Source organism: Synechococcus sp. N19 (assembly GCF_900474045.1).
GTDB lineage: Bacteria > Cyanobacteriota > Cyanobacteriia > PCC-6307 > Cyanobiaceae > Parasynechococcus.
In genome coordinates this window covers 55148-108496 of the sequence record NZ_UCNR01000008.1, presented here as the reverse complement: position 1 = coordinate 108496, position 53349 = coordinate 55148, and the positions used below count along the sequence as shown (strand labels likewise).

Genomic DNA, 53349 nt, shown 5'->3' with positions numbered 1-53349 from the left:
CAGGATGTTGCACGGTTTGCATCAGCCCTTTGGCGTCGGTTCCAGTGACAGCTCCCGCGTTGAACACCAGCCACTCCCAGGCCATCTTCGGCGCAGCACAGGCCCTGATGCCCGGAGGTGTCAGCTCCCCTGTGCGGGCGTTCAAGTCGGTTGGCGGTCAGCCGATCGTGTTCGATCGGGTGAAGGGTCCCTATGCCTGGGACGTGGATGGCAATAAGTACATCGACTACATCGGCAGCTGGGGACCGGCCATCTGCGGCCACGCCCACCCCGAGGTGATCGCAGCACTGCAGGAAGCGATCGAGAAGGGCACCAGCTTCGGAGCACCTTGTGCCCTGGAGAACACCCTGGCCGAAATGGTGATCGACGCTGTCCCCAGCGTTGAGATGGTGCGCTTCGTCAACAGCGGCACCGAGGCCTGCATGGCTGTGTTGCGCCTGATCCGTGCCTACACCGGCCGCGACAAGGTGATCAAGTTCGAGGGCTGCTACCACGGCCACGCGGACATGTTCCTGGTGAAAGCCGGTTCCGGTGTGGCCACACTCGGCCTGCCCGACTCCCCCGGTGTCCCGCGCAGCACCACGGCCAACACCCTCACGGCGCCTTACAACGACCTCGAAGCCGTTAAAGCCCTGTTCGCCGAAAACCCCGACGCCATCGCGGGCGTGATCCTCGAGCCGATCGTCGGCAACGCCGGCTTCATTCAACCGGAACCCGGCTTCCTCGAAGGTTTGCGGGAACTCACCAAAGAGCACGGCGCTCTGCTGGTGTTTGACGAGGTGATGACCGGCTTCCGGATCAGTTACGGTGGTGCCCAGGCACATTTCGGCGTCACCCCAGATCTCACGACCATGGGCAAGGTGATCGGTGGCGGCCTTCCTGTGGGCGCCTACGGCGGCCGCGCCGACATCATGGGAATGGTGGCCCCTGCTGGGCCTATGTATCAGGCCGGAACCCTCAGTGGAAACCCCCTGGCGATGACCGCCGGCATCAAGACCCTGGAACTGCTCAAGCAGCCCGGCACCTACGAGAAGCTGACGGCCACAACCCAGAAGCTCGTGGCGGGCATCAAGGACGCCGCCCAATCCGCTGGCATGCCGATCACAGCGGCCAGCGTCAGCGCCATGTTCGGCTTCTTCCTCTGCGAAGGCCCCGTGCGCAACTTCGAAGAAGCCAAGAGCACGGATTCGGAACGCTTCGGCAAACTGCATCGCGCCATGCTCGAGCGGGGCATCTACCTCGCACCGTCAGCGTTCGAAGCCGGTTTCACGTCCCTGGCTCACTCCGACGCCGACATCGAAGCGACGATTAACGCCTTCCGCGAAAGCTTCGCGGCTGTGGCCTGATCAGTCCGTGCTGGCCTCAGCACCACCTCCACCTCCACTGGTCTGCACCATTCAGACCGCGGAGTCCCGGTGGTCTGGCCATCCGATTGCAGACATCCGACAGCTCAAGCAGCAGCAGTTTCGGGTTGAGCGGGGTGAGAAACCTGCGATTGAACCTCGGACGGTGATCGACAGCAGACTCACCCCCCTGGTGGAGCGCTTCAGCAGTTCCGGTGTTGAACAGATCGCGGGCTCTCGCATGACATATCACTGGTCCTACGAAGCCCCTTTAGGAGCGCTCACATTCAATTACTCCGGCGCCTCCAGCGGTCCTGCCAAGGAGAGTCGTGTCGCTGTGAGCAGAGATCTGGTCATTGATGATCAAAAGGGATTCGAACTCAGCCAGCAATCCCGACTGACCCAATCAGCTGGGACGAAAACCCTGAGCAGCCTTTTTGAAACGGCCCATGGCTCCTGCCGAGAACAACGCTGAGTTTCTACTGGCGCGAGCGCGCCGGGCCGCCAGCCGTGCCCATTGCCCCTACTCGAACTTCCACGTGGGGGCCGCAGTGCGGTGTGATGACGGCAGTGTGATCGACGGCTGCAATGTGGAAAATGCCAGTTATGGCCTGAGCATCTGCGCAGAGCGGGTCGCCCTTTTCACGGCGATCAGCCAAGGCAAACAACCGATTGAACTGGCCGTGAGCTGCATCGATGCCCAGAGAGATGCAGCCACTGGATCCCGGATGCCATGCGGCGCCTGCCGTCAGGTGATGAAGGAACTGCTGCCAAGCAAGGCCAAGGTGAGCATCGATGGTGTGGGCACAAGGCATCTCGAACAACTCCTTCCTGCTCCCTTTGAGCTGAGGCAATCAAACATCAACTGATCAACACCATCACAGCCCTGAAGCGCTCTTCCAAGAGCGAACAGCATCAACAGACCACGATTCACCCGAACATCAGGATCGCGCCCAACAGGCCAAAGCTTTGTCGGGATTATTGATGTCAGACACATCGCTGTAGACGTACTTCTGCCACTCCCACTCAGGGAGACCAGCAAACACCATCAGGTTGAGCGGATACTGCTCGGAATCGGTGCACCTGCGGAAATCATCCCGAAAAAGGAAGGTGGGTTTACCCAGGGCAATTGCGGCACCAAGTTCCACCATGACCCCCTCATCGGGAGGCGTTCCATTCACGATGGCGAACAGCGCATCGGCATCACGCACATCCTGCAGATCCCGCTGCGCGACGCGATAGGCCCATCCCGGTTCCGCCAGATTCACCTGACCATTGCGAGCAAAGGGCTCCCAGACCTCCAATCCCAGGGCTTCCAATTCCCCGATGAACTCCGGCAACAACAGCCTCTTCCATTGCTCCGAGAAGCCATAAGGGGACGCCAGATAAATCGTGCGCGCGCTGTTGTTCATCACAGGCCCCGGGAGGCGCGGTACGCCTGCTCATCGGCACGGGCCTGCTCAAGGTTTTCCCAAGGAAACACCAGCCATTCCGACGACTCGGCAACCACGGCTGCCGTCCACCAATCAGGACGACCCTTGCTGACCCAAACCGCAAAGGACGCCTGCGGCACCTCAGCTTTCAAGGCCTGCAAGGTGCGTCCGGTTTCATAGACATCATCCACAATCAGCGCTGCTTGCTCGGGTGCTGAGAGGAGAGGGCGATCGATTGCATGGCTGAGCGCTACGGCAAGGCACAGCCCTCCCCGGGGGACCCCATAAACGCCGGTCACCGCAGAATCAGCAAAGCGTGAAGCCAACTGCTGCACCGCCAGATCGAATTGAGCCCAGCTCAGTACCTGCATAGCCGGAGAATGACACATCCACGCTGTGAAGCCCCTTGAGCCGAGACATCCCGCCCCAAGAACAAAACCGCAAATGGTTTCGCAGCCATCTGCTCAACCGCGAACTGGAGTTGCAGGAGCTCTATGACCTGCCGCAGGGAGAGCTGGATCTCGTGATGGCCGAGACCGCTGAAATCCGTTCGGACCCTGAAAACCGATCCCGCAGCCATGGGCGCTGGTGCACCGCCGGCTATGTGCTGGAACTGGCAAAGATCATCGATGCCCGCAGGACCCGGGACCTGAGCACTTAAACATCAGCTCTCAGCAAAAAACGTACCAACCATTGCGACGAGACTGAAAATCATGCCGAAGGATGTCAAAACTCGTTGTTGATCACCGACCAGTCTTTCTTTTAATCAGCGATAGTTCTCAAACTGCAGAGGAACATCAAGATCATCCTCCTTAGTCTTGACGAGCTGAATCGCGGCTTGCAGGTCATCTTTGCTCTTACCGGTGATCCGCACACTTTCACCCTGGATCGCCACCGTCACCTTTTTGAGCTCATCGCGCACCATCTTGCTCAACTTCTTCGCAATCTCCTGACTGAGGCCCTTACGCAGCTTCACCACCTGCTTCACCCGGTTGCCTCCGACGGTTTCAGGTGTTTGAAAATCGAAAATCTTGAGGGAGAGGTTGCGTTTGGTCGCTTTGGTTCGCAGCACATCCTCCACCGCCTGAAGCGTCATATCACTGGCCGTGGTGATCACCAGCTCCGTTTCCTCAAGATCGATCTCGGTGCCGGAATCCTTGAGGTCATAACGGTTGCCAACATCACGACGAACCTGATCAAGAGTGTTCACCAGCTCCTGACGATCAAAGTCAGAGACCACATCGAAGGAATAAGTGCTGGCCATGTCGCAAACCTGTCGATCCTCCAGTTTAGAAACCCATCGATCTCCAGCAGGGTGTGGCCCACCTGAGCCCGTTAGGGTCCCGGGGATTGATTGGATGTCATGACTCCTGCGTTTGCCTGGGCCCTTTGCCTGATGGGAGCCGTCGTGATGGTGAGCATCGTGCTCACCGGTGCCGGACGGGCCAAAGCCGACTTCACCATGGCGGATCTTCAGGCGCCTCGGGCGATGTTTGAACGGCTGCCCGCCTTCGGGCAGCGCGCCGTGTGGGCACAGGAGAACAGCTGGGAAGCACTGACCCTGGGGGCACCGGCCATGCTGTTGTGTCTGATTAGCGGAGTCAGCAGCCCCACGGCCATCGCAGCGGCGTGGATCTGGCCAGCCATCCGATTTGTTTATCTGTTTGCCTATGTCGGCAACGTCCCACCCATGAGGGGACTCTGCTGGGCTACGGGGGTGACTGCCGTTGGCATCTGCTATGTGGAGGGACTGCGGGCCGTGATCAGCGCCGCCGGCTGATCAGTCGAAATACAGAAGGCTCACTACCTTCCCCATGTCCTCAGCAGTTCGTGCACTCGCCAGCAGGGTTTCACTGTCGTGAAATGCGAGACAGATCAACTGATCACAGCGGTTGATGATCTCTTGATTGCACAAACTGCTGGCCATCGGCAAGGGCAGGTCGTCCTGCTCGGGCTTGTCCACAAGGTGCAACACCCGATCCAGAAGATCTCGGATTTCAGGAACCTGCCGATCGAGGCTCTGGGGCAAAAGCACAGTGAGCTTGGAGGGATCCACCTCAAGACACCCGCGAATCACTGCTGCATTCACCCCCTGAGATCCGGATGTGATCAGAGAATGGCCTTCCTGCACCAATGAGCGAGCCACCAATTCGATCAGGTGAACCGCCACAACGGGCACATGGCGGCTACCGAGAATGGCGATCCTTCGTTGGCTTTTGTCCTGCAGCAGAGCGAGTTCCTGCGCAAGCGTGTCAACCCGATCAAGAGCCGGCAGATCCAGTGACTGACCCAAGGAAAACTTGCCGCCTGTTTTCATCGGAAGTTAGCAACCATCAAGCGTGCTGAACCGTCAGATTCAATGCATTGAAGAGCTGATCAAGCTTGCAATGCTCCTCCACAAGACGGAAGGCATAGGTGGCCTTCACGGCTTCATGCAGGCGCACATGGCCGAAGGCCTGCTCAATCACCCCCACCGTGGCCAGGGTGTCGTGCTCCACCTTGAGCAAGGGCACATCCAATTCTTCGGCGCGATTGATCAATTGAGGGAGAGGTTCCCCAGCCCCAGTGAGAATCAAACATTGGGTTGACGCCTCAAGGGCGGCCAGCTGGATGTCGGTGCGATCAGCTCCCGTCACAACAGCCATGTTGCGTCGTTTGCGGAAGAACTCCATGGCGGAATTCACATTCATCGCGCCGATGCTCAGGGTTTCCACCAGCAGTTCCTGCCGTTCCTGGCAACAGATCACCCGGGCATTGAGGCGCCGCACCAACTCGCCGACGGTGACGCTGCGCAGCAAAGGAGAACGGGGCATAACGCCAAACACCTGCAAGCCCAGGCCCTGCAAGGCAGGAACCACCTGTCGCTCCAAGCTGTCGACCTCTTCTGGAGTGACGGCGTTCAGCACCACTCCAACCAGACGGTCACCCAGGGTCTGCTTGGCCGCGAGCAGCGCATCCACACTGCGGCTGTCCTGCCAGAGGTGCACCAGAACGACCTTGGCATCGAGACCTGTGGCTAGCTGCGGAAGGCTGAGGCCGTACAGCAAACCCTCCTGGAGGCTTCCCGCACATTCCAAGAGTGTGAGTCCATCGTCAGACTGAATGCACTGGCGCAGCTCCGCAAAACCTTGGCCAGCGTCCAACTCGCCTTGGCCAAGCCGCTGGGCAGCTGTTGTCGGCGACAGAAGATGCATCGAAGGAATCAAACGCTCAGGCGGCAGATTCAGCGTTTCTCCAACAAATCGAACGTCGTCGTCGATGAGTGGTTGAGGCAACGGCCCCTGATTCGGATCCCAGTCCAGGCTTGTGGCCAGGGGCTTTCCAAACCTGATCTGCTGTCCGGCACGGGCGAGCTGCTGAGCAATCCCAAGAACAAGGGCCGACTTCCCACTGAACGGCTCACACGATCCGATCAACAGTGTCGTTCCCATGGAGGTGATGGCTGACACCACTGAATCTAGGCCTGTTCAGGAGCATCTCCGCGCTCGATCAACAACCACTGCCAGAACCCATTGGGCAAATCGGGCTCCGATGGCTGCAGATGGGAATAATCCATCAACCAGACCACCAGCTGATGGGTGGTGACGGCGAAATCAAAATCTCCCTCGGGATGATCGGGAAAACGAAGCTGACAGTCCAGCCTCTCCATCGGTGCAGCGACCCCATTCCAGCGGAGTTCGTAGGGGTGTCCATCGCTTCCGACCACCGGACGCCGCCCCATCAGTGCGCCCCGCCCCAGGATCTACAGGGCTGCGGATAGATCCTGCTCGCGACTGACGCCACCGCAGTAGGGAGCGAACAGAACCAGTTGGGCGGCATCTGACAAAGCTGGTGCTTGATTCGTGCTCCGCTCGTTTCAAGGATGCCCCAAGCTGGCCCCATGGCCCAGTCCCCCTTTCTCGGCAAACGGATCGGCATCACAGGCGCTCGTGGAGCCCTCGGCGCAGCTCTGGCCCGTTGCCTCCGTTCCGCAGGCGCCCACGTCGTCGGTTTCACCCACGGATCCATACCTCCAGAGCAAGCGGACGGCCCACACCGTTGGGTGAGCTGGAGCTGCGGAGACGAAGCCAGCTTGGACGCCGATCTGGAGGAGCTCGATGTTCTGGTGCTGAACCACGGGATCAATCCTCAAGGCGGCCAAAGTCCTGAAGTGATCAATCAGGCGCTGGAGATCAACACCTTGAGCAGCTGGAGGCTGATGCAGCGATTTGAGGCCATCAGCAGAGCATCGCCGCAGGCTGATCCGAGGGAGGTGTGGATCAACACCTCAGAGGCTGAAATTCAGCCTGCCGTCAGTCCCGTTTATGAGCTCACCAAGCGAATGCTGGGGCAACTTGTGAGCATCCGCGGTGCGGTGCTTGATGCCACCGGACGAGAAGCCCTGATCCTTCGCAAGCTGGTGCTCGGCCCCTTTCGCTCATCGCTCAATCCGATTGGGGTGATGAGCGCCGATTTCGTCGCAAGCCAAGTGCTTCGCCAGGCGAGCTGGGGATTTCGCCTGGTGATCGTGACACCAAACCCACTGACGTATGTTTTGATGCCTCTGACCGAGCTTGGACGGCGGATCTACAGCCAGATCCTCAGTCGCCCCGATCGGTAAGGATCTCGCATCCATCACTGGTCACCAGAACGGTGTGCTCCCACTGCGCCGAGAGAGAGCCGTCGCGGGTCACGACAGTCCACTGATCCCGCAAGGTGCGGCAGGCCTTGCTGCCGGCATTGAGGATGGGCTCAATCGCCAGGGTCATGCCAGGACGCAGAGTGACGTTGGGGAGCTCGTCGGTACGGAAATTGAACACGGAAGGTTCTTCGTGCAGGTTCCGGCCGACACCGTGGCCGGTGTAATCCTCCACAACACTGAACCCGTTGGCCTTGACGTGGTCTTCAACGGCTCCAGCGATATCCAGCAAGGTGTTACCTGCTTTGACCTGGCTCAGACCAGCCATCAAGGCTTCCTTGGCAACACGGCTCAAGGTCTGTGCTTCCTGGGGTGCATCTCCCACGCAGATCGTGATGCAGCTGTCGCCGTGGTAGCCCTCGAAATAGGCGCCGGTATCCACCTTCAGCAGATCGCCCTGGCGGATCACACGCTTCGGACTGGGGATGCCATGCACCACTTCGTTGTTGATGCTGGCGCAGATGCTCGCCGGAAAACCGTGATAGCCCTTGAAACTTGGGGTCGCCCCCATCTCTCGAATGCGTTTTTCCGCATAGGCATCAATATCTCCCGTCGTCTGACCTGGCTCCACCATTCCCATCACCTCCCGCAGCACGGTGGCGACGATGTGGCTGGCCTGGCGCATGATCTTCACTTCACGGGCTGATTTGATCTCAACGCCGCGACGCTTCTGAATGCGCGGGCCCGTCGCCGTCACTTGCCCCTGCGCTGCCTGGGTGGATGCCAGAAGATCAGCAAAGAGATTCATGGCTCAGCCCAATATCCGTCACGCTATCAACAGCAACCGAATTGATGCCGGTCATGTCGCTGCTTGCGCGCTTGCGGGAACTGCATCGAAGCGTTGCACCCTTCGTTCTGGCGCCCTTGTTGGTGACGGTGTTCTCCGGTGTCAGTTACCGCCTGGCCCGGGACTGGTTCGGAGCCAGCCGAGACCAGGTTCACTGGTTAATGGTCGTGCACGAGGGGGAATGGCTTGGTTCCACCCTGGAACCGGTCGTCGTTCTTCTCAACGCCATCGGCCTGCTGTGGATGCTGATCACAGGCATAGGGCTCCTGATTGAGCGATGGCGTCGAAAGGTACACTCATAGTTTGGCGATTCAACGCGGAGCTGGGATGGCAGCCGATTCGAAGGACACAGCGGTGACCGACGACAACACCGAAACGGCTGTGGAAACAGCACCTGAGGCAGCGGCGAAGGCCAGCAATGCTTCTGGTGCCCCTGCCAAGAAACTGAGCCCTGAGGCCCTGATTCGCTCCTTTGAGTCGTCTCAGCAGAAGGATGATCTCCCTGAGATCTACGTAGGCGACACCGTGCGCGTTGGTGTTCGCATCAGCGAGGGCAACAAGGAGCGTGTTCAGCCCTACGAAGGCGTGGTGATTTCCAAGCGCCATGGTGGCCTTAACCAGACCATCACCGTGCGCCGGATTTTCCAGGGCATAGGTGTTGAGCGGGTGTTCATGCTGCACAGCCCCCAGGTGGCTTCCATCAAGGTGGAACGGCGCGGTAAAGTGCGCAGGGCGAAGCTTTTCTATCTGCGGGAACGGGTGGGCAAGGCCACCCGCGTGAAGCAGCGCTTCGATCGCTGAGGTTTCGACCTCGTTCAATCAGTTGCCAACTTCAACGTTGGCTGAGGGGTACATCGCCTTGCGCCGTTAGTTCAGTTGGTAGAACGCAGGTCTCCAAAACCTGATGTCGGGGGTTCGAGTCCTCCACGGCGCGTCCGATGTTCCCCTCGTGCAGTTTCCCGGTTCTGAGCATGGAGTTGGATCTTCAACCTGGTGATGTTGTGAAGGTGTTGGAGTCAGCCGCCCTCGGCTGGGTCCGTGCCCGAGTGATACGCGTCAAGTCCGGCGGCCGTGTGGTCGTTCAGAGTGATCAAGGGCGTGAATTCACAGCCCGCGGCAATCAGGTTCGGCTCATCGAACCTGCAGGATTCCGTCCCTGAATCGTTAGACGTTCGGCGTTGAGCCGATGTTTTTCCTCATGTCCCGGCGACTCTTTCGTCGGGATTTTTTTGTGGCGGCGCCCGGATGACAAAACCAGGCTGATCCATGGCTCGGTTGTTGACGGAGGGCAGGGCGACAGTTGATACTGATCAGGTCGCGCAAGCGACACAGATCAGATTCTTCGGAGCGCGTCTCGCGAGTTCTGAATCAGATCTGGGACCGTAGTTCAACCGGTTAGAGCACCGCCCTGTCACGGCGGAAGTTGCGGGTTCGAATCCCGTCGGTCCCGTTCTCACCACCAAGAGCCACGATGGTGCGCGTTCGATTGGCCCCCAGCCCGACGGGCACGCTCCATATTGGAACGGCGCGAACCGCTGTTTTCAATTGGCTTTACGCCAAGCACGAGCAAGGCGCGTTCGTGCTGCGCATTGAAGACACCGACAAGGAGCGGTCCAAGCCCGAGTACACCCAGAACATTCTCGAAGGCTTGCAGTGGCTCGGGATCGATTGGGACGAGGAACCCGTCATCCAGAGCGAACGGGTGGGTCAGCACCGTGATGCCATACAGACCCTGCTCGATCGGGGATTGGCCTACCGCTGTTACGCAAGCGAAACGGAACTCACGGCCATGCGCGATGCGCAGAAAGCGGCCAATCAAGCCCCGCGCTACGACAACCGCCACAGGTCTCTGACCCCCGAGCAGGAGCGGGCGTTTCAGGCAGAAGGCCGTGAAGCGGTGATTCGCTTTCGCATCGATGACGCTGCCGAAATTCGCTGGAATGATCTGGTGCGTGGCGCCATGAGCTGGCGAGGCTCAGACCTTGGCGGAGACATGGTGATTGCCCGTCGCGCCCCGGCGGATCAAATCGGCGACCCCCTCTACAACCTTGTTGTGGTGGTGGATGACGCCGCGATGGACATCACCCATGTGATCCGCGGTGAAGATCACATTGCCAACACCGCCAAGCAACTGCTCCTCTACGAAGCGCTGGGCCTGCCCTTACCGACCTTTGCCCACGCTCCTCTCATCCTCAATGCCGAGGGACGCAAGCTCTCAAAACGGGATGGGGTGACCTCCATCAACGACTTCCGCGCCATGGGTTACACCCCTGACGCCATCGCCAACTACATGACCTTGTTGGGATGGTCCGTACCGGAGGGCATGGAGGAACGGTTCAGCTTGCGTGAAGCCGCAGCCGTTTTTGGTTTTGACCGCGTCAACAAAGCCGGGGCGCGTTTCGACTGGGACAAGCTCAACTGGCTGAATGCCCAGGTTCTGCACGGCTGGACGGCAGACCATCTTCTGGAAGAACTGACGCCGCTTTGGACCGAACGGGATTGGACCGCTCCCAGCGACAAGAGCTGGTGCCTGGACCTCTGCGCCTTGCTGGGGCCATCCCTCACCCTGCTCAAAGATGGCGTCGATCAGGCGGAACCGTTCTTTGATCGTCCGGAACTCCAGGACGATGCCCTCGAGCAACTCGCGATCGACGGAGCCAAAGCTGCCATTGCGGACCTGCTTCAGCGGCTCGAGAACAACCCTTGGGACGGCAGCGACGTTGATCAAGCCAAGGCTTGGCTGGGGGATGCCGCCAAAGCAGCCGGTGTGAAGAAAGGGGTTGTGATGAAGTCAATGCGCGCCGCTCTGCTGGGGCGTCTTCAAGGCCCCGATCTGATCACCACCTGGTCATTGCTGGCCCGAATCGGTGAGGACCTGCCGCGTTTGCGCCGCTGCCTCGGCTGAGGCAGGCTCATCATCCTCGGCTTTAACCAGGCCAAGAGCCTGAGCCAACGGCTGGGCAGTGAGGCCCTGGAGACCAACGGTCATCAGGATGGTGAGGAACACCAACCCCTGAAGGCGTCCTGCCCCCAGGATGCCGGCCTGCTCCAAGCGAATCGCGAAGAGAGAGGCCACCGCTGCGGTGACGATGCCTCGCGGAGCGAGCCAGCCCAGAAACAGCCGTTGTTCAAGCTTGTAGGGCAACCCGATGGTGGCCAAACCCACGCCGATCGGACGCACCACGAGCATCAACGACAGCACGCAGAGGATGCCGCCCCAACCCAGCGGACTGAGTTCAGCCCAGGAGACGTCAGCAGCCAGCAGCGGAAACAGCATTGTGATCGCCAACTGCGCCAGTTCCTGAATCAAACCATCCAATTCAGCGGTGTGGGGGCCTGGACGTCGACCCACAACGATGCCCGCCGCCACCGATGCAGGCAGGGCGGATTCCGGCAGCAGCCATTCACTGACGCCATACATCAGAAACAGCAAACCCAGACTGAGCTGAAGCGGGAGCCCCTTCAACTGATCGGGTTTGAGCCGTCGCAGCAGTTCTGAGAGCAACCAGCCGACGCTCGCGCCAATCAGCACACCACCGCCCAATCGATACAGCAGGCCGAGCATCACCTCCCGCCAACCATGCAGGTTGCCAAGAACAAGCTCCAACAGCAGCAGGGCTAAAACGGCACCGATGGGCTCAAGCACCAGGCCCTCAGCCTCCAGCACTTCGCCCAGAGGAGGAGCGAGCCGAATTTGACGCACCAGGGGTGTGACCACCGTTGGCCCCGTTGCCAGCACAATGGCACTGAACACAGCCGCCAGCGACCAGCTGAGGCCCGCAAGCCAATGGGCCGCCAACAGACCGCCTCCCAGGGAGATCAACAGACGCAGGGCTGCGATGCGCTGCACCGTGGCCTTGATCGTGTCTCCAGGCAGACGCAGATTCAGTCCACCATCGAACAGCACCAGGCTGACGAGAAGACCCACCACGGTTCCAAGCCCGGAGCCGAGATCAAGGGGTTCCACCCAACCCAGACCAGAGCGACCGATCAGCAGCCCCGACAGAAGCAGCAACACCACCCCAGGAAATTCCGACTTGGCCGCCAGAAAACGGGCTGCAGCACCCGAGGAAACCGTGACGCCCCAGAGGAGGCCCAGACGCTCAGGCGTCATCGACAGAGGAGAACTGAGGTTCCATGCGCACGCCGATCACCGCTTGGGGGCGTACGACCAGATACTCGCCCTCCAAATCACTGAGGGGAACGTTGACGAAACCGCCCTGGTTCTCGGCATTGACCACCCCTTGGTACCACTCCTGGAAGGTCTCGAGTTTCGGAAAAAACACCCGTTCGGTTTGCCCTCCCACGAGGTGGAGATGGACGGCGTAGCGACGGGGCGTACGGGACATCAGCGCGGAAAGACATCCATCACGGTCCCCACAGGATGACGGATCGGTTCCGGGTCTGACCAGAGAAGAGGGCGAAGACAAGTGTTACGCGGGGCATAAAGCGGATGGCGCGGTTGCCCCGAGGCCGTCTGCCCGAGCATCAGAGGATGCGGCGAGTCGGGAACGGAGCGTCGGCGGTGCGGCAGCAAACGCTGAATGGTTCCAAGAACCAGCTGAGCCCGGTCCCATCGCGCCCCATTCGCCCCCCATCCACACCAGAGATCAACCCCCGATGTTCGGGACCAGTGGTTGAACCAGCGGTTCAAGATCGCGTCGTTCTGCTCACCGATGGGGTCCTTCACCCGCAGCAGCGCCGCCGGAGACGGCGACATCCGGGCGAACAGATTCAGCACCAGCAACTCCCGATATCCCCATTGCCTGGCGAAGCCGATCAAACGGCGCAGGGTCGGATCATCACGCTGGCCATCAGCTCTCGAGGGATTCAGTCCCACGAAAAGGAGGCACCCTTCGCCGGCACCCAGGCAGCGCCGCAGCCACCAGCGGTAACAACCATCGCTGCTGAGGGACGCTTCAGACCCCGAGCTGTCGCCGACAGCGTTCAAGGATGCGTTCGCTGGCGTGTCCATCGCCGAAGGGGTTAACGGCGCGGGACATCTCTTGATAGGCCGTGGCATCCCCAAGCAGCCGCGAGGTCTCCTCCAGGATCACATCGGAATCGGTGCCCACCAGCCGGGCGGTGCCCGCATCAACGGCCTCCGGCCGCTCTGTGGTTCGCCTTAGAACCAGCACGGGTTTGCCGAGCGCAGGGGCCTCCTCCTGGAGACCACCGGAATCGGTGAGCAACAGGCAGCAACCTTTCATCGCTGCAACGAGACGGTCGTAGTCCAGTGGTTCGGTCAGAACCACTCGGGGATGGCTTCCAAGCAGGGCCTGCAACGGTTCACGCACCGTAGGGTTGCGGTGCATCGGCAGAAGAAGCGCCGTGTCGGGGTAGCGCTCAAGCACCTGCAGCATTCCTGCAGCGATGTCGTGCAGCCGCTCACCCCAGTTTTCACGGCGATGCACCGTGGCGAGGATCACCCTCTGTTGATCCCAGTTGAGGCCATCAAACTGAACATCCGGCGCCGATTCCGCCATCAACAACAAGGCATCGATCACTGTGTTGCCGGTCACGGCGATCTCCCCGACCACCCCGGATGCTTTCAGGTTTGATTCAGCCTTGAGCGTCGGCGCGAAATGAAGGGTTGCGATCTGAGAAAGGAGCCGTCGGTTGGCTTCTTCCGGGAAGGGATCCAGAAGATTGTCGGTGCGCAGGCCGGCCTCCACATGACCAACCGGGATCTGCTCGTAAAACGCAGCCAAACCAGCGGCAAACGCCGTGGTGGTGTCGCCCTGCACCAGAACCAACTGCGGGGGGTAGGCCTGAAAGTCTTCCCGCAGCCCCTGCAGCGCAGCACAGGTGACATGGGTCAGGCTCTGACGGGGTGCCATCAGATTGAGATCCTGATCCGCCTGGAGATGGAACAGATCCATCACCTGGCCCACCATTTCGCGGTGCTGACCGGTCAGGACGACACGGGTCTGCAATGCATCACAGGCTTGAAACGTCCGGATGACCGGAGCCAGCTTGATCGCCTCCGGACGCGTTCCCAGAACGATCGTGACGCGGGGCTGTTCAGCCATTCCATCCAGACGGACCGCTGGAGTTTACGGGCGTTAACCCGGAGAGAACAGTGAGAAATCCGTGCCAGTTGCCAGCATCGAGACGATCCTGAAAACAGATCCCTCGCCATCAACTTGGCTCAGCCGGTCTTCCCCCCCAGCCTCCCGCCGCGCCCAACCGCCGCCCGTAGCCCAGAACGACTTCGGGAGGTTCACAACCCGGCGCCCCGATCCGCTGCAGATGGCTCTCTAAGCCTCGAGGAGATCGTTCGAATCGCCAATGATGCCGGCCATTCCGATGTCCACCTGGGGGTGGGGGAAGTGCCGCGCTACCGGGCCCGGGGAGACATGCAGGGCACGGATTTGCCGGTCACCCGCGCCGAGGTCTTTCAGGGATGGCTCCAGGAAATCCTGACGCCACAGCAGATCGATGGCTTCAACCGCGACAAGGAATTTGACGGCTCCCATGCCTTCCCCTTCGTGCGCGTGCGCATCAACCTGATGGATTCACTGCGGGGCCCGGCGATGGTGCTGCGCCTGATTCCGCAGACGATCCTCACTATGGAGTAGCTGCATCTCCCCAGCGTGCTGGAGAGCCTCGCGGCCCGGCCGAAGGGACTGATCCTGGTGACCGGACCGACAGGGTCCGGCAAAAGCACAACCCTGGCGGCCATGATCGACTGGATCAACCGCAACGAGGCACGCCACATCCTCACGATCGAGGATCCCGTCGAGTTCGTGCACGAGAGCCGCAAGTCCCTCATCCGGCACCGGGAAGTGGGGTTGCACACCCTCAGATTCCACAACGCCCTGAGGGCTGCTCTGCGGGAAGACCCCGATGTGATTCTGGTGGGCGAAATCCGGGATCAGGAAACCCTTTCCACGGCACTGGAAGCGGCCCAGACCGGCCACCTGGTGTTCGGGACGCTGCACACCAATTCAGCGGTGAAGACCGTGGAACGGGTACTCGGCATGTATCCGCCTGAAGAGCAGGAGAGTGTGCGCCGTTCGTTATCCGAGTCGTTGCTTGGGGTGGTCGCCCAGGGATTGATCAAGACGACAGATGCAAAACGGACGGGTTATCACGACATCCTGATCAACACCGACGCCTGCAAGGACTACATCCAGCGGGGGGCGCTCGATGAGGTGGAGGACATCATGGAGCGCAGCAGATTCGATGGGATGGTGACCACCAATCAATTGCTGCTGGCCCTGGTGGAGGCGGGTCGCATTGACGGCGATCAAGCGGTTGCCGTCAGCCTCAAACCCAACGAGCTGGCTCAGGCCCTCCGGGGCCGAAGCTGATCAGCCACCGCTGAACACACGCACCAAAAGAACAACAGCGATACCTGCGGAGAGGCCGATCATCGCCAGACGGCCGTTCCAGATTTCGGCCTGTGGAGTGAAGCCACGCTTCCAGGCGTTCAGCTCATCAGCCTCCACGGGCTCCGGAGCATCGGGTCTGGTTTCCGGTTGGTCCACGACGCAGAGACCGAAGAGTTCCTTCAAGCCTAAAAGGCTCACCTAGAAGGGTGGGTCTGGTGTGTAAAGCGCATTGGCCTGATCCAAGGGCCAGCGGGCTGCAACGCCGGATTCAAGAGACGTGCAAGCAGGGTTATGGCCCAGACGCAGCAAGGCCGCAGCCCCGATCATGGCGGCGTTGTCGGTGCAGAAGGCCAGCGGAGCGATGGAGACCGTTATGCCCCGCTGCTTCCCCTGTTCGAGCATGCTCTGGCGCAAGCGACGGTTCGCTGCGACGCCCCCAACCATCACCAGTTGCTGAACACCGTGGTCCTCAGCACAGCGAAGACTGCGCTGCACCAGAACATCGGCCACCACCTGTTCAAAACTGGCGGCGAGGTCGGCAAGAGGCAGCGGATCAGGGTTTTGCCGCAAAGTTTCCACAGTGCGGAGCATGGCGGTCTTCACACCACTGAAGGAAAAGTCGTAGGGATGAAAACCGCCGCCCGGCAATGAAATCCGCCCCTTGGGCAGGCGAAAGCGCGTTGCATCACCCGTTTCGGCTACTGCCTGGATGGCAGGGCCTCCGGGGTATCCCAGACCAAGCAGGCGGGCCACCTTGTCGAAAGCTTCTCCAGCGGCATCGTCGTGGCTTCGACCGAGCCGCGTCATCCCGCCGTCGTCAGCCACCAGGATCAGCTCCGTGTGGCCCCCGCTCACAAGCAACACCAGATAGGGAGCCTGCGGTGGGGCATCTCCAAGCATCACCGAGGCCAGATGGCCCTCCAGGTGATGAACGCCGAGAAAGGGGCGCTGATGCAGCGCAGCAAGGGTGCGACCCGTCACCGAGGCCACCATCAGAGCCCCGGCCAGACCTGGAGTGATCGTGGCCGCGATGGCATCCAGCTGCCCCAGAGCGACACCCGCCTCGTCAACCACGGTCTCCACCAGCCCCGGCAGGGCCTCGACGTGGCGGCGCGAAGCGATTTCGGGCACAACACCACCCCAACGGGCATGCTCCTCAACCTGAGATGCAATCCGCGACGCCAGAACCTCGATTCGCCCATCCGCGTGACGGCGCAGGACCGCTGCAGCGGACTCGTCACAACTTGTTTCGAGGGCAAGCACTGCATGCATCGAAGCGATGCGCCTCCCCTACTGTCCGACTTGTGACATCTTGCCCTTTCGGGGCACCGTTCAGAGGAATTGTTCCGATGCGTCGTCTCTTCGCCGTCGTGCTTTCAGCACTCCTGGTGTTCGGCTTCGCCCCCGTCGCCAAGGCGGATGTGGCTGGCCTCACCCCCTGCTCAGAAAGCGCCCGCTTCCAGCAGCGTGCTGCCGCTGCTACCACGCCTCAGGCCAAAGCTCGCTTCGAGATGTACAGCCAGGCCTCCTGTGGTGAGGATGGCCTTCCCCACCTGATTGTCGATGGCCGCTGGAGCCACGCCGGTGATTTTGTGTATCCCGGAATCATGTTCCTGTACGTCGCCGGCTGCATCGGCTGGGCCGGTCGTGAGTACCTGAAAGCAACTCGCGGCAAGAATGCTGCCCAGTACGAAATCTTCATCGATCGCAGCATCGCCATCAAGAGCCTTCTGGCTGCTGCCACCTGGCCCCTGGCTGCCTTCGGTGAATTCACCAGCGGCAAGCTGCTCGAAGACGACAGCAAGGTGACTGTTTCACCACGCTGATTCAAACGACTTCAACCATTGCTCTCTCAACAATGAACAAGTTTCTGACCGCAGCTCCAGTGGTTGCAGCCATTTGGTTCACCGCCACCGCAGGAATCCTGATCGAGTGGAACCGCTTCTTCCCCGATCTTCTCTTCCACCCAATGTAAATCTGGGTTGATTTTCAGAAGGGCAAGGGAACCTTCGGGTTCCCTTTTTTTGTGCCTGCCCCCGTTGCGAAAGTGAGGGTTGCGACGATCAGCGTTGCAAAAAGCAGCTCTGCTTTATCCCAGACCCATCAGCGTCTCCACCTGGTTTAACGCTGATTCGAGATCGTCATTGATCACGACAGCATCGAATTCCTGTTGGGCCTCGAGTTCCTCGCGAGCGCGAGTCAAGCGGCGCTGAATGGCATCCTCCGCATCGGTTCCGCGCCCACGGATCCGGCGCTCCAATTCTTCAAAGCTGGGAGGAGCCAGAAAAATCTGAAAACCGTCCGGAAAACTGCGACGCACCTGGCGGGCACCTTCCAACTCAATCTCCAGAAGCACGGGGCGCCCCGCCGCCATCTGTTCTTCCACAGGACCTCGGGGGGTGCCGTAGCAATTCCCCGCGAATTCCGCCCACTCGAGAAAACCTCCCTGCTCCACCAAGCCCTCAAACCCCGCACGGCTGTGGAAGAAGTAGTTGATGCCGTTCTGCTCCCCCTGGCGCGGAGAACGTGTGGTGGCCGAAACCGACAGCCAGATCTGGGGGTGCCGTTCCAGCAGCTGGTTCACCAGCGTTCCCTTGCCGACTCCACTGGGGCCGGTGATCAAGGTGAGCTTTCCACTGGTGGACATCGCGGCGTCTGCGTGGGTCAGCAGAGTAGGAAGCCCCAATGCCCCACCCGGTGCTCCAGGTGATCGCCTCCACCAGCCTGCAGCCAATGGATCTCACCACGCTGCGCGCGGTGCTCTGGGATCTGCGCCCAAAGCTGGTGCCCAGCCGCTTCGAGAAGGCCCAACAACCGGACCCGGCAACGATTCAACTGGGATGCCGCAGCCTCAAGGGGATGGTGTGGCTGGAACTGAGCTGGCAAGCGGAGGCCCCTCGGCTGGTGGAGGTCAACCCTCCCCCGCGCAGCGGCAGCGGCAGCACCTTCGCCCAACAGTTGCAACACAGCCTCCGCCAGCTGGCTCTGGTGGAGCTCCACCAGAGTGGTTTTGAACGGGTGGTGGAATTCCGGTTTGCCCAACGCCCTGGGGAACCGATCCAGCGGGTGCTCGTGCTGGAGCTGATGGGACGGCACAGCAACCTGCTGCTGCTGGATGAGCAGCGCCGGATCATTGCCCTGGGGCGACAGGTCCGGGACCATCAGTCCCGCGTGCGCCCTCTCTCCACCGGTGATTCCTACAGCCCACCCCCGATGCTGCAGGGGTTGGCACCGGATCCAACGGAGGGCTTTGAACGCTGGAAGGAGCGGCTCTCTCTCGTTCCGATCGCCCTGCGCAAGGCCCTGCAGCAGACCTATCAGGGGATCAGCCCAGCCCTTGCTCTACAGCTCGCCGGCGACAATCTGAACACCCCGGTGGACAGCCTGGATGCACGCCACTGGTGCCACCTGTTTGAACGCTGGTCCCTCTGGTTGGACCAGCTCGAGCGTGAGCAGTTCGCCCTGGTGGTGGAGAACGACGGTCGTTACAGGGTCTGGGGAGCTCCCCAGGGTGAAGTGCAGCCACAGCCCGCTCTGGCGCTCACCCTGGGATCCCTGCATCAGCAATCCCAAGAGCAACGGGCCCTGGCACGGGTCAGCCAAGATCTGCGTCAACGCCTGGAGCGTTGGCGCAGCAAAGAACAGGCAGCTCAGCAGGACCAACACCAGCGCCTGAAGGCCACCGATGGGCACGAGGCTCTTCAACGCCAGGCGGACGCTCTCCTCTGCCTCGGAAACCCAAGCCGCGACCAGATCGATGAAGCCCAGTCGCTCTATCGCAGGGCCAAAAAACTGCGGAGATCGCGCCCGATCCTTGAGCAGCGGCTGGAGCACCATCAGCAACGGCTTGAGCTGATCAGCGCGAGCGAAACCTTCATCGAAGATCAACTGGGTGCCACCTGGCAGGACGGCCCGGCGCGCCTCGCCGCCCTGAATGATCTGCGGGAGGAACTCGATGAGCTGTTGCAGCCCAAGGAACGCCGTCGCAGCACGCGACAGCAGCGTCAACGGGACCAGCCCAAGCCGCTGGAACTGAACACTCCCGGAGGTCTCAAGGTGCAGGTGGGGCGGAACCACCGCCAGAACGACTGGATCTCGCTGCGCCAGGCCCGCAGTGGTGACCTCTGGTTTCACGCCCAGGAATGCCCAGGCAGTCACGTGGTGTTGAAGAGCTCCAACGGGCTGGCCGAGGAATCCGACCTGGCGATGGCTACGGATCTGGCGGCCTATTTCAGCCGCGCACGGGGCAACACGCGGGTGGCGGTGGTGATGGTGCCCACCGATCAGCTGCAGCGCATTCCCGGTGCCGGCCCGGGCACCGTGCGCCATGGACAAGCTGAAATCCGCTGGGGGGATCCCCAGGGCGCGGAAGAGCGGCTGCTTGCCCCTAGCCTGAGCCCACATTCGGGCTGACCTGTTGCGCCGCCCGCCCTGCGTCCGTGTCTGAGCGCCCCGAAGGTCCCCCAGCTCTGCAGCCACCACCGCCCATTCGCATTGGGAGGGCACCTGGTGATGCCGATCTACCCAATGAGGTGGAGATGCCTCTGGTGGATCACCTTGAGGAACTGCGTCAACGGGTTCTGCGCAGCTTGCTGGCCGTAGTTGTTGCAGCGCTGACCTGCCTGCTGGGGGTTAAACCTCTGGTGCGCCTGCTGGAAGCGCCAGCAAGCGGAATTCATTTCCTTCAACTGGCACCGGGCGAGTTTTTATTCGTCTCACTGAAGGTAGCCGGCTACGCCGGCCTCACCCTGGCCCTGCCCTATGTGCTGTTTCAGATCCTGGCCTTCGTGCTGCCGGGCCTGACGATCCGCGAACGACGCCTGATTGCCCCTGCCGTCGCCGGCTCCGCGGTTCTGTTCATGGCGGGCCTGGCCTTTGCCTGGTGGGCCCTGGTACCAGCCGCCCTTCGTTTTCTGGTGAGCTACGGCGCCGATGTGGTGGAGCCGCTCTGGTCGATCGAGCGTTATTTGGATTTTGTTCTGCTGCTGATGCTGGCCACCGGGCTGGCGTTTCAGCTCCCTGTTCTGCAACTGCTCCTCGGGGCCCTGGGGCTGGTGCGCTGGCGGCCGATGCTTGGGGCCTGGCGCTGGGTTGTTCTGGGCTCAGCCCTGGCTGGAGCTGTGCTGACGCCATCCACCGATCCGATCACGATGCTGCTGCTGGCTGGAGCGATCACGGCACTGTTTCTGATCGGCGTCGGCCTGGTGGCCCTGACCGAATCCTTCAGACCAGAAACTCCTTGATCAGCGTTTCCGCCTCCGGCCCTGCCGCCTCCAGCGGAAGACTCAACGCCTTACCAAGACGGGGTTTGTCACGGGTGGAACCGAGCCATTGGCGCACCTCACCCGCCAAACCAAGACGATTCACAACATCCAGCACCTCACCGAGATGCTGCCGATAGGCCTCAAGGTCCATCGGAAACGACTGTTGCTCGAGATAGGCCCACATCACCTGGAGGTACAAACGACGGCGTCGAACCACCAGCTGAAGGTCGTAAGTCGCCCGCCAGCGCTGGCGTAAGCAGGCCATCACCTCGTCAACACTGAGCGGCGGCTCGGGCACGGGCTTGGCGATTTCAAGCACAGAAGATGAAGCGGCAGGGGTAGGTAGACGCCTGTCGTTGCAAAGCTTGACAGGCACTTAAGCATCCATAATGAACGCCATTCTGAGCTGGATGAACGTCCGCCATGACCCAACTCTCCTCGAGCGATGTGCCCGGAATGGGTCGTCGGCAGTTCATGAATCTGCTGACGTTCGGCTCTGTCACCGGTGTGGCCCTGGGAGCCCTCTACCCGGTGGCGAACTACTTCATCCCCCCCAAGGCCGCAGGCAGTGGCGGTGGCACCAGCGCCAAGGATGAGCTGGGCAACCCGATCACAGCCAGCGGCTGGCTCTCCAGCCATCCCGAGGGCGATCGCAGCCTGGTGCAGGGCCTCAAAGGCGATCCCACCTATTTGATCGTTGAAGGCGAAGACGCCATCGGCAGCTACGGCATCAACGCCATCTGCACCCACCTCGGTTGCGTTGTTCCCTGGAACAGCGGCGCCAACAAGTTCATGTGCCCCTGTCATGGCAGTCAGTACGACGCCACCGGCAAAGTGGTCCGTGGCCCTGCCCCTCTCTCCCTGGCCCTGGCGAACGTCAGCGTGGAGAACGACAACGTGTTCGTGAGCCAGTGGACCGAGACCGACTTCCGAACTGGTGATAAGCCCTGGTGGGCCTGATCTTTCCCTTCCCTACGCCTGCATCCCCCTCACCGTCCCATGCGTCGTCACCTCTCGCTTTTCCTTGGATCGCTGGTCATCGGACTGGCTCTGCTGATCGCTCCGGCTGCCAGCTGGGCATATCCCTTCTGGGCCCAACAGAACTACGACAGCCCCAGGGAAGCCACCGGCAAGATTGTTTGCGCCAACTGCCACCTGGCCAAAAAGCTGACCCAGGCTGAAGTTCCTCAATCGGTCCTCCCCGACAGCGTCTTCACCGCTAGCGTCAAGGTTCCTTATGAAAAGGGTCTGCAGGAGATCGGTGCCGACGGCAGCGATGTGGGTCTGCAGGTGGGCGCTGTTGTGATGCTTCCTGATGGCTTCACCCTGGCTCCTCAGGACCGCTGGACCGACGAGATCAAGGAAGAAACAGAAGGCGTCTACTTCACCCAGTACAGCGACGACCAGCCCAACATCCTGCTTGTGGGACCGATTCCTGGTGATGAGCACCAAGAGGTCGTCTTCCCTGTGCTGTCCCCTGATCCGGCCACCGACAGCAACATCCACTTCGGCAAGTACCAAATCCACGTGGGTGGCAACCGTGGCCGTGGCCAGGTGTATCCCACCGGTGAGAAGAGCAACAACACCGTCTACACGGCTCCTGCCAGCGGCAGCATTGCCTCCATCGAACCCGGCGACAACGGCGCCAGCGTGGTCAGCATCAAGGCTGCTGACGGCAGCAGCGTGAGCGAGACCATTCCGGTTGGTCCTGAAGTTCTGGTCAGCGTTGGTGACAGCATTGAAGCCGGTGCTGCCCTGACCAACGACCCCAACGTGGGCGGCTTCGGCCAGGTGGACGCAGAGATTGTTCTGCAGAACCCCGTTCGGATCTACGGCCTGCTCGCCTTCTTCGCGGCGGTGGCTCTGGCTCAGATCATGCTGGTGCTGAAGAAGAAGCAGATCGAAAAGGTTCAGGCTGCTGAAGGCAACTTCTGATCGCTATGGCTGTTGAAGCCCTGTTTCCCCTGGCGACCTTCCAGTCGCCAGGGGAATTTTTGCCTCACACCCAAAACTGGTTCCTTCCGCTGCGTTGGTACGGGCTGCTGATTGCAACAGCCGTCTTGATTGGACTGAACCTCTCCAGCCGACTGGCCAAGCTTCGACAGCTGGAGAACAACCTGGTCAGCGATCTGCTGCCCGTGCTCGTGCTGTTTGCCGTGATCGGAGCACGGATTTACTACGTGGCCTTCGAGTGGCACAACTACGCCTCCAACCCGCTCAAGGCCCTGGCCATCTGGGAAGGAGGGATCGCCATCCACGGTGCTTTGCTGGCGGGAACAATCACGCTGATCCTGTTCTGCCGCTGGCGCCGGCAACCCTTCTGGGATGTGCTGGATGCGTTGGTTCCCTCCGTGGCCTTGGGACAGGCCATCGGTCGCTGGGGGAATTTCTTCAATTCCGAGGCCTTCGGGGTTCCAACTGACCTGCCGTGGAAGCTGTTCATCCCGGCGCAGAGCCGCCCTGTGATGTACAGCACGTCGGAATTTTTCCACCCGACGTTCCTCTACGAATCGATCTGGAACCTGCTGCTCTTCGGACTGTTGATGCTGCTCTTTCGCCGCGGACTCAAAGCTCCTGGGATGCTCCCATCGGGCGCCATGAGTTGTGTGTATTTGGTGGGCTACAGCCTTGGCCGTGTCTGGATCGAAGGTCTGCGCATTGATCCTCTCTGCATCGGTTCGCTTCCACCGGCTTGCGACGGGGGAATCCGGATCGCCCAATTGATGAGTTGCACCCTGGTTGCACTCGGCGTACTGGGGCTTTGGTGGCTATATCAACGGAAGCGACCCCTGCCTGATCCATCAGGCCAACGCAGTTGAGTCACGTTGTCAGTTTCGTCGGCGCAGGCCCCGGTGCTCCAGACCTGCTCACTCTTCGCGCGGCTGACCGTTTGAACAAAGCCGACGTGCTGATCTGGACGGATTCCCTGGTCTGTCCAGCCATCGCCGATCTGGCGCCGGCGGATTGCGAACGCATCCGCACCAGCACGACCACGCTCGAAGAGCTGATCCCGCTGCTCATCGAGCGGCAGCGCCAGGGCAAACGGGTGGTGCGGCTCCACGATGGAGACACGGCGCTCTACAGCGCCATCAATGAACAGATCTGCGCCCTAAGTGACGCCGACATCCCTGTGGAAGTGATTCCCGGGATCAGCGCCTACCAAGCGGCAGCCGCCGGACTCGCCAGCGAACTCACCCTCCCAGGCGTGGTGCAAACCATTGTTCTCAGTCGCGCTGGGGGTCGCACCGGCGTGCCGGAACGGGAACAGCTGGATCGGCTGGCCGCCCTGCGCGCCAGCCTTTGCATCTATCTGAGTGCACGACACGTTGAAGAGGTGCAAACCACCCTTCTGGAGCACTACCCCGCCGACACGCCCGTGGCCATCGGACATCGGGTGAGCTGGCCTGATCAGATGCTCACCGTTGTCCCTCTCAGGGAGATGGCTGCGGTGAGTAGGGAACGCAATCTGATTCGCACAACGCTTTATGTAGTGAGTCCGGCCCTTGCCGGTGGTCCCCAGCGCTCACGGCTTTACTCGCCTGACCACGACCACCTGTTCCGTCCAAAACCCCAATAGGCGGTGGTTTAAGATCAATTTGTGCGGGCGATTAGCACAGTGGTAGCGCACTTCCTTCACACGGAAGGGGTCACTGGTTCGAATCCAGTATCGCCCATATTTTTTGGTGGGATTTAATCCCTTTGGCGCTGACTGCACTGTTGGATCGGCCTAAGTTCAGCTTTGAACGAGGTCGATCGACCCATTGATGAACGAGCGGAGTCTTGCGGACGACCAAGTCAAAGCCACGGGTCTGGTTGAAGCAGGGCGACAGTTGGCCGAGGCGCGGGCTGCTGCGGGCCTGAGCCAGAACCAGCTCGCCAGCCAGCTGCACATGGGCGAGGAGCAACTGGCAGCACTGGAACGGGGCGATCAAACCGAATTGCCTGAACCCGTGTTCATCAAGGCCATGGTGCGCCGGATCAGTTCGCATCTGGGTTTGGATGCGGACGCCATGGTTCAAACCCTCGGCCCCCTCACCACCAGAGCGCCCAAACGGGCGACTCCCGGTGCAACACCGCGGGGCAGCGCTCCTCAGAACCGGAGAACATTCAATCCGCTTCCCCTCGTGGCCCTCGCCGGGCTTGCTTGCCTTGGCTTTGTTGTGTGGAACAACGCCTCCGAGTTGACGCGCTTCGCCCAGGGGTTGAAGCCTGCCAATCCAACCCTTGAGCCAAGCGAAACCGATCTGGAGGTGACCAAGGTTGCAGATGAGCGCGATGCCCTCATCGTTCCAGCGCCACCAACCGGAGACCTGGGCCTGACGATCAGCAGCAGCGAACCCAGCTGGATCGCCCTACGGCGTGAGGGAATTGTGGAATTCGAAGGGCTGCTGAACGGTGAGCGCAGGATTAACAATCCCGACCTGGTGGAGATCTACGCCGGCCGGCCTGATCTGGTGCAGCTGAGTTCTCCCGACGCCGAGACACGCACCCTTGGCGCTGTGGATGACATCCGCTGGATCCCGCTCAGCCCTGCACCCTGACGCGCAGATTCACGCCAACCGCCTCCTTCACCACCTCAGCGCAGCCTTCCAAGCTCCACTGTTCAAGGCTGACGTTCTGGTTGACCCGCTCAGGGACGATCTCCAGATCCAGACTTCCCTTCACCGCATGAATGCGGAGTGCTGAGATCACCGGCTCAGGCCTGCGATCCAGAGCCGCAGCCAAGCGCAGCAGCAGGGCCATCTGATGAACACAACGACGGTTGTCTCGGGTGGCCACAAGCTGCCAGGACTCATGGCGTTTCTTCGGCAGGCTGCGGCGGTGATAGCGGGCAATAGCCGCGACCATCAAGTGCTCCGCCTCGGAATAGCCCAGCAGCTCACCATGACGAATCAAGTACCAGGTGTGCTTGTGGTAAGCGCTGATGTTGATGTGCTGGCCACAGGTATGGAGCATCGCGGCAGCCCAAAGCAGTTCACGCCCTTCGCCACTGTCGTCATGCATCACGCCTCGCGTGGCGTCGTAGAGGCTGAGAGCATGGCTGGCAACCCGTTCAGCCCTGCTCTGGTTCACCGCAAAGCGCTGCACCTGATGGAGCACAGTGCGCTGCCGAATGCTGCTCTGAAAGCTGAAGCGGTCTTCCAGAAGACCCTGGCGAAGCATCCAATCAACGATCAAACCTTCCCTGAGCGCCCGCTCACTGAGCACGAACTCCTCCACACCCAGCATCTTCATGGTGGTTTGCAGGATCAGCGCACCGGGAACGATGATTTCGGCCCGACGATCATTGATAGGAGCCAACTCCCGTCGCTGCGCAGGGGTCATCGTGATCAGACGATCAACCACGTTGTCCAGGCGCTGCCGGGTGACGCGGTACCCATGCAATTTGCGGGGGGGGCGCTCCTCTTCACTCGCCGCAAGGGAGCCAATCGCCATCGCCGTGCCGCTGGTGGCCACCAAAACAGGGGTTTCACCGGGTTTGATCCTGCGACGCACTTTGTCGACCGCAGGTTCAAGCGACCCCTGAATGAAGGCCTTCAGAAACGAACGCCGTTGAGGGGGCATCGGATCATCCCGAACAAAGTCCCGCTGGAGTCGCACAGCCCCCACACGGGTGCTGGTCAGGGCGCGGGCATCACGACCATCGGCAAGGATCAGTTCCGTGGAGCCACCGCCGATGTCGAGCAGAAGATGCGGACGGTCTCCAAACGGCATTCCTGAGAGGACGCCCAGATAGATCAGCCGGGCCTCCTCGGGGCCGCTGACCAAATCCACCTCCATCCCCAGATCGTCGAGAATGGTCTGGAGGAAATCGCGACCATTTGGTGCTTCTCGAACGGCACTCGTCGCCGCTGTGACGATCTGCTCAACCCGGTGACTGGCGGCGAGATCTCTGAACTGTCGAAGGGTTTCCAGCCCCCGTTGCATCGCCGCCTCGGTCAGCTCGCCGGTCTCGGGATCACGCTCCCCCAGACGCGTGGTGGCCTTTTCGGCCTGGATGATCCGAAACGTGCGCAGCTTCGGATCAACGGCTGCCACCAGAAGATGAAAGGAATTGGTCCCGATATCGATGGCGGCGATCCGACGCTGATCAGCGTTCACTGCCTGCGACGCGTCGTTGTTCTGTTCCGTTGGCTGGGCTGGGGCCTTGGCATCCAGCATCAACGTCAGAGCGGCAATGAAATCCACTCTGACACTGACGGCCGAGGCCATCGGGCCCTGACTAGGGTTCTTCAAATCCCGTTGATTGTGATCAGCAGCTCTGCCCGTCTTCAGCCCTGGATCGAACTGCTCCGCTGGAACAAACCCACCGGCCGGCTGATTCTGCTGATCCCAGCAGGCTGGGCCCTCTGGCTGAATCCAAGCGCTCCCCCCAGTGTTGTGCTGATCCTGCAGATCCTTCTGGGGGGCCTGGCGGTGAGCGGAGCAGGCTGCATCGCCAATGACCTGTGGGACCAGCGCTTCGACGGCCAGGTGGAACGCACACAACATCGGCCTCTGGCCAGAGGTGCGCTGCAGCGAGGGCCAGCCTTCGCTCTGCTGCTGATCTTGCTGGGCCTCAGCCTGGCTGTTGTGCTGAGTCTGCCGGCTGCCAGCCTCGGGCTCTGTCTCGCCTTGGCCTGCACGGCCGTACTGCCGATCCTCGGCTATCCATCGGCAAAGCGGTGGTTCGCCTTCCCCCAGGCGGTCTTGGCGCTGTGCTGGGGCTTCGCGGTGCTGATCCCCTGGGCCGCAGCAACGGCCTCCTTGAGCGGGAGTCCTGCCCTGGTGTGCAGTTGGCTGGCAACCGTGGTCTGGACCTTCGGCTTCGACACGGTCTATGCCATGGCCGACCGACGTGACGATGCCAGCCTCGGCTTGCGCAGCAGCGCCCTGAGCCTCGGATCCCGCGTGGTTCCTGTGGTTCGGGGCTGCTACCTCGTGACAGCCATCACCCTTGCCATAGCGGCATGGTCGGCTCAGATCCCAGCACCGTTCTGGCCTCTCTGGTTGCTTGCCGCCGTCTTCATGCAACTCAGCTGCAACCCCTTGAACAAACAGGATGCCTCCATGGGCACCTATGGGAAGCACTTTGCCCAGCAGGTGCAGGCAGGGACGCTGCTCTGGCTCGGCCTGGTTCTGGCCAGGGGATGGGGAGCCTGATGCACATCACCCCGGCTCCTCCGCTCCGCACTGGAGACCGTGTGACCTGTGTGGCCGCCAGTTCAGCCCTGCAGGACGACATCAAGCTGCAGGAGGGCATTGCGGTCCTGCAGAGCTGGGGCCTCGATGTTCAACCCCAGACCTTGGCCAGCCGACGTTGGGGCTACTTCGCAGGGCGCGATGACACGCGCCATGCCGATCTGCATCCAGCAGAACCGGCAGCGCTGCTCGCCTGTGCCCGCGGTGGATGGGGGGCTGCTCGGCTGCTGGAGCAGCCCATCCGCTGGCAGAGCGGCTGGCTGTTGGGCTTTTCCGACGTGACAGCTCTGCTCTGGGCCCGCCAGGCAGCAGGGTTTGCGGGGGGCATCCATGGCCCCTTGCTCACAACACTTGCGGAGGAACCGCAATGGAGCCGAGACCGCTTGCGCAACCTGCTCTTCGGCAACACCGTTCCTGACCTGCAAGGTCGGGGTGGCGGCGGCGGTGTGGGGAGTGGTCCCCTGCTCGTGGCCAATCTGACCGTGGCCACCCACCTGTTGGGAAGCCGTTTCGTGCCCCCCCTCAAGGGAGCCGTTCTGGTGCTGGAGGACGTGGGTGAAGCGCCTTACCGAATTGATCGGATGCTGACCCAGTGGAGGCTGAGTGGCAGCTTGCAGGGCCTGGCGGGTCTGGCATTTGGCAAGTTCGAAGGGTGCTCCGAAGAAACCAGAGACGCCTCCGAAAGCTTCAACCTTGAGCAGGTTCTTGAGGAACGCACGGCTGATCTCGGCATTCCCAGAGTGATGGACCTGCCCGTTGGTCACCGATCCGGAAACGCCGCCCTGCCCATGGGGGCGATGGCACGCCTGGACGGCGAAAACGGCCGGCTCAGCCTGCTGACCTGAGGGCGAGCACGGCCTCCGCCACGGTGAGGTCAAACGGCGTGGTGACCTTGATGTTCGCGGGGCCGGCATCCAAGACCTGCACAGGCCACCCCAGACGCTCGTACAACGACGCATCGTCGGTGACCGTCCAGCCCTGGGCCACCGCCTCAGCGTGGCCGCGACGCAGCTGATCAACGGCAAAGCCCTGCGGCGTCTGCGCAGCCCAAAGCTCCGATCGATCCGGCGTCTCACAAATCACACCATCAGATCCCACGCGCTTGATCGTGTCGCTCACCGGCGTTGCAGCAATCAGCGCCGTGCCGGCCTCCACCACAGCTGCACAGCGATCAAACAACTCCGGTTCAGCCAAACAGCGGGCGCCGTCATGAATCAAGACGTGCCGAGCCTGCTCCGGCAACCCCGCCAGACCACAAAGCACCGACTCCTGCCGCGTGCTGCCGCCCTGGATCCAGTGCACCGGCTTGCTGGGTTTGTCCAGCACCGCAAGGATGGCCTCTCGATCGACCTCCTGGCCGACGATCCCGATCCATTCGATCCGCTCGGAACGCAGGGCCGCCTCCAGGGTCCAGGCAATGACGGGGCGCCCGGCCAACGGCAGCAGCAGCTTGTTGCGATCCGCACCCATGCGCCGACCGCTTCCCGCCGCAGCAATCAACAGATGCACAATCGACTCCTGCCCCAGACAGGCGTAAACGACCTCCATACAATCAGCTCGCACCATGGATGGCGGCGCTGCATGCGAGTTCTTGCCCTGAGCCCGGGTTCGCTCGAAGACCAGCTGGACCGTCTACCGGCTCTGGCCGACATCTGCCAGAAGCTCAACGCCAGCCTGCAGGTGGCCTGTGCCCCCCAGCAGGCAGCTCCATGGAAGCTTCTGCCGTGCCTGGAAAAGCTGTTGCCGTTCAGCTTCGAGGCCAACCCCACCCTTGCGGACTGGGCCAACCTGCTCGGTTGTGTGCGCGAACCCGACTTTCAGATCTGCATCAACTTCGCCGAAGGGCAGCAGGTGAACCTGATGCTGTCGATGAGCCATATCCCCAAACGGTTGGCGGTTGAGGGATTTGCCTGCACCGACCAGGTCAGCGTCGGTGCAGGCTGGACGGCACAGCGTCTCAACCCCTTTCTTCAAGCCCTGGGCCTTGATCTCAAGGCCGATCAGTTCCGCCTGCCCCTGGCGGCAGAGGCTCTTGAGGAAGCCCGTGAAGCACTGCCCAGCGGTGACGGCCCCCTGCTGCTGCTGTCGCCATCCGGCCAGAGGAATGACTGGCCTGCAGCGGAATGGCACCAGCTGCCTGAGACGATCAAAAGCCGCCTACCGGCGCTGCGCAGCATGGTGCTGCCAGCCGAGCTCAGCCTGACCAAACGGGCGGCTTTGGTGGCCAGTGCCGATGTCTTGCTCAGCAGCTGCCCGGTGTCCCAGCGCCTGGCGACCTATTGCGTAACCCCCCTGGTTGCCCTTGGAGCCGAGGCCGCAGACCTTCCCGAGCGCCAGGAGATCCGCTGCCTCAGCCGCCCGCAGGAGCTCGCCACGCTGCAGAGCAGTGATGTGCTGACGGCCCTCGGTTTCTGAGGAGACGTCCGATGAGGCGTCGCCGTGCAAGGGGACAGCTGAAGCTGATCACGGCTCCATGGCGGGGGCCCATCAGTGCCCTCAGTGCTGTGATCTTCGCGGGTGCCCTCGGTTATCGGATCACGGAGGGATGGGACTGGGGCGATTGCCTCTGGATGGTGCTGATCACCATCAGCACCATCGGTTTTGGCGAAGTCGCTCCGCTTTCACCTCCAGGCCGCCTGGTCACCGTCTTGATCGTGGTGGGTGGCTTGGTGGTTGTGCAACTGGCCATCCAACGCGTTCTCGGGCTGAAGGAGTCGGGATATTTCCGCAGACTGCGGGAGTTCCGCTTTCTCCGCATGCTGGAAGGCCTTCACGACCACGTGATTCTTTGCGGCTACGGCCGGATCGGACAGGAGATTGCAGCCCAACTGCAACGGGACGCGGTGCCCCTCGTGGTGATCGAAACCGATCCAGAGCGAAAGGCCGTGGCAGACGAGAATGGCCTCTGGGTGCTTCAGGCCGATGCAACCCTCGATGAAACCCTGCTGGACGCAGGTCTGGAACGCTGCTGCAGCCTCGTGGCAGCCCTACCCAGCGATGCCTCCAATCTTTACGTGATCCTCAGCGCCAAGGACCTACGACCGGATTGCCGGTTGATTGCTCGCGCCAACAGCGATGAGGCCGCCTCAAAGCTGCGGCTGGCGGGCGCCACTGTGGTGGTCAGTCCCTATGTGGCTGGTGGCAGGGTGATGGCCGCTTCGGCGCTGCGACCGCTGGCCCTCAACTTCATGGAGCTGTTGGCGGGCTCCGACTATGAAATCGAGGAATTCCAGCTGAGTCACGACTCTCGGCACCTGATGGAGATCCGCGGGAGGAGCCTGGCGGAGCTGGAGCTGGGCCGTCGCAGCGGGGCCATGGTGCTGGCAATCCGGGAAAACGGAAAGCTGATCGCCAATCCAGGCGGCGACACCCAGATGGCACCGGGGCAACTCCTGATCGTGCTGGGAAGCAAAACCCAGCTCGCCACCTTTCAGTCGTTGCTTGGGGAGGCCGTCGACACGATTGAAACCATGCCGGGTTGAGCTGGATGACGACGGCTCCGTACGATCCTCCGATCAACGGTGCCTCCATGTCTCCCAGCGCTTCTCTTGCCGGACAGACCGCCCTGGTGACGGGAGGAGGTCGCGGCATCGGCCGGGCCATTGCCCTGGCCCTGGGCGAAGCCGGTGCAGAGGTGGTTGTGAACTACTCCAGTTCCGCCGCCGCAGCCGATGAAGTTGTCGCTGCCATCACCACAGCAGGGGGCAAGGCCTATGCCCTGCAAGCCAACGTGTCGGTTGAGGCCGAGGTGGATGGCCTGATCAAGACGGTGCTGGAGCGCAGCGGCCGATTGGATGTGTTGGTGAACAACGCCGGCATCACGCGGGACGGCCTGCTGATGCGGATGAAAACCGACGATTGGCAATCGGTGATCGACCTCAACCTCAGTGGAGTGTTCCTCTGCACGCGAGCCGTGGCACGCCCGATGCTCAAACAGAAGAGTGGTCGGATCATCAACATCACCTCCGTTGTGGGGCTGATGGGCAACGCAGGACAAGCCAACTACGCCGCCGCCAAAGCGGGCGTCATCGGTCTCACCCGCAGCACCGCCAAAGAGCTCGCCAGTCGTGGCATCACCGTGAACGCCGTGGCTCCGGGTTTCATTGCCACAGACATGACCAAGGACCTCGATGCGGAGGCCATCCTTAAAGACATCCCCCTGGGAACCTTTGGCACCCAGGAGCAGGTGGCCGGTGCCGTGCGCTTCCTTGCCGCCGACCCGGCCGCGGCCTACATCACAGGCCAGGTGCTGCAGGTGGATGGCGGCATGGTGATGGCCTGACCCTCAGGATCAGGAATCAAGGGGTTGGGCCAACTCATCCCGCAGGCGGCGGATGCGCTGGAGCAGGCGTAACCGACGGCTGCGGGCGGTGGCGGTGAGAAAGATGCGCAAGGGCACGTAAACCAGGGCCATTGAACCGGCCAGCCCCGCCATCAGAACAAAAAACAGCGCTCCGGATTCAGCCATGACCGGACCCTAATCAGTTCATTTGACAGCGGCATACGGGCAGCCACCAACCATTCGGCTTTCCCCACCACAACGCCTCTCCACGAGGGTCACATCGCTGTGGGACAGTGACCAACGGCGTGCCCGCGACTATGGCCAAACTCCTTTCCTTCTCTGACGAATCCCGCAGCGCCCTTGAGCGGGGTGTTGATGCACTCGCCGATGCGGTGCGCGTCACGATCGGCCCCCGCGGTCGCAACGTTGTGCTCGAGAAGAAATTCGGCGCACCCGACATCGTCAACGACGGCGACTCAATTGCCCGTGAAATCGAACTCGACGACCCGTTCGAAAACCTTGGCGCCAAGCTGATGCAGCAGGTGTCCTCAAAGACCAAGGACAAGGCCGGTGACGGCACCACGACCGCAACCGTTCTGGCTCAGGCCATGGTGCGGGAAGGTCTGCGCAACACCGCTGCTGGCGCAAGCCCTGTGGAACTCCGCCGAGGCATGGAGAAGGCCGCTGCACAGGTCGTGGCTGGACTGGGCGAGCGGAGCCAGGCCGTGGCCGGCGATGCCATTCGTCAGGTGGCCACGGTGAGCTCCGGGGGTGACGACGAAGTTGGTCGGATGATCGCGGAGGCGATGGACAAGGTGAGCACCGATGGGGTGATCACGGTTGAGGAATCGAAGTCTCTGGCAACGGAACTGGAAATCACCGAGGGCATGGCCTTCGACCGGGGCTACAGCTCCCCCTACTTCGTGACGGATGCCGACCGTCAGGTCTGTGAATTTGAAAACCCCCTGATCCTTCTGACGGATCGCAAGATCAGCACGATCACGGATCTGGTCCCCGTTCTGGAAACCGTTCAGAAGAGCGGTTCCCCCCTGCTCATCCTGTCTGAGGAAGTGGAAGGCGAAGCCCTCGCCACCCTGGTGATGAACAAGAGTCGTGGGGTTCTGCAGGTGGCCGCTGTTCGGGCACCCTCCTTTGGCGAACGCCGCAAGGCAGCCCTCGCCGATATCGCCATCCTCACGGGCGGAACGCTGATCAGCGAAGACAAGGCGATGACCCTCGACAAAGTGACCCTCGAGGATCTCGGCAAGGCGCGCCGCGTCACCATCAGCAAGGAGAGCTCCACGATCGTCGCCACCGACGACCATCGCCAGGCGGTGAGCGAGCGCGTCGGCGCGATCCGACGTGAACTAGAGGCCACCGAATCCGAATACGACCGCGAAAAGCTCCAGGAGCGGATCGCCAAGCTGGCCGGCGGCGTGGCTGTGATCAAGGTCGGTGCACCGACGGAAACGGAACTGAAGAACCGCAAACTGCGGATCGAGGATGCCCTGAATGCCACCCGTGCCGCCGTCGAGGAGGGCATTGTTGCCGGAGGCGGCAGCACGTTGCTGCAACTCTCCGACAGCCTGGACGCCCTGGCTTCATCACTGAACGGCGACCAGCGCACCGGCGTTGAGATCGTGCAGCGGGCACTGACGGCGCCGATTCATCAGATCGCCACCAATGCCGGTCAGAACGGTGATGTTGTGATCGCGGGCATGCGCAGCAGCGGCCAGGGATTCAATGCCCTCAGTGGTGCCTACGAGGACCTGATGGCTGCTGGCATCGTTGATGCCGCCAAGGTAGTGCGCTTGGCCGTGCAGGATTCGATTTCGATCGCTTCTCTGCTGATCACCACCGAGGTTGTGATTGCCGACAAGCCGGAACCCCCTGCACCAGCTCCCGCCGGAGACGGCGACCCCATGGGTGGCATGGGCGGAATGGGTGGCATGGGCATGCCCGGAATGGGCGGCATGGGCATGCCCGGGATGATGTGATCAGCTGATCATTCCCTGGCGATAGGCGATCACCTGGAGGTCCACTCCGGTGATTGCCGTCCCCACCACAACGGTGTCGGCTCCGGCCTTCAATGCCAACCGTGCATCCGCTGGAGAAGCAATTCCCCCCTCACAGATCAGACGAACCGAGCTGGGAAGTTCAGAGCGAAGTGGGGGGAGCAGATCAAATGCAGGGGGGCGCTGCTGTGCCGTGTCTTCTGTGTAGCCGTAGAGCGTGGTTCCAACCCAGTCACAGCCCAGTTCGGCTGCGCGCAGACCATTCTCCAGCGAATCCACATCAGCCATCAGCGGAGCCCTCAACTCATCACGGCTGCGCTCGATCAACGCGGCCAGGTCCTGCCCTGCAGGCCGCGGACGGGCTGTGGCATCGATCGCGATCACATCAGCCCCCGCAGACCACACCGCCTGAATTTCTTTCCAGCCCGGGGTGATGTACACCGAGCTGTCCGGGAACGTGCATTTCCAGAGGCCGATGATCAAGGCATCCGGACAGCGCCGACGCACTGCACCGATGTGTTCAGGGCTTTCCAAGCGCACACCCACAGCACCATTGCGCAGGGCTGCATCCGCCATGGCTACGATCACATCGGGATCGCGCATCGGCGAACCCTGGGGGGCCTGCACCGAAACGATCAGGCCCTGATCCAGGGATTCAGGGTTGGGAATCATGCTGTTCAGGACGCCTTGGGGAAAGCGTCATCCTCCCGGCGGGGAAGCCAACGCCGCAGCGAACGGGGCGTGCTGATCGGCGGGGCAGGCACACGTGCCGAAGCAAAGCTGCGTTGAAGCGGCTTTTCTTCAGCTGCACTCTCGTCCTCTTCGACGATCGGTTCTTCTTCAGCGACCACCCCGTTCTGCATCACCTCGCTCTCAATCAACACGTCTTCTTCAGCCGCAATCTGCTCCTCTTCTTCAACGACCACTTCGTCCTCAGCAACCACCTCGTTATCAACCAAAACGTCGTCTTCAGGAGAGATCTCGTCTTCAGGAGCAATCTCCTCCTCCGCGACAGGCATCGGCGCGGAACTGAACTCATGCTTCGAAGCTGAAGGTTCCGGCAAACTCAGATCAAGCTCAGCTGCTCCGTCAAAGCCGTAACGGTGAACCCACAGACTGATCAGACCCGCGAGCAAGGCCTGATCACCTGAGGTTCGGGCCTCCTGGATCTGTTGGGCCAGAGCGTTCTGCCGAGGTGATGGCTGCTGGAACGGAGAAGTGAGCATGGATTCAGGAAAGTTTGCGGTTGAGCAAAGGGCGAATCGCAAAAAACAGCCCGATGGTGAGGAGCAGAAGGATCAGCAGGCAACTGGTGCCGGTGACATCCCCATAGGGGGCCTCCAGCAGAACGGCCGAAAGGTCCAGAGGACCCTGGTAAGCCGCTCGAATGGGTTCTATCGCGAAGGTAAGGGGATTCAAGGCCGCAAGCCAGCCCAGCCAGGTGGGCATGAATGACAACGGGGCCAAGGCCGTGCTGGCAAACAGCAACGGCAAGTTGGCCACAAAAATCACAGCGATCAACTCGATGTGCCCCGGCAAAGCGAAGGCCAGTCCGAGGCTGAGGGCTGTCACAGCAAAAACCAGCAGCAGCAGCGTCACCAGCACTAGGGCGAGGCCGCTGATGCCGGGCCATCCGTAACCGAGCACTGCTGCCGTACCCATGATCGCCAAACTCTGCAAAAGGCTCAGCGCCGTGATGTAGATCACCGACGCCAGCACGATGGAACTGCGGCTTCGCAGAGGTGCCACCAGCAGCCGATTGAGGAAACCGAATTCGCGATCAAACATCACCGGCAGGCCGGCATTCAAAGCACCGCTGAAGGCTGTGAAGACAATCACTCCAGCACCAAGAAAACGGCCGTAGCTCATGCCCCCTGGCAACAGCCCCTCGGGAGCATTCGCGAACAGTGCACCGAAAAGAATCAACCAGATCAGGGGTTGCAGAACCCCGGCGATCAAGGTTGAAGGGCGGCGCATCAACTGAAGAAACAAGCGCCGGGTGAGGGCCAACGTTTCCTGGCTGAGCTCGGCGAGGGCTCCGGATTGCTGCTGCTGGAGAGCAACAGATGCTGTTGGGGAAGTCATCGTTGGCACTCAACGCATGGATTGACGCTTTTCCTGTTTGACGTCGCGCTGGCCTGCGATGGCCAGTTCAGCGTCCATCAGGGTGCGTCCTGTGGCCTGAAGGTAGACATCATCCAGGCTGGGACGACTCTGGGCCAGGGCAAACACAGGCAACCCTGCAGCCTCGAGGGTCTGACGCAGCTGATCGATCACGGCCCCTCCCTCAATCACCAGGTTGAGGGAAAAGCCCTGGGAGCGGTTCACCACCACCTGACGCACCCCATCCAAGGGTTCGAGAAGGGCACGCACCTGGCTCGCCTCATCGGCATTGCTGAACTCTCGGATTCGCAGTGTCACGCGATCACCCCCCAGCCGTTGTTTGAGCTGATCAGGGCTGCCTTCGGCAATCACACGGCCGGCATCGATGATCGCCAACTGATCCGCCAGAGCCTCCACTTCCTCGAGGTAGTGACTGCTCAGCAGAACAGTGGTGCCCTCATCAACCAGCTGACGCAGCAGCTGCCAGATGGCACTGCGGCTCTCGATATCCAGTCCCACGGTGGGTTCATCGAGCACGAGCAACTGAGGGCGGTGCAGCAAACCGGCGGCTAGATCCAGACGCCGCCTCATGCCGCCGGAATAGGTGCCGCAGCGGCGGTCTATCCAGTCGCCCATCGCGAGGCGGTCAATCAGATCGGCGATGCGGCTGTCGCGATCGTTCCGCGGCAGGTGGTACAAATCGCCTTGCAATTGCAGCAGTTCCCGGCCACTCAGGATCTTGTCGATGGCCACCTCCTGGGCCACATAACCCATGAGCTGGCGCACTTCTCGTGGCTGCACCAGACCGTCGACACCCCCAACAACTACTGAGCCGCTGTCGGGGGCGAGCAGGGTGGCCAGAATGCGCATGGCCGTTGTTTTGCCGGCACCGTTCGGGCCAAGCAGCCCGTACAGGCATCCTTCAGGAACGGTGAGATCAAGCTCACGCAGAGCCTGTACAGAGCCGTAGGCCTTGGAGATCTTGCGCAGTTCAATCAACGCCATCAGGCACCGTCAGGGACTTGCTCGGCCAATTCAGGGAATCTAGAGAGTGCTCATTGCACCGGCGTTGGCAGGGAGAGAAGTTGCATCACCTGGTGAGCAAAGCCTGAGGCCAGATCCGTCCGGCTGAGAATGAGAAGCAGGCACAGACCAAACAGATAAAGGATCGACCAACGGAACAGGGCCTTGGCATTCACAAGACTGTCGGGATCCAGGGACAGCCGATCGACGAGCTGCAGCAATCGGCCGTTGTAGGGCAGCAGCATCACGCCATAGAAGGCGCCACCTGAAGGCAAAGCAAACACGCCCAAACCGCTGAGCAGAACGGTGATCCAGCCGTAGGTCTTGATCGCCCGCGCCGTCACAACAGGACCCTTCACCACGGGCAGCATCGGGATCCCGACAGCGCGATAGTCCTCGCGCAACAGCAGGGCCAAAGCCCAGAAATGGGCCGGCGTCCAGACCATCACCAAGGCGAACAGCCACCAGCCCCCGAGCCCAACATGGCCCGTGGCGGCCGCCGCCCCAACCAGGGGCGGAATGGCCCCGGCGACCCCACCGATGACGATGTTCTGGGACGTCCGCGGCTTGAGCAAGGCTGTGTAGAGCAGCACGTAACTGCAGAGGCCGAGCAGGGACAACCCAGCAGCGAGACAGTTCACACCGCTTACGAGAAGCATCGCCGCCGCGAGGGTGCAGGCGATGGCGCCGATGAATGCACTGGTGGGCGACAGCCGACCGGAGGGGAGTGCGCGACCGCTGGTGCGGGCCATCCGGCCATCGAGATCCTGCTCCCACAAGCAGTTCAGAACCCCTGCAGCAGCGGAGGCAAGCGCCCCTCCCCCCAGGGTGCAGACGAGCCGAGGCGATGAGAGCGGCCAGCCTTCACTGAGAGCCATTCCACCCAGGGTGGTGGCCAGCAGCAAAGGGATCAGGCGGGGCTTGGCGACTTCCAGCCAGGCCGGAAGTTTCACCCGCTTGCGGGAGGGAACGACCTCCTCACGGGTCGGACGAACGGTTGCAGTGATTTCAGCCATGACAGGCCTCCAACGAGGTTTCGTCGAGGACGACGGAACGGGACGGTGAGGGGAGGTTCGGAGAGCGAACCAGAAGCGCCGCCAGCAGAGCGATCAGCAGTGCAGCCACGAGTTGATGCGCAACCGTCACTGCCGGTTGCGACAAACCAAGACGAAGGGTGAGAACGCCTAGGGCCACCTGAACCAGCACCAGAAGCACGGCCCCACCAAGCCAGGGCCACTGCTGACGAGCCCAACCACCCGCCAGCACGGCTGCCCCGGCGAAGCCCAGCACAACAACGACCACCGGCATCGCTGTCAGGCGATGGGAAAGCACCAGCTGGCAGGCCTCTCCTCCAGCAAGGCATCGTTGCCCTGCCCATGCGGTGGCCATGCGACCACCGAGCAGGCACTGCACAAAGACCGACAACAGGCCAAGCGATGCCCCGATGCGCCACCAGAGCGGAGCGACGGCAGCAGCGGGATGAAGCAAGCGTTGGGTCAGCCCACTCAGGAGCGCCAAGAGGGTGAGCGCGAGAGCCAGGTGGGCTGTCACCACAGCGGAGGGCAGCAACTGGGTCACTGTCAGCGCACCCAAACCTCCCTGCATCGCCACCAAAACCATCAGACCAATGGCCAGCCAGGGCAGCCATCGCGGCAGTTGGCGCCGCTGAAGCGTCGTCGCCAGAGCCATCACCACCAGGGCAATGCCGATAACGAAGGCATCAAGGCGGTGAAACCACTCAAGGAACACCTGAACATTCATCTGGCGACCCGGCAAAAACGAGCCGAAGCACAGGGGCCAGTCCGGGCAGGCCAAGCCGGCTTCCATCACCCGGGTTGCTCCACCGATCACCACCAAAGCGATCACGGCAACCACTAGATGAGCCGACAACAACCCAAGACGTCGACGCAATGTCGACATTGAGGAAAGCATCATCGAACAAGCTCCATCCGATGCACCCAAAAGGGATTGCTTGGACCGTAGCGATGCAGAAGATGACGTGACGCTGTGTGGACGTCTGCAACACAAATAAGGAGAAATCATCCCCTTTTCCTGACAGAAACAAGGCCTTAACAATCACTTCATGGAGAACCGCAGCCAGGCCCATACGCTGTTGAAAACCTGGGATTGATCAGGTGCAGATCCCATCCGCCATTCTCACGTTGGTGATCGGGATGGTCCTTGCTCTGGGCGGCCTTTGGATCGGCCAGAACATCAACCTTCTCCCCATCGATGCGAGCGCTAACGCGCCGATTTACGACGAGCTTTTTAAGGTTCTATTCACGATTGGCAGCATTCTGTTTATCGGAATCGTTGGCCTTCTCGTGTTCAGCCTGATTCGCTTTCGGCGACGCAACGGCCAGCTCGGCGACGGCCTTGCCATCGAAGGAAACCTGCCACTTGAAATTTTCTGGACAGCTGTTCCTGCTGTTGTGGTGCTGTTTGTTGGCCTATACAGCTACGACATTTACGACCGGATGGGTGGCATGGTGCCTTTGGCTCATGACCACATGGGCGGAGCCCACGACGAACAGATCTGGGGAGGCATCAGTTCAGGCTCGATTGAATCAGCAGCCGCAACAAATGCTTTGCCCGTTGAAGTGACAGCCATGCAATTTGCCTTCCTCTTTCATTACCCAGAGGGAGACATCACATCAGGTGAACTTCATGTGCCAGCCGATCGACCGATCACTCTGCGGATGGAAGCCAAAGATGTGATTCACGCCTTCTGGGTGCCTGAATTTCGCTTGAAGCAGGACGTGATTCCCGGCCAACCAACCCAGCTGAGTTTCACGCCCACACGCACCGGCCGTTATCCGATCGTGTGCGCCGAACTCTGTGGGCCCTACCACGGTGGAATGCGCTCCACCGTTGTGGTGGAAAGCCCGGAGAACTGGGAAAGCTGGTACAGGGACAACGCCAAAGCCGCACCTGAAGACGAAACCCTCACCATCGCGAACGCCTGAGATGACCATCAGTTTGCCCCCGGAAACATCCAGCCCTCCACGGCTTCAACCCAGCGGCTGGTTGCGGTATTTCAGCTTCAGCGTTGATCACAAGGTGATCGGGCTGCAGTACATCGTCTGCGGCTTTGTTTTTTATCTGATTGGCGGCGCCCTAGCCGGTGCCATCCGCACGGAGCTCACCAGTCCCGTATCCGACTTCATGGCACGTGATGTCTACAACCAGGTGCTGACACTCCACGGCACGGTGATGATCTTTCTCTGGATTGTCCCAGTGGTGAATGGTGCTTTTGGGAACTATTTGATCCCCTTTTATGTGGGTGCAAGGGACATGGCCTTCCCGCGCCTTAATGCCGTGGCGTTCTGGCTGATCCCTCCAGCCGGTTTGATGCTGATCACCAGCTATTTCCTCACGGGGGCTGCGCAATCGGGCTGGACGGCCTATCCACCTCTGAGCATCACCACACCAGCAACTGGCCAAATCATCTGGATCTTGAGCGTGCTGCTCCTGGGCGGTAGTTCGATCTTCGGAGGCATCAACTTCATCGCCACCATTCTCAAACTGCGTCGCCCCGGTTTGAAACTAATGCAGCTCCCCATGTATTGCTGGGCGATGCTTGGCACCAGCATTCTTGTGGTTCTCTCAACACCGGTTCTGGCGGGAACGTTGGTGTTGCTGAGTTTCGACATCGTTGCCCATACAGGCTTCTTCAACCCCAACCTTGGGGGAAACGTGGTGGTTTACCAGCATCTGTTCTGGTTCTATTCGCACCCAGCCGTCTACATCATGGTCTTGCCGGCCTTCGGCCTGGTGAGCGAAATCCTGCCGGTTCATGCCCGCAAGCCGCTGTTCGGCTACGTGACGATGGTGTATTCGATCATGGCCATCGTTGTGTTGGGCCTGATTGTGTGGGCGCACCACATGTTCACCAGCGGCACACCTCCCTGGATGCGCCTGTTCTTCACCATTGCAACCGCATTCATCGCCGTTCCCACCGGCATCAAATTCTTCAACTGGTTGGCAACACTTTGGGGCGGCCGTATCAGCCTCAACAGCGCCATGCTGTTTTCCTGCGGTTTCATCGTGAACTTCGTGCTCGGAGGCATCACAGGGGTCGCCCTGGCGCAGGTGCCGTTCGACATTCATGTGCACGACACCTACTTCGTCGTCGCGCACTTCCACTACATCGTCTTCGGTGGATCGGTGTTCGTGATCTTCGCCTCGATCTACCACTGGTATCCCAAGTTCACCGGCCGGATGCTCAATGAAGATCTCGGCCGCCTGCACTGTGCCCTCACGTTCATCGGCTTCAACCTGTGCTTCGGCCCCCAGCACTGGCTGGGCCTCAATGGGATGCCGCGACGCGTTGCTGAATACGACCCCCAATTCACCCTGATCAATCAGATCAGCTCCGTCGGAGCCCTGCTGATGGCCATCAGCACCCTGCCTTTCCTCTGGAATGTGATCCACAGCGCCCTCAGCGGTCCTGTCGCAGGCGACAACCCCTGGAAAGCACTCACTCCCGAATGGCTGACCAGTTCTCCGCCACCGGTCGAAAACTGGATTGGTGAGGCCCCTCTGGTGGAAGAGCCCTACGGCTACGGCGTCCCACCGGACGAGCTGGACCTGACCGCAACCAGCGGTCGTGATCTATGGAGCAGCGGCAAATGACCACCACAGTTCCCACGAAGGATCAGAACCACAGCCACGGGAAGCATGCCGAGCATCCCGATCACCGCATGTTCGGCCTGGCCACATTTCTTGTGGCGGACGCGATGACCTTCGCCGGCTTCTTTGCGGCCTACCTCACCTTCAAAGCGGTCAATCCCCTACCGGATGGAGCCATCTATGAACTGGAGCTCCCCCTGCCCATCCTCAACACCGTTCTGCTCCTGGTGAGCAGTGCCACCTTCCACCGGGCCGGCCAGGCGATCCGACAGGACGACCACGGCCGCTGTCGACGCTGGCTGCTGATCACCGCAGGCCTGGGCCTGGCCTTTCTGGTGAGCCAGATGGTGGAGTACTTCACACTCCCCTTCGGTCTCACCGACAACCTTTACGCCAGCACCTTCTTCGCCGCCACGGGATTTCATGGTCTCCACGTGACCCTCGGCGCCCTGATGATCCTGATCGTCTGGTGGCAGGCGAGGCAGCCGCAGGGACGTGTGACTGCAGCCGACCACTTCCCCCTGGAAGCAGCGGAGTTGTACTGGCACTTTGTTGATGGGATCTGGGTGATTCTTTTCGTGATCTTTTATCTGCTCTGATCCCTTGCCTTGATTGGCGAGCGTGGCCAGAATTCAGTTGAATTAATTCCTGAAATGCTGGTCGGCAAGGAACTGCTGGACAAGGCCAGATCGCTCAGCAATCGGCCGGAAGATGACATCGCCCGCGGCTGCGGCTACGTCGGCCCCAGCGGACGACTGCTGAAAAAGAGTTTTTATCGGGCTCTGGTGGAGGCCAAAGCGGCGGCCCAGGGATGGCAATTGCCGAAAAGCAGCAGCAGTTCCTCAGGCGGAAGCCGAGGTCGTCAGGCCGAATTCCGAACCCGTGTGCATGGCAACGGCAACCTGCTGATCGGCCACGCTTACACCCGTCGGCTCGGCCTGGAACCCGGCCAGGAGTTCAAGATCGAGCTGCAGCGGGACTCCGGAATGATCGTTCTTCAGCAGATGGATCAAGACCAGCCATGAGCCGCCAGCCAGCTGGCTGAAAGATTCTCGGTCTTGTCTTGGCCATCTGTGTTTCCGTCATCGTCAGCGGCGGCATACAGCAGCCGCTCGGCGTAACGGGCCAGTTGATCGGCCTCCAGGTTCACGGTGTCCCCGACAGCCAAGTGTTTCAGGGTCGTCGCCTCCCAGGTGTGGGGGATGACGGCAAGGCTGAATGTCGTTCCATCGGCTGAACAGTCAGCCACCGTGAGGCTGATCCCATCCACCGCGATGCTGGCCTTCTCACAGACATAACGGCCGAATCGGGGATCCGACCAGCGGATCGACAGGGCCCAGGAGTGGGGGAGGGTCTCCACGCAGGTGACTTCTCCGGTCGCATCCACATGACCGCTCACCAGATGACCTCCAAGGCGGTCGCTCAGTCGAAGCGCTGGCTCGAGGTTCACCGCACCACCACGGTCCGCTTTGCGTCCCAACGTGGTGCGGCGCAGGGTTTCCTCACTCACATCGGCGCGGAAACCATCCGCGATCAGCTCTGCTGCCGTGAGGCAAACGCCATCCACAGCAACGCTGTCGCCAAGGGCCAACGGGGCAAAAGGAGCGCAGCCCCAAACCACCACCGCCCCGGCACGGCGCTCGATCCTTCCAACTGACTGCACCAGCCCCGTGAACATCGCCCGCAGCGGATCTCTGGCCATAATCGGATAGAGCTGCGCCGCCGACATGGTCGAAATGAGCGTCGCCGGAATCGCCCTCGATGCCGCCAGCCGCACACCCATGGTGCTGCTGCGGGATCCCAGTGGCCGCCGTCAGGTGCCGATCTGGATTGATCAGGCGCAAGCCCACAACATCATGGCCGGACTGCAGGGGGGAGAACCACCACGCCCCCTCAGCCATGACCTGATGGCAGCACTGTTGGTGGCTGGGGGGCTCGAACTGGAGCGCGTGATCGTCCACGCGATTGAAGACAGCACCTTTCATGCTGTGTTGAAGCTGCGACCCGATCTGGACGAAGCCGAGTTGGCTGAAAACGAAGTGCTGGAACTGATCGAAGTGGATGCCCGACCCAGCGACGCCATTGCGCTGGCGATCCGCACGGGCAGCGGGATCTGGATGCTGGAAGAGGTGGTGGCGGAAGCCTCGATTCCGGTGGATGCGGAGGCGGATGCAGAAGATCAAAGTGCCTTCAGCCGTTTCGTCGACGACCTCAGCCCTGCGGCCTTGGTGCGCCATCTGCGCAACCAAGACAGCGAGACGCCCTCGGAGGAGTGAAGACCCGCGCCTTCGGCAGCGGCCGCCCCGTCAGCCTGTTCACCCTCGGCACGATGCGCGCCCTTAACTCAGTGGCCCAGATGGCCGAGGTGCTTGACGCGGCAGCGGCAGCTGGGATCAACCATCTGGAAACCGCCCCGGCCTACGGACCTGCGGAACGTTTTCTGGGAGAGGCCCTTCGCCAGAACAGCCGCACAGACTCTGACCACTGGGTGATCACCAGCAAACTGCTGCCAGGGCTGAGCTTCGAGGAAGGACAACGCCGCCTTGACCAGATTCTGGAGCGCCTGGGCTGTCCACAGCTCGACAACCTCGCCATCCATGGCATCAACCGGGAGGAGCACCTGGACTGGGCCCTGGTGGGTGATGGGTCCAGGCTTCTGAACTGGGCCGTCAGCAGTGGACGCGTCAGCCAAGTGGGCTTCAGCAGCCATGGCAGCAACCCGCTGATCGATCGGGCGCTGCGCAGCCAGCGCTTCAGTTTCTGCAGCCTGCACCTGCATTGGCTGGATCCCCAGCGCCTGCCCCTGGCCCGTTGGGCCCTGGCGCAAGGCCTCGGTGTGATGGCGATCTCCCCTGCCGACAAAGGTGGTCGCCTCCAGGCCCCCAGCCCAACACTGGTGGACGACTGCACCCCCTTTGCCCCCCTCGAGCTGGCCTACCGGTTCCTGCTGGCACGGGGCATCAGCACCCTGACCGTTGGGGCCTCAGTTGCAGGGGATCTTCAACTCGCCGCAACCCTGGCGCAGGAGGATGGGCCCCTCAGCCAGGCCGAGCAACAGGCTCTGGTCACGGCAGAGCGGCGGCGGCAGGAACGGCTTGGCCAGGAGCATTGCAAGCAGTGCCAGGCCTGCCTTCCCTGTCCGAACGAGGTTCCGATCCCCGAACTCTTGCGGCTGCGCAATCTGGCCATTGGCCATGGGCTCACCGAATTTGCGCAGGAGCGCTACAACCTCATCGGCCGTGCCGGCCACTGGTGGGAAGAGCACGACGCCTCCGCCTGTGAACGCTGTGGGGAGTGCCTTCCCCGTTGTCCGCATCACTTGCCCATTCCTGATCTGCTGGCGGACACCCACCAACGCTTGAAGGCTTCACCGCGACGGCGGCTCTGGAGCTGAATCACGCCAGCGCTCTTCCAGGGCGCTCCGGTCTTCGGGCAACAGCGGTGGCAGCGACCAGCAGCGCGACCAGGTGTCTGCAGACGGAAAGAGCAGAGGCCGCAGACGCGCCGATAGGGCGTTCTGGTCCACCATCAGCCCTGGCGATGCAATCGGAGCCCGCCATCCCTGCTGCACCAAGCGGCGACGCAGGGGATCCCGCCATCCCTGCTCGACCCAGCGCTGGGGAACCGGTTCACGACTGGCCTCCGGCCTGAGCAGAACAGTCCAGTGCAAGGGGGCGCCGGAGGCAGGCAGGATCGCCCGAAGACGGGGATCCCGCCCCAACAGAGCGATGCAGCGGCTCAGGGGAAGAACCACCACCTTGGCCTCACCCTTGAGCAACCAGTTGGTGGCTTGACGGTCGTCATAGGTGAGGGCCTGGCGACGCAGCGCAGGCAAAGCCTGGCCTCCGCCCACATGGTCCGCCAGGCTCATGACCAAGCGGGGGCTGGCGGGAAGCACCACACGCCCTGCCATGGCGGAATCCAGCAACAGGGGCCACCCCTTCTGGGTCATGGCCGGGTTATCCCGCAGCAGCATCACCCAGGGGCTGACAGCCAGCGGCAACACCCGATCCTGAAGAGCACCGAGGCTGGCCAGCAGAGCCTTGGCCTGACCATCCAACTGGCTCAGGAGCGGTTCAGAGGCAATGGGCTGGAGCGTGTCCGCTGGATGGGCATCAAGCCATCCATCACCGATCACCAACACATCGGCACGCGCCTGATCCGCCGGCCTCCAGTCCTGCTGGGCTGGAGCCAGCGTCAGGCTCCAGGGCTTGGGCAAGGCATCAGCCCACGGTTTCGGCAAAACCCCATCCGGAGCCATCAGGGTTGGCACGGATGTCGCAGGACGACAGCCCGCCAGCAGCAAGGTTCCCGTCGCCCCGATCATCTGGAGCACTTGGCGCCGGCGCAGGGGACCCAACCGCTCTCTCCAGACGTTCATGGGCTTGACGTTACGGGGCGGCTGAGCAGCTGCTCCAGGGCGTGCTCACAATCCAGCACCAGATCGGCACAAGAGCATCCACGCAGCTGGGCGAGCAGCAAAAGAGCGCCGGCCCCCACGCCTTCTTTCACATAGCCACGTTCGTAGTCCCTTAAGGGTTGATGGGTGCTGCTGTGAAAACGCACGCCGCAGGCCAGAACGGAGAGGGCAGAGGCCAGGTGGCTCGCAGTGGCATCCACCAACCCGCGGAAGGGGGACTGACCTGCCAGATCCGCACCCTCATCAGCGAGCCAACCGGTGGTGCCGATCAGCACCTGGGCCGCCAGCTGGTCCTGCTGGCGGGCGGGCAAAGCCTGCATCGCCAAGGCCAGAACAGCCAGCATCTGGCAACCGCCCCCCAGCAACAACGGTTGTCCCGCGGACACCGCACCCACCAACACCCCTGCGGTGAAGGCCTGAAAAGGGTCACCAACAGCGGCCAGGATCTGCTCGGCCGAAGGATGCGCACCAAGCGAAGCCCGCTGAAGCCCTCGGACAACGAGGTCTTTCTTGAGTTGCTGCGGCGGATGAAGAGCACTACCGCTGATCAGATGGGCAACCTCCACGCCGAGGGCCGTCAACACCGCTTGAGCGGTTGTGGTGCCCCCTGGAACACACTCCGCCACCACCAAGGGGCGTTGCAACCGCCGCCCCAGCAGCTCTCCCTGTCGCCACAAATGCTGCACCCGCGGCAATGGCATCGCCGCACCACTGGACAGGCAGGCCGAGGGGCCTTGGTCCAGGGGCTCGATGTGCAGGTGAGGGAAATCGGGTTTCTGGGCCAAGCCGAGGGCCACCACCTGCGGCCTCAACGTCAAGCGTCGCGCCGCGACATGGCTGAGCAGGGCGGGGGAGACGCCAGCGGGCAAAGGCGGCAGAGGCCAACGGCGCTGCCGCGACGGCCCGTGAATCAGAAGCTCCGCATCAGCCAGGGCGGTGTAGCGCCGCGAAGCCACGGTGGAGCCAGCGGCTGAAATCCCTTCATGCTCAGCCGTTTGTGTGGCCGCCAGAACGAGCAAAAGATCCAGCGGTTGATCGTTGGAGGTCCAGGGACGAAGTGCCGCTGCGTCCAACGTTCGTGCACCGAGACCTCCCAGCTGCTGGCAGCCCGCAGGCAACACCGAGGCTTCAGAGGGGATCGAGGGCAATGAGTCCATGCAGCAGCCTCGGGGGCTCCGGAATCGGTGATTTCAAGCGGGGAAAGATCCAGTACGCCAAAGCATGAAGAGAGAGCACATAGATGACCTCCTGAACCACCACCAACAGCAACGCCATCAACTGCACCTGGGTGAGATCCGGTGTGATCGGCAGATGCAGTACCACGATCAAGCGCTCGAGCAGAGCGAAACCGGCCCGGGTGATCACGACCCAGAGGTTTTCTCCCACCAGCAACGAAAGCACCAGAACTCGCACCAAAAACCCTGCTGTTCCAAGAACAACGCCCCCCGACCAGCTCAGCCACCAGCTGATCCCCCGGCACCAGCTCCAGCCCAGCCAGAGCGACAAAAGGCCGTAGGGAAACAGCAGCAGCGGTCCACGCAAAGGACCCATCAAGGCGGTGAGCAGCAGCACAGAGAGCAGCAGACCCTCTGCACCGGAACGGTTGCCACGACGCAACTGCAGCAGGATCAGGGGCAAGGGAAGGGCCAGACGGAACAGCGCACCACCCACCGGCAAGTAGTACAGAGCCAACCAGATCAGCCCAGTCGCGGCCGCGAGATATGCCCCCTCAACCAGCCTTAGAGCCTGCTGGCGGCTCAACCGGGGGGTCGCGTCGGTCATGGTTCAACCCGCTCAATCCGTTCCACCGCAAAGCCAACATCCGCCTCACGCAGGGCGCGGGTGACGGCTTCAGCAGGAGCGGCAGGGTCGGCTCCAGCCAAACGGATGGTGATCCGGTAGGGCGCCTGGGGCAGACGTTGGGATGACACCGTCCGTGGTTTTGGCTGCGGAACAGGATCAGGAGCATCCGTTGCCTCAGGCAGGGAAAAAGCCTCGGCCGCCGGCGTGGAGGGGGTCGCAGCAGTAGGGCTGGCAACCGATGGACTAACAACTGTTGGGCTGGTCTTCACAACCGGTGCGGGCGCAGATGCCTGGGCCGGCCTGGCTTCAGGCACCGCGAAGGAGCGTTCCAACTGCTCAGCAACCGGTGTGCCGGCACAGGCCTGCAGGAGCCCCACAGGCAGCAGCCAAAGCAGACGGGCCATCAGTTGTCAGCCGGCTTGATGACCCGCACCGCACTGGCCCTGAGCCGACCAGTCTTGGTGGTGGCGGGGGGTTTCTTGGCCGCTGGTTTCTTGGCGGCTGGTTTCTTGGCCGCCGGTTTTTTCGCGGCGGTTTTACGACCGCCCTTCTTCGATGCTGCCTTGGCGGCAAGCAGTTCCATCGCTTCTTCAAGGGTCACATCGTCAGCGCCCTTGCCTTCCGGCAGCGAGGCATTCACCTTGCCCTGTTTGACATACAGGCCGTAAGGACCGTCATAGACCTGAATCGTTTCATCACTGCCCTCCGGCTTACCGAGGTCCTTGAGGGCGGTGCGTCCACCCCGACCCCGTTTGGGCATGGCCAGCAGCTCAAGGGCACGGCTCAGCCCCACCGCCAGAACATCGTCATCCCCCTTGAGCGATCGGTAATCCTTCTCGCCCTTGCCCTTGTCCCAGACGACGTAAGGGCCAAAGCGGCCAAGCCCCGCCTGAATGCGCCCACCATCGGGGTGTTCTCCGAGAAGACGCGGCAAACGGAGCAGTCCGAGGGCATCCTCCAGGGTGAGATCCTCCGGCTTCTGCCCCTTGGGCAGAGACGCACGTTTGGGCTTGGGGTTCTCATCACTCACCTGGCCCCGCTGCACGTAAGGGCCGTACTGACCGAAGAGCAGGTAGACCAAATCCCCCGTTTCCGGATCCTCACCGATGGCTTCGGGGCCGTCGGCCTTCTGTTTGAGGATCAGTTCGGCCTGCTCTTCATCCAGATCAGCCGGAGTGATCTCCCGCGGCAAGGTGGCCTTGATCAGCTCTTCCTCACCGTCGTCGCTGACCCGTTTGGCCTCCAGGTAGGCGCCAAAGCGGCCGATGCGAACCACGGAGGACAAGCCCTCCAGATCGATGGTGCGGGATGCACCGGGATCAATGTCCCCTTCCCGTTGCTGCACCTGGTTTTCCAGGCCCTCATCACCCTTGTAGAAGCCCTCCAGGTAAGGCAACCACTGCACCTTGCCGTGGGAGATCTCATCGAGGGTGTTCTCCATCCGAGCGGTGAAGCTGGTGTCCACTAGTTCAGGGAAATGCTCCTCGAGCAGCGCCGTCACAGCAAAGGCGGTGAAGCTGGGGGTAAGGGCATTGCCCAACAGCGTGGCGTAGCCGCGATCCACGATCGTTCCAATGATCGAGGCGTAGGTCGACGGCCGGCCGATGCCCTCCTTTTCCAGGATCTTCACCAGCGATGCCTCGCTGAACCGTGCCGGCGGCTGGGTCTGATGGCCAAGGGGCTCAACGGTCTTCGGCTCCGGTGCATCGCCAACGCTCAACGCCGGCAGCAACACTTCCTGACCCTCAAGGGCCGCATCGGGATCATCACTGCCTTCCACGTAGGCGCGAAAGAAACCGGGGAAGTCGATGCGCTTGCCGCTGGCCCGGAAACTGGCCTCGCCTGAGCTGAGATCCACCGCGAGCATCGTGAGCCTGGCTTCAGCCATCTGGCTGGCCACGGTGCGCTTCCAGATCAGCTCATACACCGCCAGATCTCGTCCATCCAGACCGGTCTCCCCGGGGGTTCGGAAGCTTTCGCCGGATGGACGAATCGCTTCATGGGCCTCCTGGGCATTGCGGGCTTTGGTGCTGAACTGCCGCGTCCCTTTGCTCAGATACTCCTTGCCGTAGAGGCTCTCCACGCAGTTGCGGGATGCGTTGATCGCCTGATCCGACAAATGAACCGAGTCGGTCCGCATGTAGGTGATGAAACCGCGTTCGTAGAGCCCCTGGGCACAGCGCATGGTTTCCCGGGCTGAAAGGCGCAGCTTGCGATTCGCCTCCTGTTGAAGGGTGCTGGTGGTGAAGGGAGGCACCGGCTTGCGCACGGTGGGCTTCTCCTCCACCGCATCCACAGTCCAGGCGCTGGTTCGCACGGATTCAGCCAACGCCTTGGCCTCGCTCTCGCTGAGCAGCCGCACGGCACTACCCGCCTTCAGCCCGCCGGTGCTCTCGTCGAAGTCGTTACCGGTGGCGATCCGCTGGCCACCCACATGGGTCAGCTTGGCCTCAAAGGCACTGCCCGACTGCGCCAGCTGGGCCTTGAGGTCCCAGTAACTGCCGCTACGGAAGGCGCGGCGGGCCCGTTCCCGTTGAACCAGAAGCCGAACCGCAACGGACTGCACCCGCCCGGCGGAGAGTCCCCAGGCCACCTTTTTCCAGAGGAGAGGGGACAGGGTGTACCCCACAAGGCGATCCAAAATCCGCCGGGTTTCCTGGGCATGGACCAGCTCCATGTCCAGGTCGCGGGTCTGATCCAGGGCCTTGCCGATGGCCTCCTTGGTGATCTCGTGAAACACCATGCGCTTCACCGGCACCTTCGGCGCCAGCAGCTGGAGGAGGTGCCAACTGATGCTTTCGCCTTCCCGGTCTTCGTCCGTCGCCAGAAGCAACTGATCAGCACCCTTGAGGGCGTCCTTGAGTTCGCGAACCGTCTTCTTCTTGTCCTTCGGGACCACGTACAGCGGCTCGAAATCCGCGTCGGTGTTCACACCGAGGTTGGCCCATTTCTGCCCCTTGGCCGATGCCGGAATCTCGCTGGCGTTGTTGGGAAGGTCGCGGACATGCCCCATGGAGGCTTCGACCTTGAATCCCTTGGGAAGGAAGCCACGGATGGTCTTGGCCTTCGTGGGGCTCTCAACGATGACGAGGGTGTGCGCCACTAGCGGCAGGTAAACCGTTCCCCTTCTTTATCGCACCGAGCAGCTCGCTGCATGACCGTCGGCGCGTCAAGCGCCGCTACAGTCGCCCCAGCGCAACGGTTCCAGGCTGCCATGCCCGACATGGGTGCTTTCCTTCTCGCCACCCAGGCCACGGCTGCCCCTGGTGAGCTGCTGAATCTCTCTCTCAACGCCTCCGCCGTACTGCCCGAAGCTGCAGTTCTGCTGGCGATGATCGCCACCCTCTTGGTGGACCTGGCCGGCGAAAAGGTCGCCACACGTTGGGTGCCGCCGATTTGCTACTTGGGCCTGGGGACCTCCCTGGTGCTACTCGCCCTGCAGTGGAACGCACCGCTGGAGCCCTCGTTCCTCGGAGCCTTCCTCGCCGACAACCTGGCGGTGGCGTTCCGGGCTGTGATTGCCTTGTCCACGCTTCTGTCCCTGCTGATCAGCTGGCGTTACGCGGAGAAGAGCGGCACACCCGTTGGCGAGTACGCCGCCATCCTCCTCGCTGCAACCCTCGGCGCCATGCTCCTTTGCGGGGCAACGGATCTGGTGAGTGTGTTCATCTCGCTGGAGACGCTCTCCGTCGCCAGCTATCTGCTGTCGGGCTATATGAAGCGGGATGCCCGCAGCTCGGAAGCAGCACTCAAATATCTGCTCGTGGGATCGGCAGCCGCTGCTGTTTTCCTGTACGGCTCTTCCCTGCTGTACGGCCTGAGCGGCAGCACAAGCCTCGACACCATCGGCCTGGCTCTGCAAACCAGCACCACACCTCTGGCTGCATTGGCCCTGGTGTTCGTCTTGGCCACCGTTGCATTCAAGATCGCAGCCGTTCCTTTCCACCAGTGGACGCCTGACGTCTACGAAGGCTCACCAACCCCTGTGGTGGCATTCCTTTCAGTGGGTTCCAAAGCAGCAGGATTCGCCCTGGCCCTTCGCATCCTGGTGGGTTGCTTTGGTGCCTTTGACGATCAATGGAAATTGCTGTTCACCGTTCTGGCGGTGTTGAGCATGACCCTGGGCAACGTTGTTGCCCTCGCCCAGACCTCGATGAAGCGCATGCTGGCCTACAGCTCGATCGGCCAGGCCGGCTTCGTGATGATCGGCATGGTCTGCGGCACCGAGGACGGTTTCGCAGCCATGGTTCTGTACATGGCGGCCTACCTGTTCATGAACCTGGGGGCCTTCGCCTGCATCATCCTCTTCTCGATCCGCACAGGAAGCGATCGAATTTCTGATTACGCGGGGCTTTACCAGAAGGATCCCCTGATCACCCTCGGCCTCAGTCTTTGCCTGCTTTCTCTAGGTGGCATTCCGCCAATGCTGGGTTTCTTCGGAAAGATCTATCTGTTCTTTGCCGGTTGGGCGAACCACGAATACCTGCTGGTGGTGGTTGGCCTGGTCACCTCCGTGGTGTCGATCTACTACTACATCTCCGTCATCAAAATGATGGTGGTGAAGGAGCCCCAGGAGGCCTCCGATGTGGTCAAGGCCTACCCCGAGGTGAATTGGTCGTTGATGGGGATGCAGCCGCTTCGGGTTGCCCTGATTGGATGTGTGGCGATCACCGCCGTTGGTGGAATCCTCTCCAATCCACTGTTCCAGTGGGCCAATACAGCGGTTGCAGGAACGCCATTGCTTCAGCAGGCCATCGCCCTGTCGAGCTTGAAGGGTCTTGGCTGAGGCTGTGCAGCAGCCGGTTGCTGAGCTCAGGGGGATCAGCAAGATCTATGGATCTGGTGATCTCGAAGTCAAAGCACTTGACCAACTGAATCTCACCGTTCAGGAGGGGGATTACCTGGCGGTGATGGGGGCCAGCGGCTCAGGCAAGAGCACGGCGATGAACATCCTTGGCTGCCTGGACCGGCCCACCAGTGGCACCTACCGGCTCAATGGCACGGCCGTTGAACAGTTGGATGACGATGCCTTAGCCGACGTTCGCAA

At 61.6% G+C, this 53349-nt stretch carries 63 protein-coding genes, 3 tRNA genes and 1 pseudogene (1 of these 67 running past the window's edge); 37 read left to right on the top strand and 30 right to left on the bottom strand.

Going from position 1 to position 53349, the window contains the following annotated elements:
* Positions 1 to 44 precede the first annotated feature (44 nt).
* The 3 genes from hemL to DXY02_RS04890 are packed head-to-tail and all read left to right on the top strand — an operon-like array spanning position 45 to position 2212.
* Positions 45 to 1346: a glutamate-1-semialdehyde 2,1-aminomutase gene (gene hemL / locus DXY02_RS04900; RefSeq protein WP_071823045.1), complete on the top strand. Its 1302-nt coding sequence runs from the start codon at positions 45 to 47 to the stop codon at positions 1344 to 1346.
* Positions 1347 to 1353: 7 nt separating this feature from the next.
* Positions 1354 to 1818, top strand: coding sequence for a hypothetical protein (locus tag DXY02_RS04895; RefSeq protein ID WP_244276153.1), 465 nt, complete (start codon positions 1354 to 1356; stop codon positions 1816 to 1818).
* Positions 1793 to 2212, top strand: a complete 420-nt coding sequence (locus tag DXY02_RS04890; RefSeq protein ID WP_244276152.1) for a cytidine deaminase — start codon at positions 1793 to 1795, stop codon at positions 2210 to 2212. The genes DXY02_RS04895 and DXY02_RS04890 overlap by 26 nt, the downstream gene beginning before the upstream one ends.
* Before the next feature lie 72 nt (positions 2213 to 2284).
* On the opposite strand, the gene DXY02_RS04885 is transcribed toward DXY02_RS04890, so the two are convergent.
* Together DXY02_RS04885 and DXY02_RS04880 are read right to left on the bottom strand one after the other, a co-directional pair.
* A complete protein-coding gene (locus DXY02_RS04885; protein WP_114988279.1) occupies positions 2285 to 2755 on the bottom strand; it encodes a nucleoside 2-deoxyribosyltransferase in 471 nt (156 codons plus the stop codon).
* The gene (locus DXY02_RS04880; RefSeq protein ID WP_114988278.1) at positions 2755 to 3147 is read right to left on the bottom strand and encodes a phosphoribosyltransferase; all 393 of its coding nucleotides are present in this window, start codon (positions 3145 to 3147) and stop codon (positions 2755 to 2757) included. The genes DXY02_RS04885 and DXY02_RS04880 overlap by 1 nt, the downstream gene beginning before the upstream one ends.
* Before the next feature lie 35 nt (positions 3148 to 3182).
* On the opposite strand from DXY02_RS04880, the gene DXY02_RS04875 reads away from it, so the two are divergent.
* Positions 3183 to 3437, top strand: a complete 255-nt coding sequence (locus DXY02_RS04875) for a hypothetical protein (protein ID WP_114988277.1) — start codon at positions 3183 to 3185, stop codon at positions 3435 to 3437.
* Between the two features lie 105 nt (positions 3438 to 3542).
* Here the strand turns inward: DXY02_RS04875 and DXY02_RS04870 are convergent, their stop codons facing one another.
* Positions 3543 to 4040, bottom strand: a complete 498-nt coding sequence (locus tag DXY02_RS04870) for a YajQ family cyclic di-GMP-binding protein (protein ID WP_114988276.1) — start codon at positions 4038 to 4040, stop codon at positions 3543 to 3545.
* Positions 4041 to 4139: 99 nt separating this feature from the next.
* Between DXY02_RS04870 and DXY02_RS04865 the strand changes: the two genes are divergently transcribed.
* On the top strand, positions 4140 to 4556 hold the full coding sequence (locus tag DXY02_RS04865; RefSeq protein ID WP_170951476.1) for an MAPEG family protein: 417 nt from the start codon (positions 4140 to 4142) through the stop codon (positions 4554 to 4556).
* Here DXY02_RS04865 and DXY02_RS04860 read toward each other — a convergent pair whose 3' ends face one another.
* Genes DXY02_RS04860 through ebsA form a run of 3 tightly spaced genes read right to left on the bottom strand, consistent with a single transcriptional unit; the run spans position 4557 to position 6497 of the window.
* Positions 4557 to 5093 (bottom strand): DNA recombination-mediator protein A, encoded by a 537-nt coding sequence (locus tag DXY02_RS04860; RefSeq protein ID WP_114988274.1) that lies wholly within the window; start codon positions 5091 to 5093, stop codon positions 4557 to 4559.
* Between the two features lie 16 nt (positions 5094 to 5109).
* The gene (locus tag DXY02_RS04855) at positions 5110 to 6207 is read right to left on the bottom strand and encodes a phosphotransacetylase family protein (protein ID WP_114988302.1); all 1098 of its coding nucleotides are present in this window, start codon (positions 6205 to 6207) and stop codon (positions 5110 to 5112) included.
* Between the two features lie 26 nt (positions 6208 to 6233).
* Positions 6234 to 6497, bottom strand: a complete 264-nt coding sequence (ebsA, locus tag DXY02_RS04850; RefSeq protein ID WP_244276151.1) for a type IV pilus biogenesis protein EbsA — start codon at positions 6495 to 6497, stop codon at positions 6234 to 6236.
* Positions 6498 to 6638: 141 nt separating this feature from the next.
* Between ebsA and DXY02_RS04845 the strand changes: the two genes are divergently transcribed.
* Positions 6639 to 7376 (top strand): SDR family oxidoreductase, encoded by a 738-nt coding sequence (locus DXY02_RS04845; protein WP_114988273.1) that lies wholly within the window; start codon positions 6639 to 6641, stop codon positions 7374 to 7376.
* Here DXY02_RS04845 and map read toward each other — a convergent pair.
* A complete protein-coding gene (gene map, locus DXY02_RS04840; RefSeq protein WP_006851506.1) occupies positions 7357 to 8202 on the bottom strand; it encodes a type I methionyl aminopeptidase in 846 nt (281 codons plus the stop codon). The two genes, DXY02_RS04845 and map, sit on opposite strands and share 20 nt — an antisense overlap.
* Before the next feature lie 53 nt (positions 8203 to 8255).
* Here map and DXY02_RS04835 point away from each other — a divergent pair, with 53 nt between their 5' ends.
* The 6 genes from DXY02_RS04835 (at position 8256) to gltX (ending at position 11146) form a co-directional block, all read left to right on the top strand.
* Positions 8256 to 8543: a PepSY domain-containing protein gene (locus DXY02_RS04835; protein WP_114988272.1), complete on the top strand. Its 288-nt coding sequence runs from the start codon at positions 8256 to 8258 to the stop codon at positions 8541 to 8543.
* 25 nt (positions 8544 to 8568) lie between these two features.
* A complete protein-coding gene (rplS, locus tag DXY02_RS04830; protein WP_114988301.1) occupies positions 8569 to 9042 on the top strand; it encodes a 50S ribosomal protein L19 in 474 nt (157 codons plus the stop codon).
* 60 nt (positions 9043 to 9102) lie between these two features.
* Positions 9103 to 9175 (top strand) — tRNA-Trp (locus DXY02_RS04825).
* A 37-nt stretch (positions 9176 to 9212) separates the two neighbouring features.
* Positions 9213 to 9401, top strand: coding sequence for a hyperconserved protein Hcp (locus tag DXY02_RS04820; RefSeq protein ID WP_006043540.1), 189 nt, complete (start codon positions 9213 to 9215; stop codon positions 9399 to 9401).
* 216 nt (positions 9402 to 9617) lie between these two features.
* Positions 9618 to 9691, top strand: a tRNA-Asp gene (locus DXY02_RS04815).
* Positions 9692 to 9712: 21 nt separating this feature from the next.
* The gene (gltX, locus tag DXY02_RS04810) at positions 9713 to 11146 is read left to right on the top strand and encodes a glutamate--tRNA ligase (protein WP_114988271.1); all 1434 of its coding nucleotides are present in this window, start codon (positions 9713 to 9715) and stop codon (positions 11144 to 11146) included.
* Here gltX and DXY02_RS04805 read toward each other — a convergent pair.
* From DXY02_RS04805 to wecB, 4 genes are read right to left on the bottom strand one after another with little or no spacing between them, the layout of a single operon-like run.
* Positions 11090 to 12355, bottom strand: a complete 1266-nt coding sequence (locus DXY02_RS04805; protein WP_114988270.1) for a sodium:proton antiporter — start codon at positions 12353 to 12355, stop codon at positions 11090 to 11092. The genes gltX and DXY02_RS04805 overlap by 57 nt on opposite strands.
* Entirely contained in the window at positions 12345 to 12590 is a 246-nt protein-coding gene (locus tag DXY02_RS04800) for a hypothetical protein (RefSeq protein WP_114988269.1), read from the bottom strand. Before DXY02_RS04800 ends, DXY02_RS04805 begins: the two co-directional genes overlap by 11 nt.
* Positions 12590 to 13192 carry a DUF1643 domain-containing protein gene (locus tag DXY02_RS04795; protein WP_114988268.1) on the bottom strand — a complete coding sequence of 201 codons (603 nt, stop codon included), beginning with the start codon at positions 13190 to 13192 and terminating at the stop codon, positions 12590 to 12592. Before DXY02_RS04795 ends, DXY02_RS04800 begins: the two co-directional genes overlap by 1 nt.
* Entirely contained in the window at positions 13161 to 14273 is a 1113-nt protein-coding gene (gene wecB, locus DXY02_RS04790; RefSeq protein WP_114988267.1) for a non-hydrolyzing UDP-N-acetylglucosamine 2-epimerase, read from the bottom strand. The genes DXY02_RS04795 and wecB overlap by 32 nt, the downstream gene beginning before the upstream one ends.
* 114 nt (positions 14274 to 14387) lie before the next feature.
* Here wecB and DXY02_RS04785 point away from each other — a divergent pair.
* A pseudogene (locus DXY02_RS04785) lies at positions 14388 to 15557 on the top strand (type IV pilus twitching motility protein PilT).
* Here DXY02_RS04785 and DXY02_RS04780 read toward each other — a convergent pair.
* Positions 15558 to 15734 (bottom strand): chlorophyll a/b-binding protein, encoded by a 177-nt coding sequence (locus tag DXY02_RS04780; protein ID WP_114988300.1) that lies wholly within the window; start codon positions 15732 to 15734, stop codon positions 15558 to 15560. It abuts the pseudogene before it with no gap.
* Positions 15735 to 15776: 42 nt separating this feature from the next.
* Positions 15777 to 16850, bottom strand: a complete 1074-nt coding sequence (tsaD, locus tag DXY02_RS04775) for a tRNA (adenosine(37)-N6)-threonylcarbamoyltransferase complex transferase subunit TsaD (protein ID WP_114988266.1) — start codon at positions 16848 to 16850, stop codon at positions 15777 to 15779.
* Between the two features lie 77 nt (positions 16851 to 16927).
* Here tsaD and DXY02_RS04770 point away from each other — a divergent pair, with 77 nt between their 5' ends.
* Both DXY02_RS04770 and psaJ read left to right on the top strand, forming a co-directional pair.
* The gene (locus tag DXY02_RS04770; protein WP_114988265.1) at positions 16928 to 17404 is read left to right on the top strand and encodes a Photosystem I reaction center subunit III; all 477 of its coding nucleotides are present in this window, start codon (positions 16928 to 16930) and stop codon (positions 17402 to 17404) included.
* Between the two features lie 32 nt (positions 17405 to 17436).
* The gene (psaJ, locus tag DXY02_RS04765; RefSeq protein WP_006850741.1) at positions 17437 to 17553 is read left to right on the top strand and encodes a photosystem I reaction center subunit IX; all 117 of its coding nucleotides are present in this window, start codon (positions 17437 to 17439) and stop codon (positions 17551 to 17553) included.
* A 114-nt stretch (positions 17554 to 17667) separates the two neighbouring features.
* Here the strand turns inward: psaJ and gmk are convergent, their stop codons facing one another.
* Positions 17668 to 18225: a guanylate kinase gene (gene gmk, locus DXY02_RS04760; RefSeq protein WP_114988264.1), complete on the bottom strand. Its 558-nt coding sequence runs from the start codon at positions 18223 to 18225 to the stop codon at positions 17668 to 17670.
* A 38-nt stretch (positions 18226 to 18263) separates the two neighbouring features.
* Between gmk and DXY02_RS04755 the strand changes: the two genes are divergently transcribed.
* On the top strand, positions 18264 to 19991 hold the full coding sequence (locus tag DXY02_RS04755; protein WP_244276149.1) for an NFACT family protein: 1728 nt from the start codon (positions 18264 to 18266) through the stop codon (positions 19989 to 19991).
* 125 nt (positions 19992 to 20116) lie between these two features.
* The gene (gene tatC, locus DXY02_RS04750; RefSeq protein WP_170950543.1) at positions 20117 to 20821 is read left to right on the top strand and encodes a twin-arginine translocase subunit TatC; all 705 of its coding nucleotides are present in this window, start codon (positions 20117 to 20119) and stop codon (positions 20819 to 20821) included.
* On the opposite strand, the gene DXY02_RS04745 is transcribed toward tatC, so the two are convergent.
* Positions 20802 to 21218 (bottom strand): DUF3067 family protein, encoded by a 417-nt coding sequence (locus tag DXY02_RS04745; RefSeq protein WP_114988263.1) that lies wholly within the window; start codon positions 21216 to 21218, stop codon positions 20802 to 20804. The genes tatC and DXY02_RS04745 overlap by 20 nt on opposite strands.
* A 47-nt stretch (positions 21219 to 21265) precedes the next feature.
* Between DXY02_RS04745 and petC the strand changes: the two genes are divergently transcribed.
* The 6 genes from petC to DXY02_RS04715 all read left to right on the top strand — a co-directional run bounded on the left by petC (position 21266) and on the right by DXY02_RS04715 (position 25383).
* Positions 21266 to 21802, top strand: a complete 537-nt coding sequence (gene petC / locus DXY02_RS04740; RefSeq protein WP_006850760.1) for a cytochrome b6-f complex iron-sulfur subunit — start codon at positions 21266 to 21268, stop codon at positions 21800 to 21802.
* Positions 21803 to 21841: 39 nt separating this feature from the next.
* Positions 21842 to 22777, top strand: coding sequence for a cytochrome f (gene petA, locus DXY02_RS04735; RefSeq protein WP_114988262.1), 936 nt, complete (start codon positions 21842 to 21844; stop codon positions 22775 to 22777).
* A gap of 5 nt (positions 22778 to 22782) precedes the next feature.
* Entirely contained in the window at positions 22783 to 23661 is an 879-nt protein-coding gene (gene lgt, locus DXY02_RS04730; protein WP_114988261.1) for a prolipoprotein diacylglyceryl transferase, read from the top strand.
* Positions 23658 to 24419, top strand: coding sequence for a precorrin-4 C(11)-methyltransferase (cobM, locus tag DXY02_RS04725; protein ID WP_114988260.1), 762 nt, complete (start codon positions 23658 to 23660; stop codon positions 24417 to 24419). The genes lgt and cobM overlap by 4 nt, the downstream gene beginning before the upstream one ends.
* A gap of 25 nt (positions 24420 to 24444) precedes the next feature.
* Positions 24445 to 24516, top strand: a tRNA-Val gene (locus DXY02_RS04720).
* Positions 24517 to 24606: 90 nt separating this feature from the next.
* Positions 24607 to 25383: a RodZ family helix-turn-helix domain-containing protein gene (locus DXY02_RS04715; protein ID WP_114988259.1), complete on the top strand. Its 777-nt coding sequence runs from the start codon at positions 24607 to 24609 to the stop codon at positions 25381 to 25383.
* Here the strand turns inward: DXY02_RS04715 and DXY02_RS04710 are convergent.
* Complete coding sequence (locus DXY02_RS04710) at positions 25367 to 27004, bottom strand: Ppx/GppA phosphatase family protein (RefSeq protein ID WP_114988298.1); 1638 nt, start codon at positions 27002 to 27004, stop codon at positions 25367 to 25369. The two genes, DXY02_RS04715 and DXY02_RS04710, sit on opposite strands and share 17 nt — an antisense overlap.
* A gap of 87 nt (positions 27005 to 27091) precedes the next feature.
* Between DXY02_RS04710 and DXY02_RS04705 the strand changes: the two genes are divergently transcribed.
* Both DXY02_RS04705 and DXY02_RS04700 read left to right on the top strand, forming a co-directional pair.
* Entirely contained in the window at positions 27092 to 27985 is an 894-nt protein-coding gene (locus DXY02_RS04705) for a 4-hydroxybenzoate polyprenyltransferase (RefSeq protein WP_114988297.1), read from the top strand.
* The gene (locus DXY02_RS04700) at positions 27985 to 28869 is read left to right on the top strand and encodes an LD-carboxypeptidase (protein WP_114988296.1); all 885 of its coding nucleotides are present in this window, start codon (positions 27985 to 27987) and stop codon (positions 28867 to 28869) included. The genes DXY02_RS04705 and DXY02_RS04700 overlap by 1 nt, the downstream gene beginning before the upstream one ends.
* On the opposite strand, the gene ispD is transcribed toward DXY02_RS04700, so the two are convergent.
* On the bottom strand, positions 28853 to 29533 hold the full coding sequence (gene ispD, locus DXY02_RS04695) for a 2-C-methyl-D-erythritol 4-phosphate cytidylyltransferase (protein WP_114988295.1): 681 nt from the start codon (positions 29531 to 29533) through the stop codon (positions 28853 to 28855). The two genes, DXY02_RS04700 and ispD, sit on opposite strands and share 17 nt — an antisense overlap.
* Positions 29534 to 29605: 72 nt before the next feature.
* On the opposite strand from ispD, the gene DXY02_RS04690 reads away from it, so the two are divergent.
* The 3 genes from DXY02_RS04690 to fabG are packed head-to-tail and all read left to right on the top strand — an operon-like array spanning position 29606 to position 32306.
* Positions 29606 to 30439: a glycosyltransferase family 9 protein gene (locus DXY02_RS04690; RefSeq protein ID WP_114988258.1), complete on the top strand. Its 834-nt coding sequence runs from the start codon at positions 29606 to 29608 to the stop codon at positions 30437 to 30439.
* 11 nt (positions 30440 to 30450) lie between these two features.
* Complete coding sequence (locus tag DXY02_RS04685) at positions 30451 to 31506, top strand: TrkA family potassium uptake protein (protein WP_114988257.1); 1056 nt, start codon at positions 30451 to 30453, stop codon at positions 31504 to 31506.
* A 47-nt stretch (positions 31507 to 31553) separates the two neighbouring features.
* The gene (gene fabG, locus DXY02_RS04680; RefSeq protein ID WP_114988294.1) at positions 31554 to 32306 is read left to right on the top strand and encodes a 3-oxoacyl-[acyl-carrier-protein] reductase; all 753 of its coding nucleotides are present in this window, start codon (positions 31554 to 31556) and stop codon (positions 32304 to 32306) included.
* Positions 32307 to 32315: 9 nt separating this feature from the next.
* On the opposite strand, the gene DXY02_RS04675 is transcribed toward fabG, so the two are convergent.
* Positions 32316 to 32492, bottom strand: a complete 177-nt coding sequence (locus tag DXY02_RS04675; RefSeq protein WP_114988256.1) for a hypothetical protein — start codon at positions 32490 to 32492, stop codon at positions 32316 to 32318.
* Positions 32493 to 32623: 131 nt separating this feature from the next.
* Here DXY02_RS04675 and groL point away from each other — a divergent pair, with 131 nt between their 5' ends.
* The gene (groL, locus tag DXY02_RS04670) at positions 32624 to 34303 is read left to right on the top strand and encodes a chaperonin GroEL (protein WP_114988255.1); all 1680 of its coding nucleotides are present in this window, start codon (positions 32624 to 32626) and stop codon (positions 34301 to 34303) included.
* Here the strand turns inward: groL and DXY02_RS04665 are convergent, their stop codons facing one another.
* From DXY02_RS04665 to DXY02_RS04640, 6 genes are read right to left on the bottom strand one after another with little or no spacing between them, the layout of a single operon-like run.
* Positions 34304 to 34993: an N-acetylmannosamine-6-phosphate 2-epimerase gene (locus DXY02_RS04665; RefSeq protein ID WP_114988254.1), complete on the bottom strand. Its 690-nt coding sequence runs from the start codon at positions 34991 to 34993 to the stop codon at positions 34304 to 34306.
* A 5-nt stretch (positions 34994 to 34998) separates the two neighbouring features.
* Entirely contained in the window at positions 34999 to 35547 is a 549-nt protein-coding gene (locus tag DXY02_RS04660; protein ID WP_114988253.1) for a hypothetical protein, read from the bottom strand.
* 4 nt (positions 35548 to 35551) lie between these two features.
* Positions 35552 to 36406 (bottom strand): ABC transporter permease, encoded by an 855-nt coding sequence (locus DXY02_RS04655; protein WP_114988252.1) that lies wholly within the window; start codon positions 36404 to 36406, stop codon positions 35552 to 35554.
* A 9-nt stretch (positions 36407 to 36415) separates the two neighbouring features.
* Positions 36416 to 37429, bottom strand: coding sequence for an ATP-binding cassette domain-containing protein (locus DXY02_RS04650; protein ID WP_114988251.1), 1014 nt, complete (start codon positions 37427 to 37429; stop codon positions 36416 to 36418).
* Positions 37430 to 37479: 50 nt separating this feature from the next.
* Positions 37480 to 38463: a heme o synthase gene (locus tag DXY02_RS04645; RefSeq protein ID WP_114988250.1), complete on the bottom strand. Its 984-nt coding sequence runs from the start codon at positions 38461 to 38463 to the stop codon at positions 37480 to 37482.
* Positions 38456 to 39382 (bottom strand): COX15/CtaA family protein, encoded by a 927-nt coding sequence (locus tag DXY02_RS04640; RefSeq protein WP_114988249.1) that lies wholly within the window; start codon positions 39380 to 39382, stop codon positions 38456 to 38458. Before DXY02_RS04640 ends, DXY02_RS04645 begins: the two co-directional genes overlap by 8 nt.
* 200 nt (positions 39383 to 39582) lie before the next feature.
* Here DXY02_RS04640 and DXY02_RS04635 point away from each other — a divergent pair, with 200 nt between their 5' ends.
* The 4 genes from DXY02_RS04635 to DXY02_RS04620 are packed head-to-tail and all read left to right on the top strand — an operon-like array spanning position 39583 to position 43104.
* Complete coding sequence (locus tag DXY02_RS04635) at positions 39583 to 40413, top strand: cytochrome c oxidase subunit II (RefSeq protein WP_114988248.1); 831 nt, start codon at positions 39583 to 39585, stop codon at positions 40411 to 40413.
* 1 nt (position 40414) lies between these two features.
* On the top strand, positions 40415 to 42082 hold the full coding sequence (gene ctaD / locus DXY02_RS04630) for a cytochrome c oxidase subunit I (protein WP_114988247.1): 1668 nt from the start codon (positions 40415 to 40417) through the stop codon (positions 42080 to 42082).
* On the top strand, positions 42079 to 42678 hold the full coding sequence (locus tag DXY02_RS04625; protein WP_114988246.1) for a cytochrome c oxidase subunit 3: 600 nt from the start codon (positions 42079 to 42081) through the stop codon (positions 42676 to 42678). The genes ctaD and DXY02_RS04625 overlap by 4 nt, the downstream gene beginning before the upstream one ends.
* A 54-nt stretch (positions 42679 to 42732) precedes the next feature.
* The gene (locus tag DXY02_RS04620) at positions 42733 to 43104 is read left to right on the top strand and encodes an AbrB-like transcriptional regulator (protein WP_011363609.1); all 372 of its coding nucleotides are present in this window, start codon (positions 42733 to 42735) and stop codon (positions 43102 to 43104) included.
* Here DXY02_RS04620 and DXY02_RS04615 read toward each other — a convergent pair.
* Positions 43089 to 43757 carry a riboflavin synthase gene (locus DXY02_RS04615; protein WP_114988293.1) on the bottom strand — a complete coding sequence of 223 codons (669 nt, stop codon included), beginning with the start codon at positions 43755 to 43757 and terminating at the stop codon, positions 43089 to 43091. The two genes, DXY02_RS04620 and DXY02_RS04615, sit on opposite strands and share 16 nt — an antisense overlap.
* Before the next feature lie 49 nt (positions 43758 to 43806).
* On the opposite strand from DXY02_RS04615, the gene DXY02_RS04610 reads away from it, so the two are divergent.
* Positions 43807 to 44355, top strand: coding sequence for a bifunctional nuclease family protein (locus DXY02_RS04610; RefSeq protein ID WP_114988245.1), 549 nt, complete (start codon positions 43807 to 43809; stop codon positions 44353 to 44355).
* A complete protein-coding gene (locus tag DXY02_RS04605) occupies positions 44352 to 45473 on the top strand; it encodes an aldo/keto reductase (RefSeq protein ID WP_114988244.1) in 1122 nt (373 codons plus the stop codon). Before DXY02_RS04610 ends, DXY02_RS04605 begins: the two co-directional genes overlap by 4 nt.
* Here the strand turns inward: DXY02_RS04605 and DXY02_RS04600 are convergent.
* Genes DXY02_RS04600 through topA form a run of 5 tightly spaced genes read right to left on the bottom strand, consistent with a single transcriptional unit; the run spans position 45447 to position 51405 of the window.
* Positions 45447 to 46460 (bottom strand): ABC transporter substrate-binding protein, encoded by a 1014-nt coding sequence (locus DXY02_RS04600; RefSeq protein WP_114988243.1) that lies wholly within the window; start codon positions 46458 to 46460, stop codon positions 45447 to 45449. The two genes, DXY02_RS04605 and DXY02_RS04600, sit on opposite strands and share 27 nt — an antisense overlap.
* Entirely contained in the window at positions 46457 to 47656 is a 1200-nt protein-coding gene (locus tag DXY02_RS04595; protein WP_114988242.1) for a nicotinate-nucleotide--dimethylbenzimidazole phosphoribosyltransferase, read from the bottom strand. Before DXY02_RS04595 ends, DXY02_RS04600 begins: the two co-directional genes overlap by 4 nt.
* Complete coding sequence (locus tag DXY02_RS04590) at positions 47628 to 48281, bottom strand: DUF2232 domain-containing protein (RefSeq protein WP_114988241.1); 654 nt, start codon at positions 48279 to 48281, stop codon at positions 47628 to 47630. The genes DXY02_RS04595 and DXY02_RS04590 overlap by 29 nt, the downstream gene beginning before the upstream one ends.
* Positions 48278 to 48706: a hypothetical protein gene (locus DXY02_RS04585; RefSeq protein ID WP_114988240.1), complete on the bottom strand. Its 429-nt coding sequence runs from the start codon at positions 48704 to 48706 to the stop codon at positions 48278 to 48280. The genes DXY02_RS04590 and DXY02_RS04585 overlap by 4 nt, the downstream gene beginning before the upstream one ends.
* Positions 48706 to 51405: a type I DNA topoisomerase gene (gene topA / locus DXY02_RS04580; RefSeq protein ID WP_114988239.1), complete on the bottom strand. Its 2700-nt coding sequence runs from the start codon at positions 51403 to 51405 to the stop codon at positions 48706 to 48708. The genes DXY02_RS04585 and topA overlap by 1 nt, the downstream gene beginning before the upstream one ends.
* Before the next feature lie 111 nt (positions 51406 to 51516).
* On the opposite strand from topA, the gene DXY02_RS04575 reads away from it, so the two are divergent.
* Positions 51517 to 53088: an NAD(P)H-quinone oxidoreductase subunit N gene (locus DXY02_RS04575; RefSeq protein ID WP_114988238.1), complete on the top strand. Its 1572-nt coding sequence runs from the start codon at positions 51517 to 51519 to the stop codon at positions 53086 to 53088.
* A protein-coding gene (locus DXY02_RS04570; RefSeq protein WP_114988237.1) for an ABC transporter ATP-binding protein crosses the window boundary here: on the top strand, positions 53081 to 53349 show its 5' end (the start). 430 nt of this gene lie beyond the right edge of the window; only the first 269 of its 699 coding nucleotides appear in the window; the start codon lies at positions 53081 to 53083; the stop codon falls past the right edge of the window. Before DXY02_RS04575 ends, DXY02_RS04570 begins: the two co-directional genes overlap by 8 nt.

Coding starts and splice junctions, on each gene's coding strand:
- DXY02_RS04890 (WP_244276152.1), top strand. CDS start 1,793: ATGGCTCCTGCCGAGAACAACGCTGAGTTTCTACTGGCGCGAGCGCGC.
- DXY02_RS04885 (WP_114988279.1), bottom strand. CDS start 2,755: ATGAACAACAGCGCGCGCACGATTTATCTGGCGTCCCCTTATGGCTTC.
- DXY02_RS04880 (WP_114988278.1), bottom strand. CDS start 3,147: ATGCAGGTACTGAGCTGGGCTCAATTCGATCTGGCGGTGCAGCAGTTG.
- DXY02_RS04870 (WP_114988276.1), bottom strand. CDS start 4,040: ATGGCCAGCACTTATTCCTTCGATGTGGTCTCTGACTTTGATCGTCAG.
- DXY02_RS04865 (WP_170951476.1), top strand. CDS start 4,140: ATGACTCCTGCGTTTGCCTGGGCCCTTTGCCTGATGGGAGCCGTCGTG.
- DXY02_RS04860 (WP_114988274.1), bottom strand. CDS start 5,093: ATGAAAACAGGCGGCAAGTTTTCCTTGGGTCAGTCACTGGATCTGCCG.
- DXY02_RS04855 (WP_114988302.1), bottom strand. CDS start 6,207: ATGGGAACGACACTGTTGATCGGATCGTGTGAGCCGTTCAGTGGGAAG.
- ebsA (WP_244276151.1), bottom strand. CDS start 6,497: ATGGGGCGGCGTCCGGTGGTCGGAAGCGATGGACACCCCTACGAACTC.
- DXY02_RS04845 (WP_114988273.1), top strand. CDS start 6,639: ATGCCCCAAGCTGGCCCCATGGCCCAGTCCCCCTTTCTCGGCAAACGG.
- map (WP_006851506.1), bottom strand. CDS start 8,202: ATGAATCTCTTTGCTGATCTTCTGGCATCCACCCAGGCAGCGCAGGGG.
- DXY02_RS04835 (WP_114988272.1), top strand. CDS start 8,256: ATGTCGCTGCTTGCGCGCTTGCGGGAACTGCATCGAAGCGTTGCACCC.
- rplS (WP_114988301.1), top strand. CDS start 8,569: ATGGCAGCCGATTCGAAGGACACAGCGGTGACCGACGACAACACCGAA.
- DXY02_RS04820 (WP_006043540.1), top strand. CDS start 9,213: ATGGAGTTGGATCTTCAACCTGGTGATGTTGTGAAGGTGTTGGAGTCA.
- gltX (WP_114988271.1), top strand. CDS start 9,713: ATGGTGCGCGTTCGATTGGCCCCCAGCCCGACGGGCACGCTCCATATT.
- DXY02_RS04805 (WP_114988270.1), bottom strand. CDS start 12,355: ATGACGCCTGAGCGTCTGGGCCTCCTCTGGGGCGTCACGGTTTCCTCG.
- DXY02_RS04800 (WP_114988269.1), bottom strand. CDS start 12,590: ATGTCCCGTACGCCCCGTCGCTACGCCGTCCATCTCCACCTCGTGGGA.
- wecB (WP_114988267.1), bottom strand. CDS start 14,273: ATGGCTGAACAGCCCCGCGTCACGATCGTTCTGGGAACGCGTCCGGAG.
- tsaD (WP_114988266.1), bottom strand. CDS start 16,850: ATGCATGCAGTGCTTGCCCTCGAAACAAGTTGTGACGAGTCCGCTGCA.
- DXY02_RS04770 (WP_114988265.1), top strand. CDS start 16,928: ATGCGTCGTCTCTTCGCCGTCGTGCTTTCAGCACTCCTGGTGTTCGGC.
- psaJ (WP_006850741.1), top strand. CDS start 17,437: ATGAACAAGTTTCTGACCGCAGCTCCAGTGGTTGCAGCCATTTGGTTC.
- gmk (WP_114988264.1), bottom strand. CDS start 18,225: ATGTCCACCAGTGGAAAGCTCACCTTGATCACCGGCCCCAGTGGAGTC.
- DXY02_RS04755 (WP_244276149.1), top strand. CDS start 18,264: ATGCCCCACCCGGTGCTCCAGGTGATCGCCTCCACCAGCCTGCAGCCA.
- tatC (WP_170950543.1), top strand. CDS start 20,117: ATGCCTCTGGTGGATCACCTTGAGGAACTGCGTCAACGGGTTCTGCGC.
- petC (WP_006850760.1), top strand. CDS start 21,266: ATGACCCAACTCTCCTCGAGCGATGTGCCCGGAATGGGTCGTCGGCAG.
- petA (WP_114988262.1), top strand. CDS start 21,842: ATGCGTCGTCACCTCTCGCTTTTCCTTGGATCGCTGGTCATCGGACTG.
- lgt (WP_114988261.1), top strand. CDS start 22,783: ATGGCTGTTGAAGCCCTGTTTCCCCTGGCGACCTTCCAGTCGCCAGGG.
- DXY02_RS04715 (WP_114988259.1), top strand. CDS start 24,607: ATGAACGAGCGGAGTCTTGCGGACGACCAAGTCAAAGCCACGGGTCTG.
- DXY02_RS04710 (WP_114988298.1), bottom strand. CDS start 27,004: ATGCTGGATGCCAAGGCCCCAGCCCAGCCAACGGAACAGAACAACGAC.
- DXY02_RS04700 (WP_114988296.1), top strand. CDS start 27,985: ATGCACATCACCCCGGCTCCTCCGCTCCGCACTGGAGACCGTGTGACC.
- DXY02_RS04690 (WP_114988258.1), top strand. CDS start 29,606: ATGCGAGTTCTTGCCCTGAGCCCGGGTTCGCTCGAAGACCAGCTGGAC.
- DXY02_RS04685 (WP_114988257.1), top strand. CDS start 30,451: ATGAGGCGTCGCCGTGCAAGGGGACAGCTGAAGCTGATCACGGCTCCA.
- fabG (WP_114988294.1), top strand. CDS start 31,554: ATGTCTCCCAGCGCTTCTCTTGCCGGACAGACCGCCCTGGTGACGGGA.
- DXY02_RS04675 (WP_114988256.1), bottom strand. CDS start 32,492: ATGGCTGAATCCGGAGCGCTGTTTTTTGTTCTGATGGCGGGGCTGGCC.
- groL (WP_114988255.1), top strand. CDS start 32,624: ATGGCCAAACTCCTTTCCTTCTCTGACGAATCCCGCAGCGCCCTTGAG.
- DXY02_RS04665 (WP_114988254.1), bottom strand. CDS start 34,993: ATGATTCCCAACCCTGAATCCCTGGATCAGGGCCTGATCGTTTCGGTG.
- DXY02_RS04660 (WP_114988253.1), bottom strand. CDS start 35,547: ATGCTCACTTCTCCGTTCCAGCAGCCATCACCTCGGCAGAACGCTCTG.
- DXY02_RS04655 (WP_114988252.1), bottom strand. CDS start 36,406: ATGACTTCCCCAACAGCATCTGTTGCTCTCCAGCAGCAGCAATCCGGA.
- DXY02_RS04650 (WP_114988251.1), bottom strand. CDS start 37,429: ATGGCGTTGATTGAACTGCGCAAGATCTCCAAGGCCTACGGCTCTGTA.
- DXY02_RS04645 (WP_114988250.1), bottom strand. CDS start 38,463: ATGGCTGAAATCACTGCAACCGTTCGTCCGACCCGTGAGGAGGTCGTT.
- DXY02_RS04640 (WP_114988249.1), bottom strand. CDS start 39,382: ATGATGCTTTCCTCAATGTCGACATTGCGTCGACGTCTTGGGTTGTTG.
- ctaD (WP_114988247.1), top strand. CDS start 40,415: ATGACCATCAGTTTGCCCCCGGAAACATCCAGCCCTCCACGGCTTCAA.
- DXY02_RS04625 (WP_114988246.1), top strand. CDS start 42,079: ATGACCACCACAGTTCCCACGAAGGATCAGAACCACAGCCACGGGAAG.
- DXY02_RS04620 (WP_011363609.1), top strand. CDS start 42,733: ATGCTGGTCGGCAAGGAACTGCTGGACAAGGCCAGATCGCTCAGCAAT.
- DXY02_RS04615 (WP_114988293.1), bottom strand. CDS start 43,757: ATGTTCACGGGGCTGGTGCAGTCAGTTGGAAGGATCGAGCGCCGTGCC.
- DXY02_RS04610 (WP_114988245.1), top strand. CDS start 43,807: ATGGTCGAAATGAGCGTCGCCGGAATCGCCCTCGATGCCGCCAGCCGC.
- DXY02_RS04600 (WP_114988243.1), bottom strand. CDS start 46,460: ATGAACGTCTGGAGAGAGCGGTTGGGTCCCCTGCGCCGGCGCCAAGTG.
- DXY02_RS04595 (WP_114988242.1), bottom strand. CDS start 47,656: ATGGACTCATTGCCCTCGATCCCCTCTGAAGCCTCGGTGTTGCCTGCG.
- DXY02_RS04590 (WP_114988241.1), bottom strand. CDS start 48,281: ATGACCGACGCGACCCCCCGGTTGAGCCGCCAGCAGGCTCTAAGGCTG.
- DXY02_RS04585 (WP_114988240.1), bottom strand. CDS start 48,706: ATGGCCCGTCTGCTTTGGCTGCTGCCTGTGGGGCTCCTGCAGGCCTGT.
- DXY02_RS04575 (WP_114988238.1), top strand. CDS start 51,517: ATGCCCGACATGGGTGCTTTCCTTCTCGCCACCCAGGCCACGGCTGCC.